Source organism: Actinomadura rayongensis (genome assembly GCF_009831215.1).
Classification (GTDB): Bacteria; Actinomycetota; Actinomycetes; order Streptosporangiales; family Streptosporangiaceae; genus Spirillospora; species Spirillospora rayongensis.
This window is the reverse complement of the sequence record NZ_WUTW01000003.1, coordinates 178,668-234,780: the sequence shown is the minus strand read 5'-3', so window position 1 is coordinate 234,780 and position 56,113 is coordinate 178,668. Positions and strand designations below refer to the sequence as shown.

Sequence of the window (56,113 nt, the reverse complement as noted above, 5' to 3'; positions counted from 1 at the left end):
GAAGCGGCGACGCTGCGGCGGGTCGCGCTGCGCCCGGTCGCCGAGACCGACGCCCCCGAACTCGCCGCGCTGTACCGGGCGAACCGGGAGCATCTTCGCCCGTGGGAGCCGGAGAAGGGCGACCGGTACTTCACCGAGCAGGGCCAGCTCGACAACATCCGGGACCTGCTGGACGCCCTGGCGTTCGGCGAGATGTGGCCCGGCGTCATCCTCGTCGACGGCACGATCGCCGGCCGCATCACGCTCAACAACATCCTGCGCGGCGCGCTCCAGAGCTGCTTCACCGGCTACTGGGTCGACCGGAACCACACCGGACGCGGCGTCGCGACCGAGGCCCTGCGCCAGGCGCTGGCCGTGGCGTTCGGGGAGCTGCGGCTGCACCGCGTCGAGGCGTTCACCCGGGTCGACAACATCGCGTCGCAGCGCGTCCTGCTGCGCAACGGGTTCACCCCGGTCGGCGTCGCGCGGCGCCACATCCATGTGGCCGGCCGCTGGCACGACGAGCGCCTGTTCGAGTGCCTCGCCCCCTGGGACGACGGACGCACGCTCGCCCCGCCGATCACGGATGGATAACGGGAGGAACAGGGCCGGTCGAGACCACCACGGGCCGCTTAGGGTCTGCGTCGACATTCCACGCGGGAAGGGGAAGGATGCGGCGCTTCTCACGCGGGGCGATGGCCCTGTTCCTGGCGGCCGGGCTGACCTGCGGCACCGTCACGGCGGTCCGCGCGGCGCCACCGGACGTCGCCGACCGGCTGCGCGCCATACCGGGCATGACGGTCGAGGAGCGGACGTCCACGCTCCCCGGCTACCGGTGGTTCTGGCTCACCTACAAGCAGCCCGTCGACCACCGGAACCCGCACGGACGGTGGTTCGAGCAGCGGATCCTGCTGGAGCACAAGAGCACGGACCGTCCGATGGTGCTCTACACCAGCGGCTACAACACGCCCGAGGTCATGTTCACCAGCGAGCCGACCGCGCTGGTGGACGGCAACCAGATCTCCGTCGAGTACCGGTACTTCACGCCGTCGCGCCCGGAGCCGGCGACCTGGCGCAACGACACGATCTGGCAGGCCGCGACGGACGAGCACCGCATCATCGGCGCCCTCAAGACCATCTACGGCGCCAAGTGGATCTCGACGGGCGCGAGCAAGGGCGGCATGACGGCCGTCTACCACCGGCGCTTCTATCCCCGTGATGTGGACGGCAGCGTCGTCTACGTCGCCCCCAACGACGTCGTCAACAACGAGGACAGTCGTTACGACCGCTTCTTCCTGACGGTCGGCGACGACCCGAAGTGCCGCGTCCAGCTCAAGAGCCTCGCCCGCGAGTTCCTGAAGCGCCGCAAACCGCTCGTAGCGCACCTGGAAGCCGACGCGGCCAAGAACGGCTGGACGTTCCGCATCCTGCGCACCGCCGACCGCGCCTTCGAGAACTCGGTGCTGGACTACGAGTGGGCGTTCTGGCAGTACAGCCTGCAGTCCGACTGCGCGAGCCTGCCCGCCGTGACCGCCCCCGACGACGAGCTGTACGCGAGCCTGAACGCCATCTCCGACCTGTCGTCCTACACCGACCAGAGCCTGGATCGGTACGTCCCGTACTACTACCAGGCGGGGACGCAGCTCGGCTGGCCGTACCCCGCGTTCCCGAACCTGCGCGGCGAACTGCGGTACCCCGACGACTACCTGCCCCGCACCTACGTACCCCGCGACATACCGATGCGGTTCGACGGCGGCGCGGCCATGCGCGACATCGACGCGTGGGTGCGCGGCCACAGTGACCGCATGCTGTTCCTGTACGGCCAGAACGACCCGTGGGGCGCGGAGCCGTTCGAGCTGGGCGCGGGCTCAAGAGACTCGGCGGTGTACGTCGCCCCCGGCATGAACCACAGCGGACGCCTCATCGCCAAGCTGCCCGCGGACCAGCGCGCCGCCGCGACCGAGGACGTCCGCCGCTGGGCGGGACTCGGCCCGGCGCCGTCGATGCTGGCCCGGACGGTCCCGGCCGAGGACCCGGTGCTCCTCGAACGTCCGCGTCTGTGACCGGTGCGGCGGCCCGCCGGCGGGCGGGCCGCCGCAACGCACGTCAGCGGTCCAGGAGCCAGACGGCGGTGCCGCCGGGCAGCAGGTCCCCGACGGGCTCGCTCGTCAGGACGCGGTGCCCGGACGGCACCTTCACCGGCTCGGACCCGAAGTTCACCACGCAGGTCAGGGGCCCGCGCCGGAACGCCAGCGACTCGCCCGGCGAGTCCACCCATTCGATCGAGTCGGGCAGGTCGGACGGCAGCGCCCGCCGCTTGCGCAGCGCCCGCCGGTAGAAGGCGAGCATGGAGTCCGGCTCGGCGGACTGGGCCTCGGCGGTGAGGTCGCGCCACGCGTCCGGGACGGGCAGCCACGGCCGCGACCCGTCCGGACCGAACCCGAACGGCGCCGCCTTGCCCGACCACGGCAGCGGGACGCGGCACCCGTCCCGGCCGAGGACGGTCCCGCCGCTGCGGATCCAGATCGGGTCGCGCCGGGCGTCGGCGGGCATGTCCAGGACCTCCGGCAGCCCCAGCTCCTCGCCCTGGTACAGATAGGTCGAACCGGGCAGCGCGAGGACGAACAGCAGCGCCGCCCGCGCCCGCGCGAGCCCGATCCCCGGCGGCCCGGCGGGCTGCTCGTACCGGGTCGTGTGCCGGATGACGTCGTGGCTGGACAGCACCCAGGTCGGCGCGGCCCCCGTCGGCGCGACCGCGTCGATCGCGCCGGTCACCACCTGCCGGAAGTCCTTCGCCGACCACGGCGCGAGCTGCAGGTGGAACTGGAAGACCTGGTGCAGCTCGTCGGCGCGCAGATACCGGACGAGCGTGTCCGGATCGTCCGTCCAGACCTCGCCGATCGCCATCCGCTCGCCGTCGTAGGAGTCCAGGACGCGCCGCCAGTCGCGGTAGACCTGGTGCACCTCGGGACGGCCGTAGATCGGGCTGCCCGGCCCGTGCCGCCCCCTGTCGCCGAGGTCGGCGAACTCGGGGTCCTTGAACAGCCCGGCGGCGACGTCGATGCGGAACCCGTCCGCGCCCCGGTCCAGCCAGAACCGCAGGATGTCCTCGAACTCGGCGCGGACCTCCGGGTTGTGCCAGTTGAGGTCCGGCTGCTCGGACGCGTACAGGTGCAGGTACCACTCGCCGTCCGGCAGGCGCGTCCAGGCGGGGCCGCCGAACGCCGACGGCCAGTCCGTGGGCGGCGACCCGTCCGGCGGCCCGGTGCGGAAGACGTACCGGTCGCGGGCCGGCGAACCGGGCGGCGCCGCCAGCGCCTCCTGGAACCACGGATGCCGGTCGGACGTGTGGTTGGGCACGATGTCGATGATCACCCGCAGGCCGTGCGCGTGCGCGTCGGCGACGAGCGCGTCGAAGTCCTCCAGCGAGCCGAAGCGCGGGTCGACGGCGCGGTAGTCGGCGACGTCGTAGCCGCCGTCGGCGAGCGGCGACCGGTAGAACGGGGTGAGCCACAGCGCGTCGATGCCGAGGTCCCGCAGGTATCCGAGCCGGGACCGGACGCCGCGCAGGTCGCCGTCGCCGTCTCCGTCGGCGTCGGCGAAACTGCGGACGTACACCTCGTACACGACGGCGTTGCGCCACCAGGGGGTTCGGGTCATAAGCGGGACCTACCCTTTCAGGACGGCGCGTTCACCATGCTCTGCGCCGCCATGGTGAAGTAGTTCCAGAGCATCGCGTCGAGCTGTTCGGGCAGGTCGAGGTCGTTCAGGGCCTCCCGCATCCGCGCCAGCCACGCGTCCCGCTCCGCCGCGCCGATCACGAACGGGCCGTGCCGCATGCGCAGGCGGGGGTGCCCGCGCTCCTGGCTGTAGGTGTTCGGCCCGCCCCAGTACTGGACGAGGAACAGCCGCAGCCGCTCCTCGGCGGGGCCGAGGTCCTCCTCGGGGTAGAGCGGACGCAGGACGGGGTCGTCCGCGACGCCCTCGTAGAAGCGGTGGACCAGGCGCCGGAAGGTCTCCTCGCCGCCGACCGCCTCGTAGAACGTCACCTGTTCAGCCATAGCGGTCCCCACCCTATGCGAGTCGTGATCACACCGTCGGGCCGACGGAGACGCCCGCCCGGTCGAACGACACCTTGACGCGCTCGCGCAGCTCCCGTGCGATCTCGGCCTGCTTGCCGGGCGCGGTCTTGATCACGACGCGGATCGTCAGCGCGTCCCCGGCGAGGGACTGGACGCCCCACACCGACGGGCGCTCCAGGATCAGCGGTTGCCACGCCGGGTCCTCGCCGAGTTCGTCGGCGGTGGACTGGAGCAGCGCCTTGACCTTCTCGACGTCCTCGGTGACGCCGACCGGGATGTCCAGCACGGCGCGGCCCCAGTTCTGGGACTCGTTGCCGACGTGCTTGATCTCGCCGTTCGGGACGTACCAGACGACGCCGTTGACGTCCCGCATCCGGGTGACCCGCAGGCTGACGGCCTCGACGGTGCCCTTGGCGGTGCCGACGTCGATGACGTCCCCGACGCCGTACTGGTCCTCCAGCAGCATGAACAGCCCGGCGAGGAAGTCCTTGACGATGTTCTGCGCGCCGAACCCGACCGCGACGCCGATGACGCTGGCGCTGGCGAGGATCGGCGCGAGGTTGAGGCCGAGGCTGCCGAGGATGCTGAACGCGGCCGTCCCGAGGATCAGGATGGACGCGATGCTGCGCAGCACCGACCCGATCGTCTTGGCCCGCGACGCCCGCCGCTGGCTGAGCAGCGCCGGACTGCCCTCGAAGTGGGTCCGCGTCCGTTCCTTGACGCGTTCGGAGATCGTGCTCTCGGCCATCCGGAGCGTGACGCGGTCGATCATCCGGTGCGCGATCCGGCGCAGCACCAGCGCGACGGCGGCGGTGAGGACGATCACGACGAGCGTGTTGAGGGGCTTGTCGAGCCAGGTGCGGAAGAAGTCGGTGAAGCCCTCGTCGTGTGAGACGTTCCACACCAGGCGGCAGCCGACGCTGGGCTCCGCGGAGTGGCACATCGTCTCCGGCGTCCCCTTGTCACCCCAGGGGACCTGGAGGGACACGAGGTTCAACAACATGATCGAGCGAACCTTCCCGTGGGCGTACCCGCTCGATCGTAACGGCCCTGGGGAGGTGCCCTTCGCACAGTGGGTCGCGTCCCGCGCGACGGCGCTGCCGCGCCGAATCCGCCCGCCGGCGCGCGGGACGCGCCCGGTTCAGGGGTGTCCGGCCCGCCAGCGCCAGGCCGCGTCGGCGGCGCCCCGGGGGACGGGACCGACCGGCTCGCGGCACACCGGCTGCAGGACGTGCGCGAGCTTGGACGCGGCGGTGGCGGGGTCGTCGGCGGGGTGCAGCCGCTCGCCCCAGGACCACCAGAAGTAGACGTCGGGGGACTCGGGCGAGGGTGCGCAGGTGACGTCCTCCGCGAGGCTCGCCGCGTCGGGGTTGATCACCCGCAGGAAGGCGTGTCCCGTTCCGGTCGACACCACCCGGCCGACCAGGCCCCGCGTGTCGAGCGCCTGTTCCAGGTCCTCCAGGTAGGCGACGCGTCTGTCGCTGGCCACCCGCGCACCCCTTCCGTCGTCCGTGCTCCGGCAACGGACGCGAGAATTGCAACTCTCAGCAGAAGGGTCAAGGCACCCATCGGGCGGTCGGGGAGGGGAAAACACCTCCCCGGGAGAAGAGATGGCACCCCGCGGAGGAAAATCCTCTACCCGTGTGGCGGACGGCACAGGAAGCGCCCTGCCATTCTGCCATTCGGGTTGGCGCGCACCCGCCCGGGAGTTACGCTCTGTGCGCGAAAGATTATCTGTCGTGGCTATAACCAACCGGTCGCCGTGGCAGGAGACGTCGGCCGCCCCCGCGGCCGGAGCCCCCCGCCGAACGGTGAGGGAGGCCGGAGGCGATGTCGGATCCCCCCCGAAAAGAAACGGACATTGCGCGCAGAATACGCGCACACGGGTTGGCCAGGGGACATTCCCCCGTGGAGATCGCACGAGAAATCCACGACCAGTGCGGCCCGTTGTTCGGAACGAGCGCGGTGAAGGCGCACCGGCTCGCGCACGGTGTCGCGCTCTCGGACATCGTCGCGCAGGTCAGAGCGCTTTTCGAGCTGGACGGCAAGCCCGAGCCGAAACTCGGCGAGACGCTGCTGTCGGCCTACGAGAGCGGCTACAAGCGGCCCGGCCCGGAGTACCTGCACTATCTCTGCGCCGTGTACCGGGTCGAGCCCGTGCAGCTCGGCTTCGCGAACCTGTGCGTGTGCGGGCGCGCGCACGCGGCGCCGGTCGCCGCGTCCGGCGGAGGGGACGTCGCCGCGCCCGAGCCCGAACCCCTCGTCGGGAACGTCGTCGCCCGTCCGGAGCGGCGCCGCTGGCTGCCGGTCGGACGCGGGGAGTCCGGCCGCGACGGGAATCCCGCGTCGATCGACGTGGGGGAGGAGGACATCGTGCTGCGTAGAACACTGCTGCAGCTCCTGGCCGGCGCCGGCGTCGCCGTCGACGGCCAGTTCCTCGGGGCCGTGGACGGGCTCCGCCGCAAGATGGACGACACGCTCGTCAACGCGACCGTCTCGCCCACCATGCTCGACCAGTGGGAGGAGACCACCCTCGGGTACGGCCAGATCTACCAGGCGACGCCGTCGCTGCGGATGCTGTGCGACGTCCTGCTGGACTTCAGCGAGGTCCGCCGGATGTGCGACATGCGCCAGCCGGTCGAACTCCAGGAGCGGCTGTGCGGGATCGCCGCCCGGCTGTCCGCGCTGTCCGGCCTGATCATGATCAACCTGGGCGACCACCGGCTCGCCCGGTCGTTCTTCCGCACCGCCCGCACCGCCGCCGACGAGACCGGCGACCGCAAGCTCCGCGCCTGGGTCACGGTGCGGGAGGCGCTCGTCCCGATGTACTACGGCGACCCGCGCGAGGCGCTGCACCTGGCGCGCAAGGCGCAGGACCTGGCCGGACGCGACCCGTCCGTCGCCGCCGCGATGGGCCCGGCGGTGGAGGCGCGCGCGCTCGGGATGCTCGCGCTGCGCGGACGCGGCGACGCCGGTCCGGGCGCGCGGCGGGCGCTGGCGCGCGGCCGGTCGGTGTTCGAGCGGCTGAGCAACGAGGACACCAACGACCTGGTGTTCGGCTTCACCGACCGGCAGATGACGTTCTACGAGGGCGACACGTTCACCAACCTCGGCGACCACAAGCAGGGCGACGAGGTGCTCAGCCGCGCGCTGACCCTGTACGCCCCGAGCGACCGGGTGGACCTGACGCTCGTCCGGCTCGACCGGGCGCTGTGCCGACTGAACGCCGGGAACGCCGACGGGGCGCTCGTCACGGCGCAGGACGCGATCCTCGACCTGCCGCCCGAGCACCGGTCCGACATCCTCATGCACCGCGCCCGGCAGATCGGCGCCGAGGTCAAGGTCCGGTACGGGAAGATGCCCGCGCTGGACGACTTCTACGAGGCGATGTCCGGGCCGTGGGTCAAGAGCCCGGCCACCCCCGACCCGAGCACAGAGGTCTGAACCGCGAGATGACGACGTTCGAGGGCACGTCCCCGCAGGGCGCCGGTGCGGCGGGACGTCCGGTCCCGGTGCGGCTGGCGCAGGAGCCGCCGGTGTGGCGGCTCGGGGAGCTGCGGCTGCGCCGCTACCGGCCGGGCGACCACGCCAGCGTGCTGCGGCTGCACCGCGAGGGCCTGGCGCAGGTCGGGCTGCGGCCGGGCGACGGCGTGTACTACGACCACGACTTTTTCCGGATGGAGGAGATCTATCTGACCAACGACGGGGAGTTCCTCGTCGGGGAGGCCGGCGGCGCGATCGTCGCGATGGGCGGGCTGCGCCGGGCCGATCTCGTGCCGGGCGGCCGGGCGCGCGCGTTCGGCGCGGCCGTGCTCGGCGCGCCCGAGCTGGACGCGGTCGAGATGGTGCGGCTGCGCGTCCGTCCCGACCACCAGGGGCGCGGGTACGGGACCGCGCTGGTGCGGATGCTGGAGGAGCGGGCCGTCGAGCTGGGGTACCGGGTGCTGCGCGCGGACACGACGTCGCGGCAGACGACGGCGCTCGCGCTCTACCACCGGTTCGGCTGGCGCGAGACGCGCCGCGAGCGGATCGGCGGCCTGGTCAACGTCTACCTGGAGAAGCGTCTGCGCTGAACGCGGCGCCCCGGGTAGCGGTCGCACCGCACGTTAGACGCGGCGGCCCGCCACGTCTGCGCCAGCGGATCGCGGTGCCGCGACGTCAGACGCGGCGTCCCGCGACGATCTGGGTCGGCGGATCGCGGTCGTGCCGTCAGACGCGACGGCCGGTGACGATCTGGGCGAGCGGGTAGCGGTCGCGCCGGACGTCGGCGAAGCCGCGTCCGGCGAGGGCGCCGGTGACCTCGGCGTCGCCGAAGACGCGGATCCCGGCGGCGCGGCCGGCCGTGCTGACGGTCAGGCCCGTCACGGGGAGCCGGGGACGGCGGCTGGTGAGGATGACGAGCCGTCCGCCGGGCCGCAGGACGCGGGTCATGGCGTCCAGCGCGGCCCACGGGTCGGCGAACAGGTAGAGCGCGCCCGAGCAGCAGACGGCGTCGAAGGTCGCGTCCGCGAACGGCAGGTCGACGGCGTCGCCCCGGACGTAGCCGATCGCCGGGCCGTCCTGCGGGACGGGCTCGGCGGCGGCGCGGGCGAGCATGCGCGGCGCCGCGTCCAGGCCGACGACGAGTCCGCCGGGGCCGACGCCGCACGCCAGCGCCCGCGTGACGTTGCCGGGGCCGCAGGCGATGTCGAGGACGGTCGCGTCCGGACGGTCGCCGGTGCCCGCGTCCCGGCACGGCCGCCGCGCGCCGAGGCCGAGGCGGCGGCGCAGCAGCGCCTGCTCGGCGGCGGTGTCGGGTCCGGCGGGCCAGCCCTTGGCGAGGTTGAACCCGACCGGCCGCCACACCCGCTCGTAGATGCGCGGCAGGAACGACGACCGCATGACCGACTGCGCGAGCGTCGGCGCGGGCTCGTCGACGGGTCCGAGGAGGTCGAGGTAGCCCGCGCCGGTGTCGGGGTCGGCGGGCGGGTCGGCGAGGAGGGCGAGGATCCGGTCCAGCGCGGCGGGACGCGCGGCCACGGGAGTCATGCGGCTATTGGAGCACGCGTCGAATTTCCCTGTCGTCCGCTTCGTCCCGGTGTGAGCGATGCCACTCAGTCGAGGTCCAGTCCCGTCTGCGCGGCGAGGAACGACAGCGTGTCGGTCATCAGGTCCACCGACCGGCTCACCGACCGCGCCGCGTGTCCGACCTGCTCCTCGTTGCGCAGCAGCACCGGCGCGTCCGACGCGGTCGCGTACTGGAGCGCCGCGCACATCTTGCGGCCGTGGAGCGGGTCGACGCGCGTGTCCCCGTCGAAGACCGTGAACAGGACGGCCGGATAAGCGACGCCCTTCCGCACGTGGTGGTACGGCGAGTAGGACAGCAGCCACTCCAGCTCGTCCGGGTCGTCGGCGGTGCCGTACTCGTCGTTCCACGTCCGTCCGAGGCCGAACTGCTCGTACCGGACCATGTCGAGCAGCGGCGCCGAGCACACCACCGCCCGGTACAGCTCGGGACGCTGCGTCAGCACCGCGCCGACGAGCAGCCCGCCGTTGGAGCCGCCGGAGACCGCGAGCCGGTCCGGGGTCGTCCAGCCGCCCGCGACCAGGGCCTCGGCGGCGGCGTGGCAGTCGTCGAAGACGTTCTGCTTGTGCTCGCGCATCCCCGCGCGGTGCCACTCCTCGCCCTCCTCCGACCCGCCGCGCAGGTTGGCGATGGCGTAGACGCCGCCCGCCTCCACCCACGCGAGGACGCTCGCGGAGTAGCCCGGGGTGAGCGGCACGTTGAAGCCGCCGTAGCCGTACAGGACGGCCGGACGCGGCCCGTCCGCGTCCGGCCGCGCCATGACCAGCATCCGGACGGTCGTGCCGTCGCGCGAGGTGTAGGCGACCTGCTTCGTCTCGATGCGCGAGACGTCGACCGTGCCGGGCGGGGCCGCCCAGGTCGCGGTCTCGCCCGTCCGCGCGTCGTAGCGCAGCACCCGCGCGGGCGTCACGTTGTCGGTGTAGGAGAACCACGCCTCGTGGCCGCCCTCGGGCCGCTCGGAGAACCCGCCGACCGAACCGAGCCCCGGCGTCGGAACGGTCCCGAGCCGCTCGCCGGACGCCAGGTCGTGGACGGTGATCTCCCCGATCGCGTGCCGCGTCCAGGCCGCCAGCAGGACGGGGCGGTCCAGGTCGTCCAGGATCGCGAAGTCCGTCAGCACCGCCTCGGGGTCCTGGGGGATCAGGTCCCGCCACGTCTCCGGCGCCGGGTCGGACGGGTCGGTCACGCACAGCCGCGAGCGCGGCGCGTCCCGGTCGGTGAACACGTAGGCGCGGCCGTCGCGGCCGACGTACAGGCCCGTCCCGGCGTCCACGCCCTCCTGGACGGCGCGCAGCGCGGGCTTCTCCGGCGGCGACGCGGCCAGGTCGGCGATCCACAGGTCGTTGCGCGGCGCGGTGCCCTGCGACGCGGAGATCGTCAGCCAGCGGCCGTCGCGGCTCACGCTCGCGCCGTAGTAGTTCGTCTTGTCGCGCCCGGCGCCGAAGATCTCGACGTCGTCGGCGGGGTCGGCGCCGACGCGGTGCAGGTAGACGCGCCGGTGGTACTGGTCCTCGCCCTCGGGGACGTCCTCGGGCGGCAGCCGCCGGACGTAGTAGTACGCCTCGCCGCCCGGCAGCCACGCCACCGACGAGTAGCGCGCCCGGTCGATCGGTCCTTCGACCGGAGCGCCCGTCGCGGCGTCCAGGACGTACAGCAGCGACTCCTCGTCCCCGCCGCGCGAGATCTTGTAGGCGACGCGGCGGCCCTCCTTGTCGGGCTGCCAGCCGTCGAGCGTGGTGGTGCCGCTGTCGTCCAGGGCCATCGGGTCGACCAGGACGCGTTCGGTGCCGTCCGGATCGGTCGTCACGAGCACCGCATGTTCCTGGCCGGGGTCGCGGCGGGTCTGGAACAGCCGTCCGCCGCGCCAGACCGGCGTGCCGACGCTGCCCGCGCCCAGCAGTTCGGTGAGGCGCGCGCGCAGCCGGTCCCGTCCGGGCAGGCCGTCGACCGTCGCGTGGAAGAGGGCGTCCTGCGCCTCCAGCCAGGCGCGCGTCGCGGCGGAGTCGCGGTCCTCCAGCCACCGGTACGGGTCGGGCACCTCGCGGCCGTGGAGCACGTCCACGACGTCCTGGCGGTGCGCGGGCGGATATGTCGGTCGGCTCATGATCCGCACTGTATTCGCCGACGATCTTCGTGCGCACGGTGCGCCCCCGCCGTCGTGTCGGCGCGCGTGCGGGCGCGGTCTCCGCTAGAGATTGATCTTGCAGGCGAACGGACGGGAGAACCGGGTGAAGATCGCATTGACGCTGGTCGGAGCGGCACTGGCGGGCACGGGGTTCGCGCCGGCCGCGCCGGTGACGATCGAGTACTCGCCCGCCCGGCTCGCCCGCGACGGCCGGACGATCGCCTGGACGTGGACCGTCCGCAACACCGGCGCCTCCGTCGGCGACCTCACCGTCGTCCACCGGCTGCGGCCGAGGCTGGACGTCGTCGCGGTGACGCCCGGCTGCGCCGCCACGGCCGGCGGTGTCCGCTGCGGTTACGGCGCGCTGCCCGCGGGCGGACGCCGCACCGGGCGGCTCGTCGCCCGCGTCCCGGACGGTGCGAAGGGCACCGTCCGGATCGGCGGGACGGTCACCTGGCGCCGCGCCGCCCCGCGATAAGACGGGACGGCGACAACAGTGTGTCCTTCGTGATTCGCGGGTTCGGGCGGGCCACGGGGCGGGGAGATATGGGGTAGCGGACGACCTCCCTCTGAGGCCACACTGATTTCGGGTCCGTTCGCCCCTGGGGAGGTCCCTACATGGCGGGTGTACACATACCGGAAGCGATAGGCGGGCCTCGGCGGAGAACACCGCCCGCCGAGGCCATGCCGACGGCGTGCCGGCCGGAGGTCGTGTGATGCGACAGGTCCTCCTGCTCAACGCCACCTATGAACCCCTCACGACCTTGCCGCTGCGGCGCGCGGTCTGCCTCGTCCTGCGGGAGAAGGCGGAGATCGTGCACCACGACTCCTCGGGCGCCGCCCTGCACTCGGCGACGATGCGGGTGGAGGTCCCGTCGGTGATCCGGCTGCGCCGCTACGTCCGGATCCCGTACCGCAGCCGCGTCCCGCTCACCCGCGCGGCGCTCATGCGGCGCGACGGCTTCCGCTGCGTCTACTGCGGGCGGCGCGCCGAGACCATCGACCACGTCCAGCCGCGCAGCCGGGGCGGCAAGCACGTGTGGGAGAACTGCGTCGCGTCCTGCATGACGTGCAACCACAACAAGGCCGACCGGCTGCTCGAAGAACTCGGCTGGACGCTCCCCACCGCTCCCTGTGTGCCGCGCGGCGCGCACTGGCGGCTGATCGGCGTCATCAACGACGGCGATCCGCAGTGGGCCGCCTACGTCAAAGAACCGGCCGCGTAGCCGGGCGTGCTGTCCCTGATCGTCCTCTACACGGCGCGGGCCGCGGAGTGCGTGGCGTTCTACGCGGCGCTCGGGCTGGACTTCGTTCCCGAGCGCCACGGCACCGGGCCGCCGCACCACGCGGCCGTGCTGCCGGACGGCCTCGTGTTCGAGATCTACCCGGCGTCCGACGGCCGTGGCACCGGGGCGCTGCGGCTCGGCTTCACCGCCCGGGCCGCGGGGCTCGCGCCCGGACGCCATCTGCTGCGCGACCCGGACGGCCGGACGGTCGACGTCCGGGTTCCCGATGTCGGTGAAGGCTGATAGGAAAAGGCTGTGCCACGTTACGACTTCCGCTGCCGCTCCTGCGGCGCCACGTTCGAGGTGTCGCGTCCGATGACGGAGGCGTCCGCGCCCGCGCGGTGCCCCGGCGGGCACGACGACACGGTCAAGCTGCTGTCCACCGTCGCCGTGACGGGCGGCGCCGCCCCGGCCCCCGCCCCGCGCGGCGGCGGCGGAGGCTGCTGCGGCGGGGGCTGCTGCTCCTAACCCGCCTGGGCTTCGCGCATCCGGCGGCCGAGCGCCGCCGAGTCGTGGTCCGGGCTTGCGCCTTGGGCGAGGATCGCAACGCCCGGGATGTTGTCGGTGCGCAGCGGCAGGATCTCCTGGTAGGCGTCCGACGCGTACCAGGCGCGGGCGCGCTCCAGGTCGGGGAACTCGATCACGACGACCGCGCCCTCGAACGGCCCCTCCAGCACCTCGGCGTCCGCGCCGTGGACGAGGAACCGGCCGCCGAACGGGTCCAGCGTGTCCTGGATGCGCTCCATGTAGGTGAACACGCCGTCGTGCAGCGGCGGGACGGGGCGCAGGTGGGCCATCGCGTAGGCGGTCATCGCGAACCTCCGGAAAGACGTGGGGGTCGTCGCCGGTTGCGGCGACGACCCCAGTCTTTTCCCTGCGGGGGAAGCGTGGCGATGACCTCCGGGGTAACCGTCAGCCCCGGTCGAGGAGCGTCACGTCGCGGGACGCGCCGGTCGACGCGGACGTCGCGAGCGCCGCGTACGCCTGGAGCGCCGCGCTGACCGTGCGCTGGCGGTCGCGCGGACGGTAGCGGCCCAGCTCGTCCAGCAGCCTGGCGCGGCGCGCCTCCAGCTCGGCGGCCGGGACGTCGAGGTCCAGCCGCCGCTCGGGGATGTCGATGACGATGCGGTCGCCGTTCTCGACCAGCGCGATGACGCCGCCGCCCGCCGCCTCGGGGGACGCGTGCCCGATCGACAGGCCGCTCGTCCCGCCGGAGAACCGGCCGTCGGTGATCAGCGCGCACGCCTTGCCGAGGCCGCGCCCCTTGAGGAAGCTCGTCGGGTACAGCATCTCCTGCATCCCCGGGCCGCCCTTGGGTCCCTCGTAGCGGATGACGACGACGTCGCCCTCCTTCACCGCGCCGCCGAGGATGCCCTGCACGGCGTCGTCCTGGCTCTCGAAGACCACCGCCGGGCCCTCGAAGCGCCACAGTTCTTCTTCGACGCCGGCCGTCTTGACGATCGCGCCGTCCTCGGCGAGGTTGCCGCGCAGCACGGCCAGGCCGCCGTCGCGGGTGTAGGCGTGCTCGACGTCGCGGATGCAGCCGTTCTCGCGGTCGAGGTCCAGTTCCTCCCACCGGGCGCTCTGGCTGAACGCCGACGTCGTGCGGACGCCGCCGGGCGCCGCGTGGAACAGCTCGACGGCCTCGGGCAGGACGTCGGGCGACCGCACGTCCCACTTGGCGAGGAACTCGGTCAGCGAGGACGAGTGGACGGACGCCGTCGTGCGGTGCAGCAGGCCCGCCCGGTCCAGCTCGCCGAGCAGCGCGGGGATGCCGCCCGCGCGGTGGCAGTCCTCGACGTGGTACTTGCCGGTCGCGGGGGCGAGCTTGCAGACGCACGGGACGCGCCGGGACAGCTCGTCGATCTCCTTGAGGCCGAAGTCGACCCGTCCCTCGAAGGCCGCCGCGAGCAGGTGCAGGATCGTGTTCGTGGAGCCGCCCATCGCGATGTCGAGCACCATGGCGTTCTCGAACGCCTCCTTGGTGGCGATGTTCAGCGGCAGGACGGACGCGTCGTCGTCCTCGTAGTACCGCCGCGCGATCTCCACGACGGTGCGTCCCGCGTCCTCGTACAGGCGGCGGCGCGCGGTGTGGGTGGCGAGCGTGGTGCCGTTGCCGGGCAGCGCCAGCCCGATCGCCTCGGTGAGGCAGTTCATGGAGTTGGCGGTGAACATGCCCGAGCAGGAGCCGCAGGTCGGGCAGGCGGCCTCTTCCATCTCGGCGAGCTTGGCGTCGCTGATGGACTCGTTCGCCGCCGCGATCATCGGGTCGATGAGGTCCAGCTTGTTGCCGTTCGCGACGCCCTCGACGGGCTTGCCCGCCTCCATCGGCCCGCCGGACACGAACACCGTCGGGATGTTGAGCCGCAGCGCCGCCAGCAGCATCCCCGGCGTGATCTTGTCGCAGTTGGAGACGCAGACGAGCGCGTCCGCCTGGTGCGCGTTGACCATGTACTCGACGGCGTCGGCGATCAGCTCGCGGGACGGCAGCGAGTACAGCATCCCGTCGTGGCCCATCGCGATGCCGTCGTCCACGGCGATCGTGTTGAACTCGCGCGGCACGCCGCCCGCCGCGCTGACCGACTTGGCGACGACGTCGGCGACCTCGCGCAGATGGACGTGGCCCGGCACGAACTGCGTGAAGCTGTTGGCGACGGCCACGATGGGCTTGCCGAAGTCCTCCCGGGCGACGCCGCTGGCCCGCATGAGCGCGCGGGCGCCCACCATGTTCCTGCCGTGCGTGACCGTACGTGACCTGAGCGGGGGCATGGACCTCTCCAACCTCTGATGTTCCGTGCTCGGATGCCGCCGGAGCGCGTCGCGGGCGGCGGCGGGCCGTCCCGCACGGGCCGACGGGGTGGCGGTCGCAGCGGCGGATCGCGGCGCTGCCCGTCGGCGACGCAGAGGTCATGTGGGGCCGACCGACCGTCCCAGCAGTCTACTCGCCGCACCGGACCTCGCCGGAGGCCACCGGACGCGAGCGGAGACGGGAGGCCCGTCGGCGACCTCAGGGTGTTGTGAGCGGGCAGGCGCCCAAAACCTTCCGTTACCGAAAGTGTCTGCTCCTTTACGATGAGTGAGTGGAAACTCGTCATCGGGACCGAAAGGAACACCTCATGATCGGCACGAACCGCCCCGCCGGGACACGGGCGACGGCTTCGGTGGCCGCCGCGATGCTCGTCCTCGCGTCCGCCGCCGCGCCCGCTGCAGGAGCGGAGACCGTGCGCGCCGCGCGGCAGCAGACCCTGACCCTCGTCGACGACCGGGGCCAGTCCACGGTCCTGGAACTCCGGCCCGGGTGCATGCCGCTCAACCGGCAGTTACGCGTCGTCACCGCCGTCAACAACTCGACCCTCGTGGCCGAGCTGTTCCCCACCCTGGACTGCTCCGGAGGGTTCAGCAGGATCGACCCCGGGCAGCGGGCCCGGTTCTCCCCGCCCTTCCCCATCGCGTCCGTGGGAGCGCTCCGCCGGTGATCGAACGGTGAGGCGGGGCCACTCGGGACAGGGCGAGGCCGGTGTGCGGGCGCTGGTCCGCACACCGGCCGCTCGCGTCAGTTCACGTTCACGGCGGACCAGGCGGCGGCGACCGCGGCGTACTGGGCGCTGCCCGCGCCGTAGAGGTCGCGCGCCGCGTTCAGGGTCGCGGTGCGGGCGCCGGCGTAGTTGGTGTTCGACGTCATGTAGGCCGTCAGCGCCTTGTACCAGATGCGGGTGGCCGCGTCGATGCCGATGCCCTGCACGGTCGAGCCGTTGGACGTGGGGCTGTCGTACTCCACGCCGTTGACCGTCTTCTTACCGCTGCCCTCGGACAGCAGGTAGAAGAAGTGGTTCGCCACGCCCGACGAGTAGTGCACGTCGAGGCTCGCGAGCTTCGACGACCAGGCGTCCAGGGACTTGCCGTCCCGGCTGGGCCGGTCCATGTAGCGCAGCGCGGTCCGGCCCGAGCCCGGCAGGACGATCTTCTCGCCCACCAGGTAGTCCGGGACGTCCTTGCCGTTCTTGGCGAAGAACTCGACCGCCGCCGCGAAGATGTCGGACGTCGCCTCGTTCAGGCCGCCGGACTCGCCGGTGTAGGCGAGCTTGGCCGTGCTGGACGTCACGCCGTGGCTCATCTCGTGCGCCGTCACGTCCAGGCTGGTCAGCGGCCCGAAGTTCGTGCCGTCGCCGTCGCCGTAGGTCATGCAGAAGCAGGAGTCGTCCCAGAACGCGTTGGCGTACTTGTCGCCGTAGTGCACCCGGTTGTAGGAGCCCTTGCCGTTGCCGGCGATGCCGTTGCGGCCGAAGAGGGTCTTGTAGAAGTCCCACGTCACGCTCGTGCCGTACTGGGCGTCCACCGCCACGGTCGCGCGGTCGCCGGGCGTGCCGTCGCCCCACACGTTGTCGGTGTCGGTGAGGGCCGTCGACGGCGCCCGCCAGAAGCAGAAGATCAGGAAGCAGAGGTCCGACTGGTTCTTGGCGTCGCCGGTGTAGGTGCCGCCCCGGGACGGATCGGTGAGCGTGTATCCGTACCCGCCGCCCTGCACGGTCGTCTCCAGCGGCACCGTCCCGCTGTACAGGCTCTTGCCCTGCCCGGTCGCGGACTCGATGGTCTCCTCGCGCGTCAGCACCCTTCCGGTCCGGGCGTCCACCGACACGTACACCCGGCTCGGGGTCCCGTCGGCCTGCCAGCCCTCGACGGCGAACCGCCACGCCAGCCGGGGCACCCGGTCGGCGGTCCGGGCCTCGTAGACGAGCTGCGCTCCGCCGGTCACCTCGTGCCCCTTGCCGGCCGCCTTCTTCTCGGCGTCGCTCGCGGCGACCTTCGGCGCGGCGGCGGCCGGGGCCTGGGCGAGGCCGAGGGACGCGCCCTTCCACCCGCCCGCGCGCGTCTGGTGCACCACCAGGTCGCCGCCCAGCACCGGCAGCTTGCGGTACGTGCGCGTCATCCGGGTGTGGGTGGAGCCGTCCCGGTCGACGATGACGCCGGTCACCTTGAGCGACGTGTCCGGGCCGGCCTTGAGTTCGGCGCCGCGCGCCGCGGCGGCGCTCAGCGCGCGGGCGGCCATCGCGGAGGCGCTGACCCCGGGCGACGGGACGGGCCGGGGATCGGCAAGGGCCGCCGGGGCGGTGGCGACGACCGAGACCACCGCCGTGGCCGCCGCAAGACCTGCTCGCTTCATGAACGCCTCCCTCGATGGAGCGCCACGGCGGCGGGGGGTAGGCCGTGGCGTTGGCGTTCTTTGTCTCATATATCCGTGATGGTGCCTGTACAGGTTGCAATGGAATCGGGCGTCCGAGTTAGCGGGAGCTGCTAAACGACGTCCGGGCGCACGAAAAAGAGGGAAGGCCAGGGCGGCCTTCCCTCCGGGGAGCGGGTGGGTCAGGAGTCCTCGGGGTACTTCGGCGGCAGGGAGTTCTCGGCCGCCGCGTAGATGCGCTGGACGTCGGCCTCGGTGAGGATCGTCGGGCGGCGGCGCAGGTAGCGGCGCGCGTGCGTGCCCGAGTAGACGTCCACGTCGCGGACGCGCATCACCTTCCACGGGATGGACGGCCCGTAGATCGCCACCGACGGCTGCACCGGCACGTCGAAGCCGACCTGGCCGCTGAGGGTCTTGCTGGCCTGCTCGGCCTCCCAGCGGGCCTCGTCCAGCCGGTCCTTCTTGTCGAAGGGGCCGTGGTAGAGCTTGAGGTGCGAGCCCGTTCGGATGGGGAGGCGGGAGTCCCACTTCTCGGAGTCGATCGCGTAGACGCCGCTCGGCCCGATGACGAGGTGGTCGATCCGGCCGTCGCTGACGCCCTCGTCGTCCAGCGGGACGGCGCGGGCGTGCAGCACCCGGTAGCCGTTGCGCTCCAGCGACTTGAGCTGCTTCTCGGTCTTGCGCTCCACGGCGGACGACTTCTGCCACGCCGCGACGCTGCTGGTCGGCCGCCGGCCGCGCCGGAAGGCGTCCCACAGCACGTAGAGCACGCCGACCGTGATGCCGATCCGCGCGTTGATGATCGCCGAGACGATGACGGCGATGACGACGCCGATCGCGGCCCGGCGGATCCACGTGATCGTCCGGCGGTCCGCGAGCACGTCACGGAACGTCTTGGGAGGGCGGCCCTTCGCCGGGGCCTCCTCCTCGGGGGTCGCGTCGGCGGGCTGCTGCGCTTCGTCGTGCTCGCTGATCGCCATGAATGACGCTCCGTGTTCCTTCCGCGCGCCGGGAACATGATTCTCCGAGCGCAGAGTAATCAGGTGCGGGGTGCGGCGACTAGCCGTGCCGGGTGAAGATTTTTGTCCCCGTTGTTGTGCGATTCGCACGCGCGCCGCCGGGGTAAGGCTACCGGCCCGGCGGCGGACGGCCGGAACCGGCGGGTCCGCCTGGAGGCGGCCCGGGGCGGGCGTCTACCGTCGGTCGGGTGACGCAACTGCATGATCTGACGGCGCTGGACCTCGCCGCCGCGATCCGGGCCCGCGAGGTGTCCCCGACCGAGGTCGCCGACCACTACCTGGACCGCATCGACCGGCTGAACCCGCAGGTCGGCGCGTACGTGACGGTCACCCACGAGGTGGCGCGCGGGCAGGCGGCGCGGGCGGAGAAGGCGGTGCTGGACGCCGCAGAACCGGGGGAGCTGCCGCCGCTGCTGGGCGTCCCGGTGCCCGTCAAGGACCTCACGATGGTCGAAGGTGTCCGTTTGACCCTTGGATCGAAGGTTTATTCGGACCTGACCGGATTCGCTGATGATCATATGGTGGTCGCGCTGAGGGAAGCCGGTTCTGTCCTTCTGGGTAAGACCAACACGCCCGAATTCGGCCTGCCGTGTTACACGGAAAACGGTGTGTCCGCTCCGGCGCGGACGCCCTGGGACCTCTCCCGCTCGGCCGGCGGCTCCAGCGGCGGCGCCGCCGCGGCCGTCGCGGCGGGCCTCGCCCCGGCCGCGCAGGGCAGCGACGGCGGCGGCTCGATCCGCATCCCGGGCAGCGCGTGCGGCCTGTTCGGCATCAAGCCGACGCGCGGCCGGATCTCGCAGGGACCGATCGTCCCGGACCTGTTCGGCCTGTCCACCGGCGGTCCGCTCGCCCGGACGGTCCGCGACGCCGCCCTCCTGCTGGACGTCATGACCGGCTCGCGCCCCGGCGACCTCTACGCCGCGCCGCCCCTGGCCCCCGGCGAGACGTTCCTCGGCCACGCCGAACGCCCGCCGGGACGGCTCAGGATCGCCCGCAGCGCCGTCCCGCCCGTCCCCGGAGCCGAGGTCCACCCGGACTGCCTCGCCGCCTACGAGTCCGCGAGCGCGCTGCTGGCCGACCTCGGCCACGAGGTCGTCGATCTCCCCGAGCTGGTCGGCACGGACCTGCTGCCCCAGTTCGAGACGATCTGGGCCGCGATGGCCACCCGCACGCCCGTCGACCCCGCGCAGGAGCACCGCCTCCAGCCGCTGACCCGCTGGCTGCGTGAGCGCGGCGCCGCGACCACCGCGCCCGAGCTGATGGACGCCCTGACGGCCTTCCAGACGGCGATGCGCTCCGTCCTGCCGCTCACGAACCAGTACGACGCGATCCTCCAGCCGACCCTGGCCCAGCCACCGGCCCCGATCGGTCACTTCCACGACTGCACGCCGGAGGAGAACTTCCGCCGCCAGACGCTGTTCACGCCGTTCACGTCCGTCTACAACGTGTCGGGCCAGCCCGCGGTGACCGTCCCCCTGCACTGGACGGACGAAGGACTCCCCATCGGCGTCATGCTCGCGGGCCGCATCGGCGGCGAAGGCGACCTCATCGCCCTCTCCGCCCAGCTCGAAGAGGCGGCCCCCTGGATCCACCGCAAACCGCCCCTCTGGACGGCCTGACTCAGAGAACGCGGAGCAGACGCCTCGCCACGTCGTGCAACAGCGTGTCCGGACGGATCGGCGTGCCCGCCACGGCCGAGAACAGCGCGGCCAGGCCCGGCAGCGGATAGTCCTCGTCGTCGGTGCCCGCCAGCGCGGCGGCGGCCAGCGGCTGGTGGCGCAGGGACGCGCGGGCGCGGGACCAGGCCGTCTCGACCTCCTCCGGCGACGGCACGCCGAACCCGTGCCCGACCGGCGCCGCGTGCCGCAACCGGACCACGGCCGTGTCGGCGAAGTCGGCCGCCAGCTTGGCCCGCGCCGACAGGTCCGTCCGGACGGGCTCGTCCAGCCGCGTCAGCACCGCGCACGGCGTCCGGCACCCCGACGCGCACTTGCCGAGCGCCGACGCGACCTGGCTGTGCTGCCGGTCCAGGTACGCGCGCCAGCCCGACGGCGGCTCGGCGGCCACCCGCAGCGTCCGGTCACAGGCGGAACGTTCCGGACGCGTGTGGTCGCACTCCCGCCGCGAGCCGGGCTCGACCGGCACCCCGAACCGGCTGCCGGGCCCGGTCACCGACGCCCCGAGCAGCGCCGGGTCGCCCGCGTGCCCGAGCACCGGCTCCCACGCCAGCAGCGGCAGGTACTCGCTCGCGATGTGCACGGCGGCCACCAGCGCGGCCATCTCCCGCCGCCGCCACCGGATCTCCACGACCTCCAGCAGCAGCGCGTAGGCGGGCCGCAGGCTGGCGAGCGCGCCGCGCGGACGCTCCCGGGGCGCCTGCGGCATCCGCGACGCGCGCGCCCGGTCCAAAAGGTCGCGCGGGACGTCGCCGACCGCCTCGGGCATCCCGAAGTCCTCGGCGTCCAGGTCCAGCACGCGCTGCCCGAACGCGCACAGCGCGGCGGCGGCCGGGTCGCCGCCGACCAGCGCCTCCAGGTCCCCGAACGCGTGCCGCCGGGCGAGCGCCCGGAGCACGTCGCGTGCCGTCTCCACATGGACCTCCCCGCCGTGCGCCGGCCCCCATCGTCCCAGGAGCGGGGGACATGGCGACCGGCGCACACGGGGTCACGGCCGGATCAGGACGCGGCGGCGTCCCGGGCGCGGGCGCGCAGCGCGCGGGCGACGCCGTCGCGGCCCTCCGACAGCAGCCGGCGCAGCGCGGGCGGCGGGTTCTCGGCCGCGACGTAGGCGTCCGTGCGGTCCAGCGTGGACTGGTCGACGACGAGGAACGGGTAGGCGACCTCGGCGAACGTCTGGGACATGTCGCTCGTCCAGGACGTCCAGATCCGGCCGACCTCGGCGAAGTACCGCTCGACGTACGGCTCCAGCAGCGCGGCGCCCTCGGCGTCCACGAACCCGCCGATCGTCGCGCGGAACACCGCGTTCGGCAGCTCGCCGCCGATGATCGCGGCCCACGCGGCGGCCTTGGCCTCGGCGGTCGGGATCTGCGCGCGGGCGCCCGCGGCCTGCCGCTCGCCGGCGGCGGTCGCGTCCCGGGCGGCCTCGGCGTCGATCTCGGCCTCCCCGGCGCGGCCGGTCGCGACGAGACGGCGCAGCAGCGCCCAGCGCAGGTCGGTGTCCACGGTGAGGCCGTCGAGGACGGCCGACCCGTCCAGCAGCGCCGCGATCCACGTCAGGTGCTCGTCCGACGTTGCGGCCCCGGCGAACGCCTGGAGGTAGGCGAGCTGGAAGTCCGAGCCGGGGGCGGCCTCGCGGGCGAGGTCGTAGAGGGCGTCGGCGAGGAGCCGCAGGCCCTCGGGACGCCACTCGGGCGCCGCGTACTGCTGGACGGCCGTCCGCGCCTGCCGCAGCAGCGTCTGCAGGACGGTCATGTCCGTGACGCCGCGGATGCCGCTGATGACCAGCTTGATGTAGTCGCGGGTGGCCATCTCGGCGTCCCGCGTCATGTCCCACGCCGCCGACCAGCACAGGGCGCGCGGCAGGCCGTCCCGGATGTCGCCGATGCCGGAGACGAGCGTCTGGAGCGAGTGGTCGTCCAGCCGGATCTTGGCGTAGGTGAGGTCGTCGTCGTTGACGAGCACCAGGTCGGGCCGCGCCTTGCCGATCAGCTCGGGCACGTCCGTGCGGGCGCCGACGACGTCCAGCTCGACCCGGTCGCGCCGGACGAGCCCGTCGGCCGTGCGGTCGTAGAGCCCGATCGCGACGCGGTGCGAGCGCAGCGTCGGGTAGTCCGCCTTGGCCTCCTGGAGCACGGCGAACGACGTGAAGTTGCCGGCGCCGTCGACCTCGTAGGACGGACGCAGCGTGTTCGCCCCCGCCGTCTCCAGCCACTCCTTCGACCAGGACGCCAGGTCGCGCCCGGACGTCTCCTCCAGCGCGTCCAGCAGGTCGGCGAGGACGGTGTTGCCCCACGCGTGCCGCTGGAAGTACCGCCGCACGCCCTCCAGGAAGTTGTCCCGCCCGACGTAGGCGACGAGCTGCTTCAGCACGCTCGCGCCCTTGGCGTAGGTGATGCCGTCGAAGTTCACCTCGACCGCGCGGATGTCCGGGATGTCCGCCGAGATCGGGTGCGTGGACGGCAGCTGGTCCTGCCGGTACGCCCACGCCTTCTCGACGTTGGCGAACGTGGTCCACGAGCCCGTCCACTTGGTGGCCTCGGCCTGGCACAGGACGCTCATGTACGTGGCGAACGACTCGTTGAGCCACAGGTCGTCCCACCAGCGCATGGTGACGAGGTCGCCGAACCACATGTGCGCCATCTCGTGCAGGATCGTCTCGGCGCGGCGCTCGTAGGCGGCGTCGGTCACCCGCGACCGGAAGACGTAGTCCTCCAGGAAGGTGACGCACCCGGCGTTCTCCATCGCGCCCGCGTTGAACTCGGGGACGAACAGCTGGTCGTACTTGGCGAACGGGTACGGCCGGTCGAAGACCTTCTCGAAGAACGCGAAGCCCTGCTTGGTGACGTCGATGATGGCGTCGGCGTCCAGGTGCTCGGCGAGCGACGCGCGGCAGTAGACGCCGAGGGGGATGATGCTGCCGTCGGGGCGGACGTACTCGTCGGTGACGAGGTGGTACGGCCCGGCGACGAGCGCGGTGATGTAGGTGGAGACCTTCGGCGTCGGCGGGAAGTGCCAGACCCCGTCGTCGGCCGAGTCGGCGGCCTCGTTGGTGACGACCCGCCAGTTCTCGGGGGCGCGGACGGTCAGCTCGAACGTGGCCTTCAGGTCGGGCTGGTCGAAGCAGGTGTACATGCGGTGCGCGTCGGCGGTCTCGAACTGCGTGTAGAGGTACACGCTGCCGTCGACCGGGTCCACGAAGCGGTGCAGGCCCTCGCCGGACCGCGAGTACAGGATGTCGGCGGACACGCGCAGCTCGTTGGACGCCGCGAGCCCGTCGAGGGGGAGCCGTCCCTTGGCCGCGTCGTAGCGCGCCGGGTCGATCGGACGGCCGTTCAGCGTCGCCTCGCGCACGACCGCGTCGTGCAGGTCGACGAAGCTGTCGGCGCCCTCGTCCGCGCAGGCGAACCGGATCACCGTCGTGGACCCGAACCGCTCCCCGCCCGTCGTGAGGTCCAGCTCCACCGCGTAGGAATCGACGGTGAGCGACCGGGCGCGTTCCCGCGCCTCGTCGCGCGTGAGGTTGCCTGCCACATGGACTCCTTGAGTCGTCTGTTTCCTGGTCCCCTCATATCTACCAACCGGGCGGCTCCGACGGCCGCCGCGCGGCGCGGGAATGGGGCGCGGCGGCGCGGGGTTGCCGCTGGTGTTGGTGTGGAACGGCCCATTGGAGGGGTTTCTCTTGGCGCAGGACGACCGCACGGCGGTGGACTTCTGGTTCGACCCGCTGTGCCCCTGGGCGTGGATGACGTCGCGGTGGATTCTGGAGGTCGAGAAGCAGCGTCCGATCGACGTCCGCTGGCATGTGATGAGCCTGTCGGTGCTCAACGAGGACAAGGACGTCCCCGAGAAGTACAAGGCGCTGATCGAGGCCGGGTGGGGTCCGGTGCGCATTTGCATCGCCGCCGAGCAGAAGTACGGCCCCGAGGTGCTGGAGAAGCTCTACACCGAACTCGGCACGCGGCACCACCACGAGAAGGCGCCGTACGAGCGCGCGACCTTCCTCGCGGCGCTGGAGGCGGCCGGGCTGCCCGCCGAGCTGGCGGACGCGGCCGACTCGACCGAGTACGACGCGGCGGTCCGCGCCTCGCACGCCGACGGCATCGACCGGGTCGGCCAGGAGGTCGGCACCCCGGTGATCGCGGTGGGCGAGAACGCGTTCTTCGGCCCGGTCGTGTCGCCTGCGCCGCGCGGGGAGGCGGCGGCGAAACTCTGGGACGGCGTGCTGGCGGTGTCGGAGACCGACGGCTTCTTCGAGCTGAAGCGCTCCCGGACCCGCGACCCGATCTTCGAGTGACGGCTTACTGCCCGTAGGGGGCAGTTGCGACTGTCTTGCATGTACACATTCATGCCGTCAAACTGGTGGAGACGGGAACGATCTGCCAGGACGGTGATGGGTGTGCACGTACCGGATGGGTTCATCGACGCGCCGGTGTCGGCCGGAGCGGGCGTCGTGGCCGTCGCGGGCGTCGCGCTCGCGCTGCGCGGCGCCCGCCGCGAGCTGGACGACCGCACGGCGCCCCTCGCAGGCCTGACGGCGGCGTTCGTCTTCGCGGCGCAGATGCTCAACTTCCCGGTCGCCGCCGGGACGAGCGGGCACCTGCTCGGCGGCACGCTCGCCGCGATCCTCGTCGGGCCGTGGACGGGCGTGCTGTGCGTGTCGGTGGTCCTGCTCGTCCAGGGCCTGCTGTTCGCCGACGGCGGCCTGACGGCGCTCGGCGTCAACATCATCAACATGGCGTTCGTGACCGTCCTGGTCGGCTACGGCCTGTTCCGCCTGCTGCTGCGCGTGTTGCCGCGCACGCGGGCGGCGGCGGCCGGGGCCGCGTTCGCCGGCGCGGTCGTGTCGGTGCCCGCCGCCGCCGTCGTGTTCACCGGGATCTACGCGCTCGGCGGGACCACGGACGTGTCGATCGGCAAGGTCGCCGCCGCGATGATCGGCGTCCACGTCCTCATCGGGATCGGCGAGGCGCTGATCACGGCGCTGACGGTGTCGAGCGTGCTGGCCGTCCGTCCCGACCTGGTCTACGGCGCGCGGGGGCTGGCGAAGCCGCTCGAACTGCGCCCCGAGCCCGCGACCGTCTGAGAGGGACTGTGAAGAACAAGCGCTTCCTGGTCGTCTTCCTGCTGGTGTCGCTCGCGCTGGCCGGGGTCGTCAGCTACTACGCCAGCTCCAGCCCGGACGGCCTGGAGAAGGTCGCCGCCGACAAGGGCATCTCCGCCAAGGAGAAGGACCACTCGCTCAAGGACTCGCCGTTCGCCGACTACGGCGTCAAGGGCGTCGGGAACGGGCGGCTGTCGGGCGGCCTCGCCGGGATCGCGGGCGTCGGCGTCGTGCTGCTCGTCGGCGGCGGGGCGTTCTGGCTCCTGCGCCGCCGCGCGCCCGCGCGGGACGCCTAGGTGGGCGCCGGGCACGCGCACCGGCTGTACGTGCCGGGGGCGTCGCCCGTCCACCGGCTGCCGCCGCAGTGCAAGATCGTCGCCGTCCTGGCGTTCGTGCTGGCCGTCGTCGCGACGCCGCGCGAGCGCGTGTGGGCGTTCGCGGCGTACGCGGTGCTGCTCGGCGCGGTCGCGGTGGTCGCGCGGGTGCCGGTGCGGCTCGTGCTGCGCCGCGTCGTCATCGAGGCGCCGTTCGTGGCGTTCGCGTTCCTGCTGCCGTTCGTGGCGGACGGCCCGCGCGTCGCCGTCCTCGGGCTTCACCTCAGCGAGAACGGCCTGTGGGGCGCCTGGAACATCCTCGCCAAGGGCACGCTCGGCGTCGTCGCGTCCCTGCTGCTCGCCGCGACGACCGAACCGCGCGTGCTGCTGCTCGGCGTCGAGCGGCTGCGGATGCCGCGCCTCATCACCCAGATCGCCGCGTTCATGCTCCGCTACGTCGACGTCGTGACCGCCGAACTCCAGCGGATGCGCGTCGCGCGGGCGGCGCGCGGGTTCCGGGCCCGTGACGCTCGGGCCACCCGCGTCCTCGCCCGCTCGCTCGGCGCGCTGTTCCTGCGGTCGTACGAGCGGGGCGAGCGCGTCCACCTCGCGATGCTCAGCCGGGGCTACTCGGGCCAGATGCCCGTCCTTGCGGACGTGGGCGCGACGCGGGCGCAGTGGACGGCCGCCGCCGCGCTGCCCCTGGCCGCCGCCCTGGTCGCGGCGGCTGCTTGGATCGTGGCATGACCCCGTCCCTGAAGGTGAGCGGCCTCGCCTACGCCTATCCCGACGGCACGCAGGCGCTCTACGGCGTGGACGTCACGATCGGGCGGGGGGAGCGGGTCGCGCTGCTCGGGCCGAACGGGGCGGGGAAGACGACGCTCGTCCTGCACCTCAACGGGATCCTGCACGGCGGGCTCGGCACGGTCGAGGTCGGCGGGCTGCGCGTCGACCCGAAGGACAAGAAGGCGCTGCGCGAGATCCGCCGCCGCGTCGGGATCGTCTTCCAGGACCCCGACGACCAGCTGTTCATGCCGACCGTCCGGGAGGACGTCGCGTTCGGCCCCGCCAACCTCGGCGTCCGGGGCGACGCGCTGGACCGGTGCGTCACGGTGGCGCTGGAGCGCGTCGGGATGGCGCACGTCGCCGACCGTCCGCCGCAGCACCTCAGCTTCGGGCAGCGCCGCCGCGTCGCGGTCGCGACCGTGCTGGCGATGGAGCCGGAGATCCTCGTGCTGGACGAGCCGTCGTCCAACCTGGACCCGGCGGGCCGCCGCGAGCTGGCCGAGATCCTGTTGAGCCTCGATGTGACCGTTCTCATGGTCACCCACGACCTGCCGTACGCCGCCGAGCTGTGCCCGCGCTCGCTGGTGCTGTCCGGCGGGGTGATCGCGGCGGACGCCCCGACGCCCGACCTGCTCGCCGACGACGCCCTGCTGCGCGCGCACCGGCTGGAGCTGCCGTTCGGGTTCGATCCTTCGGCGGTCCGGGCGCGCTAGCGGGTTCCGCTTGCCCCGGCACGCGGCGTTCGCAAGACTGACCCCTGGTAACCGGTAACGGTTTTCATTCCACCAAGGGGCACACCATGAAGATCGCGTTCGTCGGCAAGGGCGGCAGCGGCAAGACCACGCTGTCCTCGCTGTTCATCCGGCGGCTCGCCGCGCTCGGCCGGCCCGTCGTCGCCGTGGACGCCGACATCAACCAGCACCTCGGCGTCGCGCTCGGCCTCGACGACGACCGCGCCGCCAAGATCCCCGCGCTCGGCGACCACCTGCCCGAGATCAAGGACTGGCTGCGCGGCGCCAACCCGCGCATCGCGTCCGCCGCCGCGATGGTCAAGACCACGCCGCCCGGCACCGGCTCCCGCCTGCTGCGGCTGCGCGGCGACGACCCCGTCCACGCGCTCGGCCAGGACGTCGAGGGCGTCACGCTCCTCGCCACCGGCCCGTTCAACGACGACGACCTCGGCGTCGCGTGCTACCACTCCAAGACCGGCGCGGTCGAGCTGTACCTGAACCACCTCGTGGACGGCGCCGGGGAGTACGTCGTCGTGGACATGACGGCGGGCGCCGACACGTTCGCGTCCGGCCTGTTCACGCGCTTCGACCTGATGTTCCTGGTCGCCGAGCCCACCCGCAAGGGCGTCGGCGTCTACCGGCAGTACGTCGAGTACGCGCGGGACTACGACGTCGCGATCGCGGTCGTCGGCAACAAGGTCCAGAACGACGAGGACGTCGCGTACCTGCGCGCCAACACCGGCGACGACCTGCTGACGTGGGTCGGGCAGTCCGCCGCCGTCCGCGCGTTCGAGCAGGGCCGCTCCGGCGTCGCGCTGGAGGACGCCAACACCGCCGCGCTCGACGCGATGCTCGCCGCCGTCGACGCGCGCGGCAAGGACTGGGACGGCTACCTGCGCCAGGCCGTCCAGTTCCACCTGAAGAACGCCGAAAGCTGGGCGAACCGGGCGGTCGGCGCGGACCTGGCCGAGCAGGTCGACCCGGAGTTCCGGTACCCGGTCTGAACCGTGATCCGGGCACCCCTGTCGGCGGGGCGGACGCGGGATTACGCTTCCCGGGCATGACGTTCCGCCCCCCGGCCTCCCCGCCCGGCCCGCCCGCGCCGCGCGCCTTCCTCATCGGCCTCGCGACGGTGCTGCCGCTCGTCGTGCTGGCGGTCCTGTTCGGCAACCCGTGGTTCCGCGACTGGTGGTTCCGCCAGCACGAGTTCCGCAACGACTACCTTCAGCCGATCCAGTCGGTGTCGTTCCTCGACTGGGGATTCACGCGGTACGGCCAGCCGCCCATGGGCTACGTCGTCATCGACCTCTTCGGGACGCTCCTGGCGCTCGGCCTGACCGTCCTGCTGGCCGCGCTCGCCGGGCGGACGGTGGACCCGCGCCGGGGCGCGTTCGGCGCGCTCGTGTCGGGCTGGTGGGCCGCGCTCGTCGCGTGCGGCCTCGGCGGGTTCGTCAAGGGGCTCGCGACGTTCCAGTACGACGACCTGCCGGCGCCGGCGCGGCTCCTGTGGAGCGCCACCGAGTCGGGGCTGGCGTTCGGGTTCTTCTACGGCTGGCTCGGCGGCCTCGCCGCGCTGCTGGCCTTCCTGGTCGGCCGGGGCCGGACGCCGCGCGCCGCGGGTTACCCGGCCGGCGCCCCGTACGCCCCGCCTCCCGCGCCGCCCGCCGCCCCGTACGGGCCGCCGGGAGCACCGCCCGCGGCGCCGCCCGGGTGGGGCGGCCCGGGGACGCCGCCGCCGTACCCGCAGCCGGGCTGGGGCGGCCCGCAGCCGCCGCCCGCGCCGCGCGGCGACGGCCCGCCGCCGCCCGCCTGACCCGGGGACGGCCCGCGCCGGACCGCCTGCGACAATCTCCGGCATGCGCGTGTATCTGGGATGCGACCATGCCGGCTTCGAGCTGAAGGAGCACCTGCTCGCCTGGCTCAAGGCCAACGGGCACGAGGCCGTGGACTGCGGCGCCCTCGCCTACGACGCGGTGGACGACTACCCGCCGTTCGTGCTGCGCGCCGCCGAGCGGGTCGCCGCCGAGCCGGGCTCGCTCGGGATCGTCATCGGCGGTTCGGGCAACGGCGAGGCGATCGCGGCGAACAAGGTCAAGGGGATCCGGGCCGCGCTGGTGTGGAGCGACGCGACCGCGACCCTCGCGCGCGAGCACAACGACGCCAACGTCATCAGCCTCGGCGCGCGGCAGCACGACCTCGGCACGGCCACCCGGTTCGTGGAGCTGTTCCTCGGTACGGCCTACTCCGACGAGCCGCGTCACACGCGCCGGATCACGATGCTCGCCGAGTACGAGGAGACGGGCGAGCTGCCGCCGCTGCCCGGTGACTGACCGTCACGCGGCGTGACCGGGCCGGGCGCCGTCCGGGGTGATCCTGATCATGAGCGGGCCCGTCCCGCCGGGCGATCCGGCAGGTCAACGGGTCCGTGACGGGTGTGCGCACGCGATGACCGTTCCGTCACGGACGGTCATCGGTGCCGTGGAACCCCACCGTACGGGCCGGATGCTCGGTATCGTCTGCACGTCATGCTGCAACGACTGGTGCGCCACCTGCCGCTCCGGATCCGCACGCTCCTGCGCCGGATCCCGCTGCTGGTGCGCCTGTACCGGTGGACGCGCCAGGGCAAGCTGACGCGCGAACGGTACGTGTTCGTGGCGCTCGCGTTCCTGGTGCTCGCGATCGGGCTCGGCGGCGACTCACAGCAGCGGGCGACGTCCGGCGCGCTCGTGCTGATCGTCCTCGGCGGCGGGCTGCTGCTGAAGATCCGGACGGTCGTCGCGCTGCTCGGCGTCGTCGCGGCGGTGCTCGCCTACAACGCCTACGAGGCGTGGGACGACGGGCGCGGCCTCGGTCTCGGCGTCATCGCGACGCTCTCGATCACCGCCCTGCTCGCGCTGACGCTGGCGCGCACCCGCCAGCAGCTCGGCGTGCAGGGCCTGCGCGGCGACTCGATGCTGCTGGAGCTGCGCGACCGGCTGCGGCGGCAGGGCGAGATGCCGCGCCTCCCGGCGGACTGGGACGCCCAGGTCGTGCTGCTCCAGGCGGGCGGCTCGTCGTTCGGCGGGGACTTCGTGGTGTCGGCGCGCGACGGCGACAAGCTGGAGGTCGCGCTCGTGGACGTGTCCGGCAAGGGCACCGACGCCGGGACCCGGGCGCTCATGCTGTCGGGCGCGTTCGGCGGTCTTCTTGGATCGGTCCAGCCGGAGGGCTTCCTTCCCGCCTGCAACCGCTACCTGCACCGACAGGGCTGGGACGAGGGCTTCGTCACGGCCGTCCACGTGGAGATCGACCTGTCCACCGGCGCGTACACCGTCGAGTCCGCCGGGCACCCGCCGGCGGTGCAGTTCGACGCGAGCAGCGGCGAGTGGCAGGTCAGCCCGGCCAAGGGCGTCGTGCTCGGCGTGGTGCCGGAGATGGACTGCGTCCCCGACCACGGCACGCTGATGCCCGGCGACGCCCTGCTCCTCTACACCGACGGGCTCGTCGAGTCGCCCGGCAGCGACCTGGACGCGGGCATCGAGAACCTGCTCGGGCAGGCCGAGCGCCTGGTGCCCGAAGGCTTCGCGACGGGCGCGCGGGAACTCGTCCAGACGATGGCTGCGGCGCGCGACGACGACTGCGCGCTCGTCGTGATCTGGCGGACGTGGCCGCCGTCGCCCGCCGCCGGGAAACACGAGCATCTGGAAACGTGAACGTCATCTCGATGTTTCCGTCTGTGAACAACGGTCCGGCAGAGTAGTCATCAGTTCGGCAACCGCCCCGGACTCGTCGGATCCTCCTCGGCGCGCGAGTCCCCGGGCGGTTGGCGGCACCGAAGGAGATGCCCGCGCGAACGGCACCCCAGGGGTGGGAGGCGCCGTCCGCGCGGGCATCGGCCGTCCCATATTCCGATATAGCCGATTGACTTGGTAGGGATATTGCCCTCTAATGGGGGACGTGAGCTTCCTGGTCATCATCGGCAACCCCCGCCCGCACTCGCGCACCGCCACGGCCGCCGTCGCCGCGGCGCGCGCGGTCGCGGACGCGGCGGGCCTGTCCTCCGCCCCCGAGACCATCGACCTGTCGGACCTGGCCCCGCGGCTGCTGGCCGCCGACCCCGGTCCGGACGTCGCCGCCGCGCTGGAGCGCGTCGCCGCGGCGGACGTCCTGCTCATTGCCAGCCCCACCTACAAGGGCACCTACACCGGACTGCTCAAGTCCTTCCTGGACCGGCTGCCCGGCGGCGCGCTGACCGGCAAGGTCGCCCTGCCGCTGCTGGTCCTCGGCGCCCCGCAGCACGCCCTGGCCGTGGAAGTCCATCTGCGGCCCCTGCTCGTCGAGCTGGGCGCGACCGTCCCGACCCCGGGGCTCGCGCTGCTCGAATCCGACCTCGACCGGCTCGACTCCGTCACGGCGGAGTGGGCCGGACGGGTGGCCTCCGCCGCGCGGGGCGCTCTGCGCGCGGAGGCGTCCCGGTGACCGGGACGGCGACGGCACGGCCCGTCCCGGTCACCGGGGACTCTTTCCGCGACGCGCTCGCGCGGCACGCCGCCGGCGTGGTGGTGGTCACCGCCCGCCCCGACGGGGCCACGCCCGAAGGGCTCACCGCGACGTCCTTCACGTCCGTGAGCCTCGACCCGCCGCTCGTGTCGTTCTACGTCGCGGGGTCGTCCACGACGTTCCCGCGTCTGCGCCGGGCGGCGACGTTCGCCGTCAACGTGCTCCGGCACGACCAGGCCGACCTCGCGGCGCGGTTCGCCAGCCGCGACGTGGACCGGTTCGCCGCGCCGACGCGGTGGCGGCCCGGGCCGCAGGGCGAACCGCTGCTGGAGGACGTCGCGGTGCGGCTGCGCTGCGCCTGGCACAGCGTCCGGGAGATCGGCGACCACCTGCTCGTCGTCGGGCACGTCACCGGCGTCGAACTCGGCGCCGACGACGACCTTCCGCTGCTCTACCACCGGGGCCGGTTCGGGCGGTTCACCGCGCACCGGCGGCACCACTAGAGGTTTCCCCCCGGCGGCGACCGGAAAGATCTTGAAGACCGGTCGCAGGCCCCCCGGCGACGGTCGCGCGGACGAGCGCCCGCGCGGGTCCGAGCGGGGAGGCGGCGAGGATGCCCGAGCGCGGGCGGTGGCGGCGGCCGTCGCGGTGGTCGCTGGGGCCCCGCGTGACCGCCGTCGCGACCGGCCTGTTCCTGCTGTTCGGGGTCATCGGCGCGCTCCTGTTCTTCTTCGTGCTCAAGCAGGTCGTGTTCTCCAGCCTGCGCCGCCAGGGCGAGCACGCCGTCCGGGACGTGATCGCCGAGGCGCGGGCGCCGGGGACGCCCGTCCTCGGGTCCCGCCAGCTCGGCTTCTCGCTGCTGCAGATCGTGGACGAGCGCGGACGCGTCGTCGCGGCGAGCGCCCCGGCCGCCGGGCGTCCGGCGCTGACGACGGCCCGGCCGGACACGCCGGGCGGGCGCGTCCACAAGCTCGTGCGGATCCCCGGCTACGACCACCGCGTGTACGTCGTCGGCGCGTGGACGCGGGACGCCGCCGGACGGCCGCAGCTCGTCTACGCCGGGCTGCCCGTCCCGGTGCTCGACCTGGTCGGCGAGGTCATCGCGATCGAGATCCCGCTCTCGGTGCCGGTGATGGCCGTGTTCAACGGCTGGATGGTCTGGTACGCGGTGCATCGCGCGGTGCGTCCGGTGGGCCGGATGCAGCGGGAGCTGGCCGAGATCACCGGCGGACGGGAGGAGCGGCTGGTGACCGTCCCCGACACCGAGGACGAGGTCGCCGAACTCGCCACGTCCATCAACGTCACGCTGCACCGCCTGCACCGGGTGCTGGAGCGCCAGCGCGGCTTCGTCGCCGACATCTCGCACGAGCTGCGCAACCCGCTCACCGGATTGCAGGCCCAGCTCGAACTGGCGCTGGAGAGCCCCGAGGACGAGGACTGGCCCGGCGTCGCGCGGGCCGCGCTCGCCGACGCCGACCGGCTCCAGCAGCTCGTCTCGGACCTGCTGATCATGGCGAAGCTGGACGCGGGCGTCCCGCTGGACCGCGAGGACCTGGAACTCGGCGCGTTCGCGCGGGAGGAGGCCGAGCGGCGCAGGCGGCGGGTGCCGGTCGAGGTGGACGCCCGGGACGACGTCCACGTCCACGGGTCGCGGCACGCGCTCGCGCGCATCCTCAACAACCTGCTGGACAACGCGGCGCGGCACGCGGCGGAGCGGATCCAGGTCCGGGTGCGGGCCGAGGGCGGGGACGCGGTGCTGACCGTCCGCGACGACGGCGCGGGCATCGCCCCCGAGGACCGCGAGCGCGTGTTCCAGCGGTTCCAGCGGCTCGCCGAGAGCCGGCGGCGCGACAAGACCGGCAGCGGGCTCGGGCTGCCGATCTCCCGCGAGATCGCGGCGGCGCACGGCGGGACGCTCGTCGTCACCGGCGACGGGCTGCCGTCGGCGTCCGGGGAGGGGCGCGGCGCGTCGCTGGAGCTGCGGATCCCGCTGGCCGACACCCGCCGGGCGGACTGAACGCGCGGTCCCTTTATGCTCGGCGGACTGTCCGTGCGCCGGAGGGAGCCCGCGGTGAGCGAACGGGTCGGAGCCCGCGCGTTGCTGGACCGTGTCGTCACCGGATGGACGTCCTGGGACGAACCGCCGCGGGAGACCGCCCCGCCCGGCTCCCGGTACGCGGCGGACCTGGCGGCGGCGCGCGAGCGCAGCGGCTGCGACGAGGCCGTCCTGACCGGTGAGGGCCTGCTGCGCGAGCACCGGGTCGCGTGCGTGGTGTCGGAGTTCCGCTTCCTCGCCGGGTCCATCGGGATCGCGACGGCGGACCGGATCGTCGCGGCCGTCGAACGCGCGACCGCCCAGGGGCTGCCGCTGCTGGCCGCGCCGTCGTCGGGCGGGACGCGGATGCAGGAGGGCACGGCCGCGTTCGCGCAGATGGCCCGGATCACGGCGGCCGTCACGGCGCACCGCGCGGCGGGCCTGCCGTACCTGGTCTACCTGCGGCATCCGACGACGGGCGGGGTGTTCGCGTCGTGGGGGTCGCTCGGGCACGTCACGGCCGCCGAGCCGGGCGCGCTCATCGGGTTCCTCGGGCCGCGCGTCTACGAGGGCCTGTACGGCAAGCCGTTCCCCGAGGACGTCCAGACCGCCGAGAACCTGGCCGCGAAGGGCGTCGTGGACGCGGTCGTCCCGATCGACGACCTCGCCGACGTCGCGGCGTGCGCGCTGGACGTGCTCGCGGCCCGGCCGTCCGTCGCGGTGCCCCCGGCGCCCGACCCGACGCCGGTGCCCGCCGCGCCGGCGTGGGAGGCCATCGAACGGTCCCGGCGCCCGGACCGTCCCGGCGCGCGGGACCTGCTGCGGCACGGCGCGACGGCCGTCACGCCGCTGTCGGGCACCGGCCAGGGCGAGGCCGACCCCGGGCTGCTGCTCGCGCTCGCCCGGTTCGGGTCCGCGCCGTGCGTCGTCGTCGCGCAGGACCGCCGCAGCCAGCGCACCGGGCACCCGCTCGGCCCGGCCGGGCTGCGCGTCGCGCGGCGCGGCATGAACCTCGCCGCCGACCTCGGGCTGCCGCTCGTCACCGTCGTGGACACGCCCGGCGCGGTGCTGTCGGCCGAGGCCGAGGAGGGCGGGCTCGCGGGCGAGATCGCGCGCTGCCTCGCCGACCTGCTCACGCTGCCCGCGCCGACCCTGGCGCTGCTGCTCGGCGAGGGGACGGGCGGCGCCGCGCTCGCCCTGCTGCCCGCCGACCGGGTGCTCGCGGCGCGGCACGCCTGGCTCGCGCCGCTGCCGCCGGAGGGCGCGTCGGTGATCGTCCACCGGACGCCGGACCGTGCTGCCGAGCTGGCCGAGGCGCAGGGCGTCGGGGCCGCCGACCTGCTGCGCGACGGCATCGTGGACGCCCTGGTCGACGAGCGTCCCGACGCCGCCGACGAGCCCGTCGCGTTCTGCCTGCGCGCGGCGGCGGCCGTGGAGCGCGCGCTGACCGGGCTGGCGGCGGCGCCGCGCCTGCGCGCCGCCCGGTACGACCGCGCGGGGCGCCACGGACGCAGCCACTGACGGAGGCGGACGCGTCTGTCGGTGGCCCGGAGCCCCACGACGTCCGCGTTCGACGCGTGAGGCGCGGCTGACTGAAGCGGGCACGTCTGTCGGTGGCCGCTGCCATAATCCGCGACATGTCCGTCCCCCTGCCGCACGATCCGGGTGCGTCCACGCTCTACCTCGACTGGGCGAAGGCGCACGGCCACGACCACGCCGCCGCCGAGCGCCTGGTCGAGACGCTGCGCACCGGCCGCGTCCACCACAAGCCCCGCCGGTTCGTCGACGAGCTGGCTCGCGAGACGCGCGGCATGCCGCCCGACCACGTCCCGTGGTACTGGGACACGGTCGGGCACCGGCTGCTGGCCGCCGCGCCGCGCGCCGCCGGGGAGGCGTACGTCGCCGCGCGCCGGGCCGAGCGGGACGGCGCGCTGCCCGTCGACCCGGACTTCCGGCTCGCCAACGCGGCGCTGTTCGCCCGGTTCGGCGGGCTGCCCGCCGGCGAGGTCCGCGCCCTGCGGGACTGGCTGGCCGACGCGTACCCGGCCGACCGCGCGCACGAGCTGTTCGCCGGCCTGCTGCTGGCGTGGCGCGGGGCTCCGCCGCCCGCCGAGCTGCCCCGGCTCGTGCGCGCGTCCGCGCGGGCGGCCGGGCACGGCCCGGCCGAGGAGTCGCGGATTCTCGCGCACGTCCTCGCGGCCTGCGCGGGCACCGAGCTGTCGGACGGCCTGCTCGACCGGGCCGCCGCCGCGTTCGCCGCCGCCCCGCCCGAGGATCCGGTCGCGCTCGCGGGGCTGTTCCCGACGGGCGCCACCGACGGCGCGGCGTTCCTGCGGCTGCTGGACGCGGCGGGCACGCTCACCGCCCTCGCCGACGGCGCCGAACCCGAGGGCGGGCTCGCGGCGTGGCTCGGCGGGTTCCCGTTCCACTACTCGTTCGTCCGCGTCGCTTACGGCGGCATCACGCGGCAGCCGATGCCCGCCGAGCTGTTCGCGGCCGTCGAACGCCTCGCGCCCCGGCTCGCCTCGGGTGTGCCCGTCGTGCTGCACCGGTCCCGGTTCAACGGCGCGTCCAGCCTGGACGCGGACCTGCTCGACGCCTGCCTGGCGGCCGGGGTGCCGGTGATCGTCCCCGAGGGCCACCGGCTGACGGAGTGGGGCGCGGACTCGGTCCGGGACCTCAAGGCCGTCGCCGCGCACCCGGAGTTCGGGCCGCTGCTCGAACACACGCTGCGGTCCGGCCCCGGCACGGCCGTCACGCGGCTGCGGCCCGGCTCGGGCATCGAGGCGAGCGTCCACGCGCGGATCGAGGACCTGCTCGCCGCCGTCACGTCCGGCGGCGCCCGCGCGGCCGAGCAGGCGCTCGCCGAGCTGGACGGCGTCCTGGACACCCCGACGCTCGCCGCGCTGGACGGCACCGCCGCCGCCCTGTCCGCGCTGGACCTCACCGCCCCGCTGCTGCGCACGCTGCGCGCCGGGATCCCCGCCGAGCTGGCCTGGCCCGCCTTCGAGACGGCGGTCGCCGAGCTGGACGAGATCGCCGGGACGACCGCGACGTGGCCCGTCCTCACGCTGTTCGGCGGCGGGCGCGCGATCGCCGTGGGGCCGTCCGGACGGGTCGGCTCCTGCGCCTACACGCTGCCGGACGACGCCGCGATCCACACCGTCCACCACGCCGACGGCGACTTCCTCGTCGCCTGGACGTCCGACCGGTACGCGCCGCGCCGCGCGTTCTGGGCGAGCGACCCCGGCACGGTCGCCACGCTCGCGTCCGCCGACGCGCGCGGCGTCGCCGAGAGCGCCCACTCCGAGTACGGCGACGAGTTCGCCGTGCCCGGCGGCCGGTTCGACGGCAAGCACGTGCTGCGCCCCGGCGAGTTCCCCGGCATCGGCTATCCGGGGCGGCAGCTCGGCGACGGCGCCCGCGTGTGGGCCACGCACAGCAGCCCCCGCGCGCTGGACGACTACACGGCCTCGGACGGCGCGCCGCTCCCGTCCTTCTTCACCGCGCCGCGCGCCGGGTACGAGACCGAACCGCGCCTGGTGTTCCTCGCTCCGGCTGCGGACTCCCCGCTCGGCTCCGCGGACGGCCTCAGCGGGTCCCGCGTGCTCGTCCCCGAGGGCCGCGACCCCGACCACTACATCGTGGAGACGCTGGACGGGCGGTCGGCCCGGATCCCGTCCAGGCACATCGCGCCGTACCCGTTCGGGATCGCGTGGATGCCCGCCGACACCGTGCTCCAGCGCGGGCGCAAGACCGTGCGCGGCGTGGACCCCGCCGACGGCACGGTCCTGTGGGAGGTCCCGACGCCGCTGTACCCGCCGCCGCTGTTCTGGCACCTGCTCACGCCGCGCGACCCCGCGTCGTCGCGGGCGCTGCGGGCCGCCGACGCGTCCGCCGCCCGCGCCCTGCTCGACGGCGGCACCGTCCCCGGCGTCGACGATCCGGTGGTCGCGGCGATGGCCGCCGATCTCGCGGCCCGGCTGGCGTCCGCGCGCGACCGGCTGGTGCGGCGCGCGGAGGTCGTCGCGTCGGGCGTGCTCGTCCGGCCGCCCGCCGAGGCCGCCGACACCGCGCTGGTGCCCGCGCTGCGCGGCCTGGTCGTCGTGCGCGGCCCCGGCGCGCCGGACGGGCCGCCGTCGCCGCTGCCCGCCACGCTCACCGCGCTCGCCGCCGACGGGCGCTTCCTGGACGGCGCGGTCACCGACGAGGTCCGGCGGCTGAGCCGTCCCGCCGCGCCCTACGACTGGCCGGTGCTGCTCGGCGCGATCGGCGCGGTCGCGCTGCGCGCCGTGACGGCCGCGACGTCCGGCGACGACCGGGCCGCGCTCGTCGCGCTGCTGCGCACCTGGGCGGACACGCCGTTCGCGCGGCCCGGCGAGTGGCGGTACGGGTACGCGCGCTCGGCCGCGTCCGGGGACGGGACGGTCACGGTGGCGCCGCCGCGCTTCGTCCAGCGGGCGTCCGCGCCGCTCCCGGCGGACGCGACCAAGGTCGAGACGGCCGCCACCGGCGACGACGCCGTCTCGATCGCCCGCGTGCTGGACCTGCTCGCCGAGCGCGGCCCGGTGACGTTCGGGGACGCGGCGGCCGGGGAGTTCGCGCGCCGCACCGGCGTCCGCTCCGGCCTCGCCCGCTACGTCCTGGACGGCCTGCCGCGCCGCGCCGAGTTCGGCGGCGACCGGACGACGAGCGTCGAGGAGCACGAGAAGGCGCTGCGCTCCTACACCGGCTCCAAGACGGCGGCGCAGGAGGCCGAGACGCTGCTGCGGCGGCTCGGGCACGCCGGGCACCGCCGCGTCCTCGCCGCCGCGCTGCCGGACGACCCCGCCGAGCTGTGGACGCCGGACGGCGCCGTCGCCGCCGCCGGGCGCATGGCCGACGCGTGGACGGCCCTGCTCGGCGCCCGCCGCCCGGTGGACGAGAACCTCGCCGCCGAGCTGGACCGCGACCTCGGGCTGGACTCGTCCTGGGCCGCCGCGCTGGGCGACCCGTCGCCGCGCGCGGTGGAGGTCCCGGCGATGGTCCCGTCCGCGCGGCGCGGCGACCTCTGGTTGCGGGCCCTCACGCCGGACGGCACGCCCGGCCGTTACTACTACGGCCACCCGTACTTCGTGCTCGCGTCGGTGCTCGCGTGGGCGTGCTCGGAGCGGCCCGCCGGAGACACGGCCCTCGCCGGGCTCGCGGCCCTGCTCGACCAGCTGCACGCCACCGTCGCCGCGCCGGACCGGTTCGTCACGCTCGGCTCGCAGCGGATCGCGGGCGGGCGCGCGGTGCGGGCGGCGCTGTTCGGGCCCGACACGCTGACCGTCCCGGCGCACGAGTCCGACGCCGGGGACCCGGTCGAGGCGTTCGACGACGGCGTCCTGATCGTCGGCGCCGAGGAGAACTGGGTGCGCCCGCTGCTGCGCACGACCGCGCTGAACGACCCGGCCGCGCTCGCCGAGGAACTCCAGGTCTGCGCCGAGTACAAGCTGGACTCGCTGGCCTCCGACCTGCGCCGGGAGACGGCCCGGCTGAACGTCGCGGCACTGGTGGAACGGGCGCTGAACAGCCCGGTCCCGGCCGGACGGTACGAGAACGACCCGTCGGCGAGCGTCCCCGGCCTGGTCGCCGAGGTCGCGGCCGACCTCGGCGCGAGCCCGGACGCCGCCGCGCTCTACCTCCAGCTCCTCACGCTCGCGCATCCGACGGACAAGAACGTCCGCCGCTGGAACGGCTGGAAACCGGCCCGCCACACGGCCGCGCAGGAGGAGCTGGCGGCGCTCGGCGCGATCGTCGTGGAGAAGCGGCCACGGGCGCGGCGGACGGCGTTCGTCCCCGGCCCGTGGGCGGATCTCAAGTCCCCGGCGCTCCCGATGGAGGAACGGAAGCTGGAGCCGTACCTGCTGAAGGTGAACTACAAGAAGGAGGCCACCGGGCCGTTCATGCGGGTCCTGCCGCCGGTGCCCGTCCACGAGCTGTTCCACCGGGCGTGGGCGGATCGCTGAGCGCCGCGAAGAAGTCCAGCAGGTGCCCCGCCACCGCGTCCGGGGCCTCGGTGGCGGGGAAGTGGCCGACGCCTTCGAGGACCTTGACGCGCAGGTCGGCGGCGCGCGGCCCGAAGCCGGACATGCCCCGGACGGGCAGCAGCGGGTCCCGGTCGCCCGCGAGGACCAGCGTCGGGACGGTCAGCGGCGTCCGCCGGTACCGCCCGGCGAGGATCGCCGGGATCTCCCGCGCGGCCAGCCCCCGGTAGTAGCGGACGGTCGCGCGCACGCGTTCGGGGTCGTCGAACTGCCGCAGGTAGACGGCCCGGTCTTCGGGCGGCAGGGTGCCCGCCCGGTGGACCCAGTGCCGCAGCGCCCAGCGGGGGATCACCTCACCGGCGAACCGCGGGCCGGTCGCGTTGGCGAGGACGTGCCAGAGGCGCGCCCCGTCCAGCAGCGTGCCCGGCGTCGGCCGGGTGAACGGGTTCGCGGTGTTGATCGCGACGAGCCCCCGCACGCGGCCGGGGTGCCGCAGCGCGACGAGGTAGGCGGCGAGCCCGCCCCAGTCGTGCCCGACCAGCGCGAACCGCCGCACGCCGAGCCGGTCGAGGAGGCCGAGCACGTCGCGGGCCATCACGGCGGGCCGGTAGCCGCAGCTCGGCGCGTCCGTCCAGCCGAGGCCGCGCAGGTCCGGGCAGACGACCCGGTGGTGTTCCGCGAGGCGGGGGAGGACGTGCCGCCATTGCCACCAGTGCTGCGGCCAGCCGTGCAGCAGGACGAGCGGGTCGCCCGCGCCCGCGAGCGCCACGTGCGTGCGCAGGCCGCCGACGTCCACGAACGTGTGCTCGACGCCCGGGACGTCCGGGAGCGGCGCGGTCACCGGACCTCCGCCGCCGTCCGGTCGAGGAATCCGGTGATCGCGGCGGCCAGCGGCCCCGGCCGGTCGACGGGGGAGAACGTGCGCGCGCCGGCGATCCAGGTGAGCCGCGCGTCGGGGAAGTCCCCGGCCAGGCGCTCGGCGTCGCGGGCCGGGAAGAACCGGTCTTTTTCGGACCAGGCGATGAGCACCGGCCGGTCGAAGTCCTTGAAGCGGGCCGCCGCCGCGCGGGTGTGGCGCGGGTGCAGGCCGCGCAGCACGCGGCGCAGGTCGGCGCGGACGGCCGGATCGACGCGCGCGGGCGTCACGAACGAGTCGCCGACCTCGGGGCTGAGCGGCACGCTCGTCAGCCAGCCGTAGGCGAGCGGCATCCGCCGCAGCGCGCGCACCCGCAGCGTCCCGGCCAGCGCGGCGAGCGCGCCGGGCACCGCGGCGGCGGCCCTGAGGAACGCGAACGCCTTCGGCGGGAACCGGTCGTGGGAGTCGCACGAGGTAAGGACGAGCCGCGCGACGAGGTCGGGCCGCGTCACGGCGGCGATCTGGCACACCGCGCCGCCGCTGTCGTTGCCGACGAGCGTGACCGGCCCGAGCCCGAGGTCCTCGATCACGCCGATGAGCAGCGCGGCGAGGCCGGGCGGGGTGAGGTCGGCGTCCGGCGCGGCGACGGTGTGCGACCCGAACGGCAGGTCGACGGTGACGCACCGGTGCCCGGGCGCGACGAGCGGCACGACGCCGGCCCAGAGGTTGGCGTTGACGAGCAGGCCGTGGACGAACACGACCGGCGCGCCGTCCCCGGTCTCGAACACGGGCAGCCGCGCGGCCGGCAGGTCGATCTCGCGGCGGGTCCCGAGGGCGGGGTCGCGCCAGGTCCCGTACGTGGTGGACGTCATCCGGACCAGCTCCCTGGTTGAAAGAATGGGCGTGCCAGGAGACTAACAAACAGGCTGTCTGTTTTTAAGAGGGGGACGATGAGCCGGCAGGCGGAGCGGTCGGAGGCGACCCGGACGGTCCTGATCGCCGCGGCGCGCGCCCTGTTCGCCGAACGCGGCTACGCCGGGGTCGGCACCGTGGAGATCGTGGAGCGCGCCGGAAGCTCCCGGGGCGCCATGTACCACCACTTCAAGGACAAGAAGGAGCTGTTCCGGGCCGTCTACGAGCAGGTCCAGGAGGAGATCGTCGCGCGGATCGGGGCGGCGATGGGCGACGCCGGCGACGACCCGATCGCCGCGCTGCGGACCGGCCTGCGCGTCTTCCTCGACACCTGCCTCGAACGCGACAAGGCCCGCATCGGCCTGGTGGACGCGCCCGCCGTCCTCGGCTGGGAGACCTGGCGCGAGATCGACGAACGCTACGCGCTCGGCCTGGTCACCGCCGGCCTGGAGCAGGGCCGCGCGGCGGGCGTCCTGCGCACGGACGTCCCACTGCGCCCCCTAGCCCACATGGTCCTGGCGTCCCTAGCCGAGGCGGGCCTGCTCATCGCCGGCTCCGACGACCCCGAAACAGCCCGCCGCGAAGCCCTCCCCGCCGTCCTGGCCTTCCTGGACGGCCTCCGCGCCTAACCCCACCCGTCCCCGCGACCCCCCGACGCCCCGCCGCGCCTAACCCGCGCGCCGGGACCGCCGCGCCCGACTCTCGCCCGCGCGGTGCGCCGCTGACGGGCGGGCGCGGCTGACCCGCTCGCGGTGGGACCGTCGGCGGGCCGCTGCGCGGGACTTTCGGCCGTGCGGTGGGCAGCTGACGGGCGGGCGCAGCTGACCTTCGCGTGCGGTGGGCCGCTGGCGGGCCGCCGCGCCTGACTCGCGCGTGCGGTGGATCGCTGGCGAGCGGCTGCGGCTGACTCTGGCGCGCGGTGGGATTGTTGGCGGGCGGTTGCGCCTAGCTTTCGGTTGCGCGGTGGAGGGCGGCGAGGCGGGACAGGGCGGGGAGCGCGGCGGCGAGGGCGGCGCGCTCGGCCGGGGCGAGGCGGCCGGTGAGATCGGCGAGGTGGGCGATGCGCTCGGCGTGGCGGCCGTCCACGATCGCGGCGCCCGCGCCGGTCACGTGGACGAGCACCGCGCGTCCGTCGGACGGGTCGGACCGCCGCTCCACCAGGCCGTCGCGCTCCAGGCGGGTGACGATCTGCGTGACCGCGGACTGCGTGACGTGCTCGTCGGCGGCCAGCGCGATGAGCCGTCGCGGGCCGCGCCGCGCCAGCGTGTGCAGGACGGAGAGCGTCGTGAAGCTGAGGCGTTCGGACGTGGGGAGCCGCACGGACATCCGCGCGACGTCCTCCAGCACGGTGGCCAGATCGGCGATGTCGAGGTCGGTGGCGGAGGACACGCGCCCGAACGATAGCGAAGTCCGCCCGCCCCGCCGACTCATTTTTCCGGCGGCGGGACAGTGCGGACGCGCAGGTCGCACGGCCTCCCGCCTCGTGCGGGACGGCGGATCCGGCGGCGTGGCGGGCGGGCGCGGGACCCGGCAGACAGGAAGTGTTTACGAGGATTTAGCGGGATACAGAATGGTCTCGTCGGGTCGCGGGCGGTGACGATGGCGGCGTTCACCCCCTCGCTCTGGGAGGCCCCGTGTCCAAGCAACGCTCCCGCTCGTCCTGGGCCAGGCGCGCCGCCGTCACGCTCGCCGCCGCGGTGTCGGTGACGGGCGCCATCTCGACCGTCCCCGCGAACGCGACCGTCTACGGCTCCTGCACGATCTCGCGCTGCTCCGACGGCAGCTACGCCGCGTCGGTGTGGTCGGGCAAGGGCTGGCCGTCGACCTCCGGCTGGTACACCTGGCCGGACGGCAAGTGGAACTACACTGGCGGCGTCTACCACAACTACGACGGGCAGCTCCCGTCCGGCGCGACCTACCACGAGTACGACGTCTACTCGCGGGCGAAGGGCGCGGCGCGGGACGCGTACCGGATCGTCCACAGCAGCACCGGCGCGGTGTACTTCTCGCCGGACCACTACGCGAACTTCTACCGGCTCTCCTAGAACGAGGTCCCGCCGATGACGCCGCCGCCCTGGTTGACGGTCACCGCCGACCCGGTCCCGGCCGACCTCGACGGACGGGACTGCCGGACCCGCGCCGCCCTCTTCACCGAGGCGGCGCGGGCCCTGGCCTTTCCCGACTACTTCGGCCGCAACTGGGACGCCTTCGCCGACTGCCTGCGCGACCTGGACCGCCCGTCCCTGACCGTCGCGCACGCCGACGAACTCCTGGCCGAAGAGGACACAAGCCAGCTGGCAATCCTCTTGGACGTCCTGGCCGAAGCATCCGCCGACGGCCTCAAGATCACCTTCACGGTCCACCCCGACCGCGAACCCGACCTGGAAGACCGCATCACCGCCGCCCTGACCTGACGGACACAACGCCCGACTGTTCCTCCCTCGCCACCGTCGGCCCCTGGACGATCGCCGTAGTCTGCGACGGCGTCTCGCTCACCCCTCCCGCCACGCCCCCGGCCGCAACCCCGGCCGCGCCCGCGTGCGCCACGCCCCCGTCGGGTCCGCTCACGCCGCGCCCCCGGTCGCCGCCCCGGCGGTGACCGTCCGCGCCACGCCCCGGCCACTGTCCCGGACGAGCCCGGTCGCGACACAGTGTTCGCTGGGCCGGGCGAGGCGGTTCGCGGGACGGGTCCGGCGCCGGCCTGTACGTTCGCCGCCGCGACCGTCGGGCCGTCCGGGCTGTGGGCGGGCTGGATCGGCGACAGCCGTGCCTACTGGCTGCCGGACGACGGCACCGCGCTGCGCCTGACCGAGGACGACCACGGCGCGCACGAGGCGCTCGCCGCCTGGCTCGGCGCGGACGCGGACGAGCCGCGCGTGCGGATCCGGTTCCTGCGGCCGTTCGGGCCGGGACGGGTGCTGCTGTGCACGGACGGTCTTTGGCGCTACCTGCCGGGCGCCGCCGAGCTGCGGGCGAAGCTCGGCGGCGGGGACCTGCGCGCGGACGCGCGGGCGCTCGTCGGGCACGCGCTCGCGGCGGGCGGGCACGACAACGTCACGGCCGTGCTGCTCAGAGTTGAAGGCCCGTGAGGACCATCACCTTCTCCTCGGTGTAGTCGTTCATCGCCGAGTGCAGCCCTTCGCGGCCGACGCCCGAGTCCTTGACGCCGCCGTAGGGCATCTGGTCGGCCCGGTAGGACGGGACGTCGCCGATGATCACGCCGCCCACGTCCAGCTCGCGGTGGGCGCGGAACGCGACGTCCAGACTCCGGGTGAACACGCCCGCCTGGAGACCGAAGGTGGAGTCGTTGACGTGCGCGAACGCGTCGTCCACGCCGTCCACCGGCTGGACGAGCAGGACCGGCCCGAACACCTCCTCGCGCGCGACCTTGGCGTCGGCCGGCACGTCGGACAGGATCGTCGGCGCGTAGACCGCGCCGTCGCGCTCCCCGCCCGCAAGGATCTTGGCGCCCGCGTCGACGGCCTCGTTCACCCAGTTCTCGACCCGCACGGCCGCGTCGGTGCTGACCAGCGGGCCGACCTGCGTGCGCTCGTCCCACGGGTCCCCAGTGACCAGGCCGTTGACGGCGTCGATGAGCTTCGGCAGGAAGTCCTCGTAGACCGAACGGTCGACGTACACGCGCTGGACGGCGATGCAGCTCTGCCCGCCCTGGTAGTTGGCGAACAGCCCGATCCGGGACGCGGCCCAGTCCAGGTCGGCGTCCGGCAGCACGACTGCCGCGCCGTTCCCGCCGAGTTCCAGCGTGACGTGCTTGCGCGGGACCTGGTCGTTGATCGACCACCCGACCGGTACCGAGCCGGTGAACGACACGATCGGCAGGCGCGGGTCGTCCACGAGCCCGCCCGCCCGGTCGTTGGGCACCGGCAGCACCGAGAACATCCCGACCGGCAGGTCGGTCTCGGCCAGCAGCTCGCCCAGCAGCAGCGCCGACAGCGGCGTCGCGGGCGCGGGCTTGACGATGATCGGCGCCCCGACCGCGATCGCCGGGGCGATCTTGTGCGCGGTCAGGTTGAGCGGGAAGTTGAACGGCGAGATCCCGAGCACCGGCCCGCGCGGCACGCGCGTGATGTAGGCGACGCGTCCGGCGGCGGCGGGCTCGGTGTCCAGCCGCTGCACGTTTCCGCTCCAGCGGCGCGTCTCCTCCGCGGCGAACCGGAACGTCGCGACCGCGCGCGCCACCTCGCCCCGCGCCCACAGCAGCGGCTTGCCGTTCTCGGCGGTGATCAGCCGGGCGACCTCGTCGGCGCGCTCGGCCAGCCGCCGCGACACGTGCAGCAGCGCCTCGGCCCGCACGTGCAGCGGCAGCGCGGCGGCCTGGCGGCGCACCGCGTCGGCGGCGGCCACCGCCTCCTCCACCTGCGCGGGCGTCGGGACGGACGCCGCCCCGACCACGTGCCCGTCATAGGGGTTGGTGACCTCGATGGACTCGTCCCCGGTCGCCGGACGCCCGGCCAGCCAGAAAGGTGTCACGTTCATCCGTCTGCACTCCTTCTCGCGTCGATCCACGCTATCCCGGCGTCCACGTCCGTCAGCGGGCGAGGTCGTAGAGATCGGCGAGCAGTTCGTAGGACCGCACCCGGTCCTCGTGGTGGTACACCGACGTCACGACCATGACCTCGTCCACGCCGGTGCGCTCCAACAGCGCGTCCAGCTCGGCCCGGACGGTCGCGGGACTCCCGATGACCTGGTCGGCGAGCCGCTCCTTGACCATCTGCGCCTCGACCGGCGAGAACACCTGCGCCGCGGCCTCCTCCGGCGTCGGCAGCGGCCCCGGCAGCCCCTGCCGCAGCCGCAGGAACTGGAGCGCCTGCGGACGGGCCATGTCCCGCGCCTTCTCGTCCGTCTCGGCGGCCATGACGGACACGCCGATCATCGAATACGGCTCGCTCAGCACCGACGACGCACGGAACGACTCCCGGTACAAAGCGAGCGCGGGCAGCGTGTTCCGCGCCATGAAGTGGTGCGCGAACGCGAACGGCAGCCCCAGCAGCCCCGCGAGCCGCGCGCTGTACCCACTGGACCCGAGCAGCCACACCGGAGGGCCGTTCCCCGCCGCCGGGGTGATCACGCTCTTCTCGTCGAAGTAGCCGTTCAGCTCGGCGACCTGCTCGGGGAAGTCGTCCGCCGACAGGGCCTCGGGGGAGCGGCGCAGCGCCCGCGCGGTGGCCTGGTCGGTGCCGGGCGCGCGGCCGAGGCCGAGGTCGATGCGGCCCGGGTAGAGCGCTTCCAGCGTCCCGAACTGCTCCGCGACGACCATCGGCGCGTGGTTGGGCAGCATGATCCCGCCGGACCCGACCCGCATCCGCTCCGTCGCCGCCGCGACCTGGCCGATGAGGACGGCCGTCGCGGAGCTGGCGATGCCCGGCATCGCGTGGTGCTCGGCGAGCCAGTACCGGTGATAGCCGAGGGCCTCGGTGCGCCGGGCGAGGTCCAGCGTGTTGCGGAGCGCCTGCCCGGACGTGGAGCCGGACGCCACCGGGGCGAGGTCGAGAACGGAGAAGGGAACGGTCATGTTCTCTGCAACCCGTGCGTCCGCGCGGGTCTTCCCGCCGTCCGGGGTACGGTCCCGATCATGGAGGACGGGTTCGTCCGGGTCCGGGACGCGCGGGAGCACAACCTGCGGAACGTGGACGTCGCCGTGCCCCGCGACGCGCTCGTGGCGTTCACGGGCGTGTCCGGCTCGGGCAAGTCGTCGCTGGCCTTCGGGACGATCTACGCCGAGGCGCAGCGCCGTTACCTGGAGTCGGTCGCGCCGTACGCGCGGCGGCTGCTGGACCAGGCCGGGACGCCCGCCGTCGGCGACGTCACCGGCCTGCCTCCGGCGGTCGCGCTCGGCCAGCGGCGGTCGGTGCCGTCGTCGCGGTCGTCGGTCGGGACGGTCACCGCGCTGTCCAACTCGCTGCGGATGCTGATGTCGCGCGCGGGCGACTACCCGCCCGGCGCCGAGATGCTGTACTCCGACGCGTTCTCGCCGAACACGATCGTGGGGGCGTGCCCGCGCTGCGACGGGCTCGGCGAGGTGCACGAGGTGACCGAGGAGTCGCTCGTCCCGGACCCGTCGCTGAGCATCCGGGACGGCGCGATCGCCTCCTGGCCCGGCGCGTGGCAGGGCAAGAACCTGCGGGACGTCCTCGCCGCGCTCGGGTACGACATCGACCGTCCGTGGCGCGATCTGCCGCAGGACGAGCGGGACTGGATCCTGTTCACCGAGGACCAGCCCGTCGTGACCGTCCATCCCGAGCGGGAGGCGCACCGGATCCAGCGGCCGTACCAGGGGACGTACTCATCGGCGCAGCGGCTCGTGCTGCGGGCGTACTCCGAGTCGCGCAGCGAGGCGCGGCGGGCGAAGGCGGCGACGTTCCTGGCCGCGCGGGTGTGCCCGCTGTGCGGCGGACGGCGGCTGCGGCTGGACGCGCTCGCCGTCACGTTCGCGGGCCGGTCGATCGCCGAGCTGGCCGCGCTGCCGCTGACCGAACTGGCGGACCTGCTGCGTCCGCACACCGGCGGCGACGAGCCGGCCGGGGTGCTGACGCGCGACCTCGTGGCCCGGATCGAGGTGCTGACCGAACTCGGCCTCGGCTACCTCAGCGTGGACCGGACGAGCCCGACGCTGTCGGCGGGGGAGCTGCAGCGGCTCCGGCTGGCGACGCAGCTGCGGTCGGGCCTGTTCGGCGTGGTGTACGTGCTGGACGAGCCGTCCGCCGGGCTGCACCCCGCCGACACCGAGGCGCTGACCGAAGTGCTCGGACGGCTGCGCGCGGCCGGGAACAGCGTGTTCTTCGTGGAGCACGACCTGGACGTCGTGCGCCGCGCCGACTGGATCGTGGACGTCGGGCCGGGCGCGGGCGCCGCTGGCGGGCTCGTCCTGTACAGCGGGCCGGTGGACGGCCTGGCGAAGGTGGCCGAGTCCGTCACCCGGCGCTATCTGTTCGGCGAGGTAGAACGACCGGTCCGGACACCGCGCGCGCCGTCCGGGTGGCTGCGGCTGCGCGACGTCACGCGCCACAACCTGCGCGGACTCGACGTGGACGTTCCGCTCGGCGTGTTCACGGCGATCACCGGCGTGTCCGGGTCGGGCAAATCCACGCTGCTGGACGTCCTCGCCGAGACGCCTAATTTCGAGCGGATCGTCCGCGTCGACCAGAAGCCCATCGGCCGCACGCCACGCTCCAACCTCGCGACCTACACCGGCCTGTTCGACGCCGTGCGCCGCGTGTTCGCCGCGACCGACGAGGCGAAGGCGCGCGGCTACGACGCCGGACGGTTCTCCTTCAACGTGGAAGGCGGGCGCTGCCCCCACTGCCAGGGCGAGGGATACGTATCGGTGGAGCTGCTTTTCTTGCCGTCCACCTACGCCCCGTGCCCGGTGTGCCACGGCGCCCGCTACAACCCCGAAACCCTGGACGTCCGCTGGAACGGCCTGGACATAGCGCAAGTCCTCGGCCTCACTGTGGACGACGCGTCGACCGTCCTCGCCGACATCCCCGCCGCCGCCCGCGCTCTGCAGACGCTGCGCGGCGTCGGCCTCGGCTACCTGCGCCTCGGCCAGCCCGCGACCGAACTGTCCGGCGGCGAGGCACAACGGATCAAGCTGGCCGCCGAACTGCGCCGCGCCCGCCGCCGCGACACCCTCTACCTACTGGACGAGCCGACGACCGGCCTGCACCCCGCCGACGCCGACCTGCTCATGGCACGACTGCACGCCCTGGTGGACGGCGGCGCGACGGTCGTGGCGGCCGAACACGCGATGGACGCGGTGGCCGCCGCCGACTTCGTCCTGGACCTCGGCCCGGGCGGCGGCGACGACGGCGGCCGAATCGTCGCGGCGGGCACCCCGCCCCAGGTAGCCGCGTCCCCGACCAGCCGCACCGCCCCCTACCTGCGCTCCCACCTCGGCGCCTAGGCGCGACGGCGGCGTATCCGTCGGCGTCAGTGCGAGCCGGTTAGAGGGGGCCGGTTAGGTAGCGCTGGAAGGTTGGGGCGAGCCAGGCCACGGCCTCGTCTCGGGTGAGCGCGACGACCGGGGGCAGGCGCAGGACGTGGCGGCAGAGGGCGAAGCCGAGTGCTTGGGACGCGGTCATTCCCGCGCGCGGTGCGGCCGTCGCGGGGTCGGGGGTGACCGCCGCCACGGCCGGGACGAGTTGGGCCGCGAGGACGCCTCGGACGCGCTCGGCGACGCCCTCGTCCGTCATGGCCGTGCGCAGCAGGATGCGCAGGTCCTCGTCGTCGTCCCACAGGTCCAGGAGGTGGGCGGCGAGGACGCGGCCGGCCTCGGCGCGCGGCGCGGCGGCGAGGTCGGGGAGCCGCAGGTCCAGGTCGGCGGCGGCGGCGAAGAGGCCCTGCTTGCTGCCGAAGTAGCGCATGACCATCGACGGGTCGATGCGCGCGTCGGCGGCGATGGCGCGGATCGTCGCGCGGTCGTAGCCGTCGCTGGCGAAGCGGCTGCGGGCGGCGGCGAGGATCACGCCCCGGGTCTCCTCGGATGTCCTTCTCATGCGCCGCATCGTAGGCCAACAAACGTTGGCCAACAAGTGTTGACATCGCGGGCCGCCCCGGCTCATGCTGTTGGCCAACGGCCGTTGGCCAACAAACGTTGACATGGAGGACGCCATGACCGAGCAGACCGGGATCCTCATCGTCGGAGCCGGCCCCACCGGCCTCACCGCCGCCGTCGCGCTCACCCGCGCCGGACACGACGTGACCGTCGTGGACGCCGCCGCCGAGGGCGCAAACACCTCCCGCGCCGCCGTCGTCCACGCCCGCAGCCTGGAGGTCCTCCGGCCGCTCGGCGTCACCGAGGAGCTCGTCGCGCGCGGCATCAAGGCGGGCCGGTTCACCGTCCGCGACCGGGACCGGATCCTCGTGGCCGTCCCGTTCGGCGGCCTGCCCACCGCCTTCCCCTACACGCTGATGCTGTCGCAGGCCGAGACCGAGGCCGTCCTGCTGCGCCGCTTCACCGACCTCGGCGGACGCGTGCTGCGGCCCGTCCGGCTCACCGCGCTCACCGAGGACGCCGCCGGGATCACCGCCGAGTTCGCCGGGTACGACCCGATCCGCGCGCAGTACGTCGTCGGCGCCGACGGGATGCACAGCACCGTCCGCGACCGGGCCGGGATCGGGTTCGGGGGCGGCGACTACGCCGAGTCGTTCGTGCTCGCCGACGTCCGGCTGCGCGGCGGCGCGCTGCCCGCCGACGAGGTCGTCCTCTACTTCGCCACCGCCGGGATGGTCGTCGTCGCGCCCCTGCCCGGCGGCACCCACCGCATCGTCGCGACGGTGGACGCCGCGCCCGAGCGCCCCGACGCCGCGTTCGTCCAGGCCCTGCTGGACGAGCGGGGCCCGCGCCGCACCCGCGCCGTCGTCGAGGACGTCGTGTGGAGTTCGCGGTTCCGCGTCCACCACCGCGTCGCCGACCGGTACCGCAACGGGCGGATCCTGCTCGCGGGCGACGCCGCGCACGTCCACAGCCCGGCGGGCGGGCAGGGCATGAACACCGGCATCCAGGACGCCGTGGCCCTCGCGGACGCGCTGCACACCGCGCTCACCACCGGCGACGACGCGCCGCTGGACGCCTACGCCGCCACGCGCCGTCCCGTCGCCGAGCAGGTCGTCCGGCTGGCGGACCGGCTGACGCGGCTCGCGACCGTCGGGCCGCGCGTCCGGCCCGTCCGCAACCTGCTGCTGCGGGCCGCCGGACACGTGCCCGCCGCCCGCCGCGACCTGGCGCTGCGCCTGTCCGGGCTGGTGTTCCGGTGACGGACGCGCGGCCCGCCGCAGCGCGCCCTGCCGTTGCGCCTACCGGGGCGACCGGCGCTCAGCCCGCCCCGCCGCGACCTGGCGTCGCCCCTGTCGGGGTTGCTGTCCCGGTGATCAGCGCTCAGCGCGCGGCACCCTGGCGCTGCGCCTACCGAAGTGACCGGCGCTCAGCCCGCCGCGACCCGGTCTCGCGCTGCGCCTGCCGGGGTAATCGGCGCTCGGCGCGCCGTGTCGCACCTGGCGGTGCGCTTGTCGGGGTGATCGGGGCTCAGCGCGCCGCGACCCGGTCTGGCGCTGCGCCTGTCGGGGTGACCGGCGCTCAGCGCGCCGCGCCGCGACCTGGGGCTGCGCCTACCGGGGTGATCGGCGCTCAGCCCGCCCCGACGCGACTTGGCGCTGCGCCTGTCGGGGCTGGTGTCCGGTGACGGGCTCAGGCCGCCGTGGTCGGGCGCTGCGTCTGTCGGAGCCGGTGACCGGTGCTCAGTGCGCCGCGACGCGGTCGGCCTCGCCGGTCGCGTCGGCGTGGTGGCGGGTGCCGGGGAACACCGCGCGCCACGCGCCGTCCGCCGTCCCGGGCACGCGCACTGAGAAGCGCCCGTTTCGCGTGGTGACAGTCGTGTCGCGGACGGTCCAGGGTTTCGTCCCGCTCGGGCGCGACTCCACCTGAACGCGCGCCCCGCCGTACGGGACGTACCGGTTCGCCCACGGGTCCAGCCGCGTCAGCCGTCCGGCGACCTCGGCCGCCGGGCCGCGCGTCCGGACGCCGAACCCCGTGATCCGGGCGTCCCGCTTGACCTCGAAGGAAGCCGCCGCCTCCCGCCGCACCGGCGTCGACGTGCCGCAGGCGCTGCCGCTGACCGCGACCGTCCACCGGCCGCGCGTCTCGATGCCGTCGAAGGCGAAGGACGCGGTCGCGCGGCCATTGATCCGTTCCCCGGACGACACGTAGTCATAGCCGTGGCCCTCGGCGGCTTCGACCTCGATGAGGGTTTCGTCCATGCACGTCCCGAAGTCGACAGCGACCGTCACCGGGGCGCTCGTGCCGGGCACCAGCCGCACCACGGGCGGACCCACCGTGACCACCGGATCCTTCGGGTCGGCGCCCGCCGTCGCCGTGACCGCCAGCGCGGCCCCCGCCGCCAGCACCGTCCGCACCGCTTCCTCCCCGAGCCGCGGAAACCGTCGGGGACCACGATCGGGGGCTCACGGGCCCGGGCCTCGCGCGGCACGCCGCCCGTGACCGGGGCTTTTCCTGGTCGGGCTGGGGAGATTTGAACTCCCGGCCTCCGCGACCCAAACGCGGCGCGCTGCCAAGCTGCGCTACAGCCCGTCGACCTCGGGCGCCGCGGCGCCCGGAACGCTGCCGAGCCTACCAGGGAAGGCGTCCGGCGACCCCGGCCTAAGCCGCGCTTTGGGCGCGCGCGGCACGGTGGCGTCCGACGGACCCCGTGGCGAGAGGAGCGCGCCGGTGGACGAGCCGCGCGGCGGCGGACGGGCGGTGCTCGTCCTGCTGATGGTGTTCATGGCCGTCAACTTCGCCGACAAGGCGGTCCTCGGGCTCGTCGCCGACCCGATCCGCGACGACCTGCACCTGTCGGGGACGCGGTTCGGGGCGATGGCGGGCGCCTTCTACCTGCTGTTCAGCCTCTCCTCGCTCGGCGTCGGGTTCCTCGGCGACCGGCTGCGCGCGCGTCCGCTGCTGGCCGCGCTGGTCGTCGTGTGGTCGGCCGCGCAGCTCGCCGTCCTTGCGCCCGCCGCCGGGTTCGGGCTGCTGGTGGCGACCCGCGTCGTGCTCGGCGCGGGGGAGGGCCCGGCCTTCCCGCTGGCCAACCACACCGTCTTCACCTGGTATCCGGTCGAGCGCCGGTCGCTGCCGTCCGCGCTGATCTCGGTGGGCGGCGCGGCGGGCGCGATCCTCGGCGGGCCGCTGATCCTCGCCGTCACCGGGACGCTCGGCTGGCGCGCCGCGTTCGGCGTGCTCGGCCTCGCGGGCGTGCTGTGGCTGCCGCTCTGGCTGCGGCGCGGCGCCGAGGGGCCGTACAGCGCGCGCGAGAAGCCGGAGGAGTCGCCGCGCGTCCCGTACCGGCGCGTCCTGCTGACCGGGACGTGGCTCGGCGGGACGTTCGCGTCCTTCGCCGTCATGTGGTCGCTGGCGCTCGGGCTCACCTGGATCCCCACGTACCTCAAGGACGACGCCGGGTTCAGCGACGCGGCCGTCAGCGGGGTGATCGGGCTGCCGAGCGTGGTCGGGATCGTGTTCGTCCTCGTCACCGGGACGCTCGCGCAGCGGCTCATCCGGCGCGGCGTCTCGCACCGCGCGGCGCAGGGGCTGCTCGGCGCGGCGGTCGCGGCCGTCGCCGGGGTGTGCATGCTCGGCATGACGCGGGTCGGGCCGGTCGCGCTGATGCTGCCGCTGCTGGCCGTCGCGTTCTCGGCGGGCGGCGCGCAGGCGCCGCTGACGAACGCCGCGCTGGCCCGGGTGTGCCCGCCGGGGCAGCGGGGCGCGGCGCTCGGCGCGTCCTACGCGGTGGCGGCGACGGCGAGCGTCCTCGCGCCCGTCGTGACGGGGGTCCTCGTGGACAATTCGGGCTTCTCGGCGGCGTTCGACCTCGCGGCCGGGCTGCTGCTGGCGGGCGGGGCGGTGGCGGCGCTGACCGTCCGGCCCGAGCGGGACGCGGTCGCGCCGGTCGTTCCCGTGGCGCCCGAACCCGCAGCGGCATGACTATCCGCCCAGGTCATCGGGTATCGCGAGGCCCATGGACCAACGCACGGTGGCGGACGAGTTCGGCAAGGCCGTCAATATGACGCCCAAAGAACTGGAACGGTGGCTTGACACGGGTGAGTCCCGGGCCGTCGGGCAGAAGGACGGCGGCGGCGAGTCGGTCGGGCACGCGTCCGGCCGCCGCATCATCGACCTGCTGCGCAAGCGGAAGGCCGAGCGCACCGACGACGACTACGCGCACATGAACAAGGTCGTCGGGTACGTGCACCGGCATCTCGCGCAGCGGCCGTCCGGGGACGTCCGGGACACCCGCTGGCGCTACTCGCTGATGAACTGGGGCCATGACCCGCTGAAGTGAGGGTTCACGGCGTCGCGAAGACGTCGTGCTCGGCGAGCAGCTTGTCCAGCCGCGCCTGGTCGACGCGGTTGCTGAGCGCCAGGCCCTCCTGCTTGTCGCGGACGCACTTGGCGAGCGTGAACGTCGAGGTGATCACGTAGAGCAGGCCGATCGCCAGGAACGCCCGCACCCAGCCGTTGACGGGCAGGTAGACGATCCCGGCGGCGACGGACACGGCGGACACGATGAACGAGATCGCCGCCTGGACGAGGAACGCGGTGGTGTTGGCCGGCTTGACCGGCGTTGAGGTCGCCATGTCCGCCAGTGTTGCGCTTTGACGTTCTCTGGTCGTGAGTACGCGTGCTCAACTCTCCTACTCAAAATCCGGTTGCCGTCGTCGGGCGGGGTTCGGCAGGGTCGGCCGGGTGCTGCTGACGAACCCGGGCTTCCGGCTGCTGTGGTGCGCCCGGACGTGCTCGTTCCTCGGCGACGCGCTGAGCCTCGTGGCGCTGCTGCTGTTCGTCGCGTCCGGCACCGGGCGGGCGCTCGCCGTCGCGTCGCTGCTGCTCGCGGCCGAGCTGGCGCCCGCGCTGCTCGGACCGCTGGCCGGGGTCGTCAGCGACCGGTTCGACCTGCGGAAGGTCATGGTCGGGTGCGAGCTGACGCAGGGCGCCGTGATGCTCGTGATCGCCGTGTGGCTGCCGCCGCTGCCGGTGCTGCTGGCGCTCGTCGCGGTGCGGGCGGTCGCGGGGCAGGTGTTCCAGCCCGCGTCCCGGGCCGTCGTGCCCGCTCTGGTGGACGACCGGGACCTCGAACGCGCCAACGCCCTCGTGGGTCTCGGCACCAACGCGGGCGAGACGCTCGGTCCGCTCGTCGCCGCCGGGTTGCTGCCGTTGCTCGGCGTCCGGGGCGTGCTGCTGCTCGACGTCGGGACGTTCCTGGTTTCGGCCTTGCTGCTGGCTTTCCTGCCTGCGGCTCCCCGGCGGCGGCTGTCGGACGCCGGGCCGTTCCGCGCGGCGCGTGCGGGGCTCGGGCACGTCCGTGCGAGCCCGCTGCTGCGCGCGGTCGTGCTGGGGTTCGTGCTGGTCGTGCTGTTCAACGGGATCGATGACGTCGCGCTCGTCTTCCTGGTCCAGGACTCCCTGCACGGCGGTGACGCGGTGGTGGCGATCGTGCTGGCCGCCGTCGGGATCGGGCTGTTCGTCGGCTACGCGGTGGTCGCGCGCGTCCCGGCGGGGGCCGCGCTGCTCGCCGTCGGGTTCGCGGTGAGCAGCCTCGGCAACCTGCTGACGGGCTTCGCGTGGGCGGCGGGGGCGGTGTTCGCCGCGCAGGCCGCCCGGGGCGCGGGGCTCGCGGGGATGGACGTCGCGGCGAACACGCTGATCCAGCGGACCGTCCCCGCCGACCGTCTCGGCCGCGTCTTCGGCACGTTCCACGGCGGGATCGGCGCCGCCGCCGCGCTCTCCTACATCGGCGGCGGGCTGCTGCTGGACGCGACGTCCCCGCGCACCGCGTTCATCGTCGCGGGCACGGGCGGCCTGGCCGTCACGGCGGCGACCTGGGCCGCGCTCCGGCGAGCCGGGCGTGGCGACGGTGCGCGTCCCGGTCGTCCGGGCGACGCCGAGCACGAATGACGTCGCG

Annotated in this window: 53 protein-coding genes and 1 tRNA gene (1 of these 54 running past the window's edge); 33 read left to right on the top strand and 21 right to left on the bottom strand. The window is 74.1% G+C overall.

What is annotated here, in order from left to right; all coding sequences use genetic code 11:
• Positions 1 to 573, top strand: partial view of a GNAT family N-acetyltransferase gene (locus GQ466_RS17960; protein ID WP_337193525.1) — the 3' portion only. Its footprint begins 12 nt before the window's first position; 573 of the gene's 585 nt are visible here — the last part of the coding sequence; its start codon lies beyond the left edge, outside the window; its stop codon occupies positions 571 to 573.
• A 77-nt stretch (positions 574 to 650) separates the two neighbouring features.
• Positions 651 to 2,042, top strand: coding sequence for a S28 family serine protease (locus GQ466_RS17955; RefSeq protein WP_237418110.1), 1,392 nt, complete (start codon positions 651 to 653; stop codon positions 2,040 to 2,042).
• 43 nt (positions 2,043 to 2,085) lie between these two features.
• On the opposite strand, the gene GQ466_RS17950 is transcribed toward GQ466_RS17955, so the two are convergent.
• The 4 genes from GQ466_RS17950 to GQ466_RS17935 all read right to left on the bottom strand — a co-directional run bounded on the left by GQ466_RS17950 (position 2,086) and on the right by GQ466_RS17935 (position 5,550).
• A complete protein-coding gene (locus tag GQ466_RS17950) occupies positions 2,086 to 3,639 on the bottom strand; it encodes a glycoside hydrolase family 13 protein (RefSeq protein WP_161104118.1) in 1,554 nt (517 codons plus the stop codon).
• A 17-nt stretch (positions 3,640 to 3,656) separates the two neighbouring features.
• Positions 3,657 to 4,040, bottom strand: coding sequence for a globin (locus tag GQ466_RS17945; protein ID WP_161104117.1), 384 nt, complete (start codon positions 4,038 to 4,040; stop codon positions 3,657 to 3,659).
• Between the two features lie 28 nt (positions 4,041 to 4,068).
• Positions 4,069 to 5,064 (bottom strand): mechanosensitive ion channel family protein, encoded by a 996-nt coding sequence (locus tag GQ466_RS17940; RefSeq protein ID WP_161104116.1) that lies wholly within the window; start codon positions 5,062 to 5,064, stop codon positions 4,069 to 4,071.
• A gap of 138 nt (positions 5,065 to 5,202) precedes the next feature.
• On the bottom strand, positions 5,203 to 5,550 hold the full coding sequence (locus GQ466_RS17935; protein ID WP_337193524.1) for a hypothetical protein: 348 nt from the start codon (positions 5,548 to 5,550) through the stop codon (positions 5,203 to 5,205).
• Positions 5,551 to 5,969: 419 nt separating this feature from the next.
• Between GQ466_RS17935 and GQ466_RS17930 the strand changes: the two genes are divergently transcribed.
• Positions 5,970 to 7,505: an NsdA family TPR-like regulatory protein gene (locus GQ466_RS17930; protein WP_161104115.1), complete on the top strand. Its 1,536-nt coding sequence runs from the start codon at positions 5,970 to 5,972 to the stop codon at positions 7,503 to 7,505.
• An 8-nt stretch (positions 7,506 to 7,513) separates the two neighbouring features.
• Positions 7,514 to 8,134 (top strand): GNAT family N-acetyltransferase, encoded by a 621-nt coding sequence (locus tag GQ466_RS17925; RefSeq protein WP_161104114.1) that lies wholly within the window; start codon positions 7,514 to 7,516, stop codon positions 8,132 to 8,134.
• Between the two features lie 136 nt (positions 8,135 to 8,270).
• Here GQ466_RS17925 and GQ466_RS17920 read toward each other — a convergent pair whose 3' ends face one another.
• Both GQ466_RS17920 and GQ466_RS17915 read right to left on the bottom strand, forming a co-directional pair.
• Positions 8,271 to 9,089, bottom strand: coding sequence for a class I SAM-dependent methyltransferase (locus GQ466_RS17920; protein ID WP_161104113.1), 819 nt, complete (start codon positions 9,087 to 9,089; stop codon positions 8,271 to 8,273).
• A gap of 65 nt (positions 9,090 to 9,154) precedes the next feature.
• On the bottom strand, positions 9,155 to 11,230 hold the full coding sequence (locus GQ466_RS17915) for a prolyl oligopeptidase family serine peptidase (RefSeq protein ID WP_161104112.1): 2,076 nt from the start codon (positions 11,228 to 11,230) through the stop codon (positions 9,155 to 9,157).
• 124 nt (positions 11,231 to 11,354) lie between these two features.
• Between GQ466_RS17915 and GQ466_RS17910 the strand changes: the two genes are divergently transcribed.
• The 4 genes from GQ466_RS17910 to GQ466_RS17895 all read left to right on the top strand — a co-directional run bounded on the left by GQ466_RS17910 (position 11,355) and on the right by GQ466_RS17895 (position 13,005).
• Positions 11,355 to 11,729, top strand: a complete 375-nt coding sequence (locus GQ466_RS17910) for a hypothetical protein (RefSeq protein WP_161104111.1) — start codon at positions 11,355 to 11,357, stop codon at positions 11,727 to 11,729.
• 238 nt (positions 11,730 to 11,967) lie between these two features.
• Complete coding sequence (locus tag GQ466_RS17905; RefSeq protein WP_161104110.1) at positions 11,968 to 12,477, top strand: HNH endonuclease; 510 nt, start codon at positions 11,968 to 11,970, stop codon at positions 12,475 to 12,477.
• A 6-nt stretch (positions 12,478 to 12,483) separates the two neighbouring features.
• On the top strand, positions 12,484 to 12,780 hold the full coding sequence (locus GQ466_RS17900) for a VOC family protein (protein WP_161104109.1): 297 nt from the start codon (positions 12,484 to 12,486) through the stop codon (positions 12,778 to 12,780).
• Positions 12,781 to 12,792: 12 nt separating this feature from the next.
• Entirely contained in the window at positions 12,793 to 13,005 is a 213-nt protein-coding gene (locus GQ466_RS17895) for an FmdB family zinc ribbon protein (protein WP_161104108.1), read from the top strand.
• Here GQ466_RS17895 and GQ466_RS17890 read toward each other — a convergent pair.
• Positions 13,002 to 13,349: a DUF1330 domain-containing protein gene (locus GQ466_RS17890; protein ID WP_161104107.1), complete on the bottom strand. Its 348-nt coding sequence runs from the start codon at positions 13,347 to 13,349 to the stop codon at positions 13,002 to 13,004. The genes GQ466_RS17895 and GQ466_RS17890 overlap by 4 nt on opposite strands.
• 100 nt (positions 13,350 to 13,449) lie before the next feature.
• Positions 13,450 to 15,306, bottom strand: a complete 1,857-nt coding sequence (gene ilvD, locus GQ466_RS17885; RefSeq protein WP_161104106.1) for a dihydroxy-acid dehydratase — start codon at positions 15,304 to 15,306, stop codon at positions 13,450 to 13,452.
• 347 nt (positions 15,307 to 15,653) lie between these two features.
• Between ilvD and GQ466_RS17880 the strand changes: the two genes are divergently transcribed.
• Positions 15,654 to 16,013 (top strand): hypothetical protein, encoded by a 360-nt coding sequence (locus tag GQ466_RS17880; protein WP_161104105.1) that lies wholly within the window; start codon positions 15,654 to 15,656, stop codon positions 16,011 to 16,013.
• A gap of 77 nt (positions 16,014 to 16,090) precedes the next feature.
• Here GQ466_RS17880 and GQ466_RS17875 read toward each other — a convergent pair whose 3' ends face one another.
• Both GQ466_RS17875 and GQ466_RS17870 read right to left on the bottom strand, forming a co-directional pair.
• A complete protein-coding gene (locus GQ466_RS17875; RefSeq protein ID WP_161104104.1) occupies positions 16,091 to 17,698 on the bottom strand; it encodes a M4 family metallopeptidase in 1,608 nt (535 codons plus the stop codon).
• A 200-nt stretch (positions 17,699 to 17,898) separates the two neighbouring features.
• Positions 17,899 to 18,696 carry a nuclease-related domain-containing protein gene (locus GQ466_RS17870; protein ID WP_161104103.1) on the bottom strand — a complete coding sequence of 266 codons (798 nt, stop codon included), beginning with the start codon at positions 18,694 to 18,696 and terminating at the stop codon, positions 17,899 to 17,901.
• Between the two features lie 227 nt (positions 18,697 to 18,923).
• On the opposite strand from GQ466_RS17870, the gene GQ466_RS17865 reads away from it, so the two are divergent.
• Positions 18,924 to 20,354, top strand: coding sequence for an amidase (locus GQ466_RS17865; protein WP_337193523.1), 1,431 nt, complete (start codon positions 18,924 to 18,926; stop codon positions 20,352 to 20,354).
• A gap of 1 nt (position 20,355) precedes the next feature.
• On the opposite strand, the gene GQ466_RS17860 is transcribed toward GQ466_RS17865, so the two are convergent.
• Both GQ466_RS17860 and pepN read right to left on the bottom strand, forming a co-directional pair.
• Positions 20,356 to 21,327: a hypothetical protein gene (locus GQ466_RS17860; RefSeq protein WP_161104102.1), complete on the bottom strand. Its 972-nt coding sequence runs from the start codon at positions 21,325 to 21,327 to the stop codon at positions 20,356 to 20,358.
• A gap of 83 nt (positions 21,328 to 21,410) precedes the next feature.
• Positions 21,411 to 23,945 carry an aminopeptidase N gene (gene pepN, locus GQ466_RS17855; protein WP_161104101.1) on the bottom strand — a complete coding sequence of 845 codons (2,535 nt, stop codon included), beginning with the start codon at positions 23,943 to 23,945 and terminating at the stop codon, positions 21,411 to 21,413.
• 148 nt (positions 23,946 to 24,093) lie between these two features.
• Between pepN and GQ466_RS17850 the strand changes: the two genes are divergently transcribed.
• The 14 genes from GQ466_RS17850 (at position 24,094) to GQ466_RS17790 (ending at position 39,850) form a co-directional block, all read left to right on the top strand.
• Complete coding sequence (locus GQ466_RS17850; RefSeq protein WP_161104100.1) at positions 24,094 to 24,708, top strand: mycothiol-dependent nitroreductase Rv2466c family protein; 615 nt, start codon at positions 24,094 to 24,096, stop codon at positions 24,706 to 24,708.
• 102 nt (positions 24,709 to 24,810) lie between these two features.
• Complete coding sequence (locus GQ466_RS17845; RefSeq protein WP_337193522.1) at positions 24,811 to 25,497, top strand: energy-coupling factor ABC transporter permease; 687 nt, start codon at positions 24,811 to 24,813, stop codon at positions 25,495 to 25,497.
• 8 nt (positions 25,498 to 25,505) lie between these two features.
• A complete protein-coding gene (locus GQ466_RS30875; RefSeq protein WP_337193521.1) occupies positions 25,506 to 25,811 on the top strand; it encodes a PDGLE domain-containing protein in 306 nt (101 codons plus the stop codon).
• A complete protein-coding gene (gene cbiQ, locus GQ466_RS17840) occupies positions 25,812 to 26,576 on the top strand; it encodes a cobalt ECF transporter T component CbiQ (protein ID WP_161104099.1) in 765 nt (254 codons plus the stop codon).
• Positions 26,573 to 27,328, top strand: coding sequence for an energy-coupling factor ABC transporter ATP-binding protein (locus GQ466_RS17835; protein WP_161104098.1), 756 nt, complete (start codon positions 26,573 to 26,575; stop codon positions 27,326 to 27,328). The genes cbiQ and GQ466_RS17835 overlap by 4 nt, the downstream gene beginning before the upstream one ends.
• 86 nt (positions 27,329 to 27,414) lie before the next feature.
• Positions 27,415 to 28,350: an ATP-binding protein gene (locus GQ466_RS17830; protein ID WP_161104097.1), complete on the top strand. Its 936-nt coding sequence runs from the start codon at positions 27,415 to 27,417 to the stop codon at positions 28,348 to 28,350.
• A gap of 56 nt (positions 28,351 to 28,406) precedes the next feature.
• Positions 28,407 to 29,159, top strand: coding sequence for a hypothetical protein (locus tag GQ466_RS17825; RefSeq protein ID WP_161104096.1), 753 nt, complete (start codon positions 28,407 to 28,409; stop codon positions 29,157 to 29,159).
• Between the two features lie 43 nt (positions 29,160 to 29,202).
• A complete protein-coding gene (locus GQ466_RS17820) occupies positions 29,203 to 29,676 on the top strand; it encodes a ribose-5-phosphate isomerase (RefSeq protein ID WP_161104095.1) in 474 nt (157 codons plus the stop codon).
• A 195-nt stretch (positions 29,677 to 29,871) separates the two neighbouring features.
• Entirely contained in the window at positions 29,872 to 31,038 is a 1,167-nt protein-coding gene (locus tag GQ466_RS17815) for a PP2C family protein-serine/threonine phosphatase (protein WP_161104094.1), read from the top strand.
• Between the two features lie 235 nt (positions 31,039 to 31,273).
• Positions 31,274 to 31,804, top strand: a complete 531-nt coding sequence (locus GQ466_RS17810; RefSeq protein WP_202420714.1) for an NADPH-dependent FMN reductase — start codon at positions 31,274 to 31,276, stop codon at positions 31,802 to 31,804.
• Complete coding sequence (locus GQ466_RS17805; RefSeq protein WP_161104093.1) at positions 31,801 to 32,328, top strand: flavin reductase; 528 nt, start codon at positions 31,801 to 31,803, stop codon at positions 32,326 to 32,328. Before GQ466_RS17810 ends, GQ466_RS17805 begins: the two co-directional genes overlap by 4 nt.
• Positions 32,329 to 32,438: 110 nt before the next feature.
• Complete coding sequence (locus tag GQ466_RS17800) at positions 32,439 to 33,842, top strand: sensor histidine kinase (RefSeq protein ID WP_161104092.1); 1,404 nt, start codon at positions 32,439 to 32,441, stop codon at positions 33,840 to 33,842.
• A gap of 15 nt (positions 33,843 to 33,857) precedes the next feature.
• Positions 33,858 to 35,381 (top strand): carboxyl transferase domain-containing protein, encoded by a 1,524-nt coding sequence (locus GQ466_RS17795; protein WP_161104091.1) that lies wholly within the window; start codon positions 33,858 to 33,860, stop codon positions 35,379 to 35,381.
• Between the two features lie 116 nt (positions 35,382 to 35,497).
• Positions 35,498 to 39,850: a hypothetical protein gene (locus GQ466_RS17790; RefSeq protein ID WP_161104090.1), complete on the top strand. Its 4,353-nt coding sequence runs from the start codon at positions 35,498 to 35,500 to the stop codon at positions 39,848 to 39,850.
• Here GQ466_RS17790 and GQ466_RS17785 read toward each other — a convergent pair.
• Both GQ466_RS17785 and GQ466_RS17780 read right to left on the bottom strand, forming a co-directional pair.
• Positions 39,786 to 40,709: an alpha/beta fold hydrolase gene (locus GQ466_RS17785; protein WP_161104089.1), complete on the bottom strand. Its 924-nt coding sequence runs from the start codon at positions 40,707 to 40,709 to the stop codon at positions 39,786 to 39,788. The genes GQ466_RS17790 and GQ466_RS17785 overlap by 65 nt on opposite strands.
• Positions 40,706 to 41,596 carry an alpha/beta fold hydrolase gene (locus tag GQ466_RS17780; protein ID WP_161104088.1) on the bottom strand — a complete coding sequence of 297 codons (891 nt, stop codon included), beginning with the start codon at positions 41,594 to 41,596 and terminating at the stop codon, positions 40,706 to 40,708. Before GQ466_RS17780 ends, GQ466_RS17785 begins: the two co-directional genes overlap by 4 nt.
• Before the next feature lie 78 nt (positions 41,597 to 41,674).
• Here GQ466_RS17780 and GQ466_RS17775 point away from each other — a divergent pair, with 78 nt between their 5' ends.
• On the top strand, positions 41,675 to 42,265 hold the full coding sequence (locus GQ466_RS17775; protein WP_161104087.1) for a TetR/AcrR family transcriptional regulator: 591 nt from the start codon (positions 41,675 to 41,677) through the stop codon (positions 42,263 to 42,265).
• Positions 42,266 to 42,581: 316 nt separating this feature from the next.
• Here GQ466_RS17775 and GQ466_RS17770 read toward each other — a convergent pair whose 3' ends face one another.
• Positions 42,582 to 43,025, bottom strand: a complete 444-nt coding sequence (locus GQ466_RS17770) for a MarR family winged helix-turn-helix transcriptional regulator (protein WP_337193520.1) — start codon at positions 43,023 to 43,025, stop codon at positions 42,582 to 42,584.
• Between the two features lie 245 nt (positions 43,026 to 43,270).
• On the opposite strand from GQ466_RS17770, the gene GQ466_RS17765 reads away from it, so the two are divergent.
• From GQ466_RS17765 to GQ466_RS17755, 3 genes are all read left to right on the top strand, one after another.
• The gene (locus tag GQ466_RS17765; RefSeq protein WP_202420713.1) at positions 43,271 to 43,681 is read left to right on the top strand and encodes a ribonuclease domain-containing protein; all 411 of its coding nucleotides are present in this window, start codon (positions 43,271 to 43,273) and stop codon (positions 43,679 to 43,681) included.
• Positions 43,682 to 43,696: 15 nt separating this feature from the next.
• Complete coding sequence (locus GQ466_RS17760) at positions 43,697 to 44,050, top strand: barstar family protein (protein WP_161104085.1); 354 nt, start codon at positions 43,697 to 43,699, stop codon at positions 44,048 to 44,050.
• 237 nt (positions 44,051 to 44,287) lie between these two features.
• Positions 44,288 to 44,725 (top strand): protein phosphatase 2C domain-containing protein, encoded by a 438-nt coding sequence (locus GQ466_RS17755; protein WP_161104084.1) that lies wholly within the window; start codon positions 44,288 to 44,290, stop codon positions 44,723 to 44,725.
• Here GQ466_RS17755 and GQ466_RS17750 read toward each other — a convergent pair.
• Together GQ466_RS17750 and GQ466_RS17745 are read right to left on the bottom strand one after the other, a co-directional pair.
• Positions 44,706 to 46,133, bottom strand: a complete 1,428-nt coding sequence (locus tag GQ466_RS17750; RefSeq protein WP_161104083.1) for an aldehyde dehydrogenase family protein — start codon at positions 46,131 to 46,133, stop codon at positions 44,706 to 44,708. The genes GQ466_RS17755 and GQ466_RS17750 overlap by 20 nt on opposite strands.
• A 52-nt stretch (positions 46,134 to 46,185) precedes the next feature.
• The gene (locus GQ466_RS17745) at positions 46,186 to 47,169 is read right to left on the bottom strand and encodes an LLM class flavin-dependent oxidoreductase (RefSeq protein ID WP_161104082.1); all 984 of its coding nucleotides are present in this window, start codon (positions 47,167 to 47,169) and stop codon (positions 46,186 to 46,188) included.
• Positions 47,170 to 47,229: 60 nt separating this feature from the next.
• On the opposite strand from GQ466_RS17745, the gene GQ466_RS17740 reads away from it, so the two are divergent.
• A complete protein-coding gene (locus tag GQ466_RS17740; protein ID WP_161104081.1) occupies positions 47,230 to 49,560 on the top strand; it encodes an ATP-binding cassette domain-containing protein in 2,331 nt (776 codons plus the stop codon).
• Between the two features lie 40 nt (positions 49,561 to 49,600).
• Here GQ466_RS17740 and GQ466_RS17735 read toward each other — a convergent pair whose 3' ends face one another.
• Entirely contained in the window at positions 49,601 to 50,152 is a 552-nt protein-coding gene (locus tag GQ466_RS17735) for a TetR/AcrR family transcriptional regulator (protein WP_161104080.1), read from the bottom strand.
• A 115-nt stretch (positions 50,153 to 50,267) separates the two neighbouring features.
• On the opposite strand from GQ466_RS17735, the gene GQ466_RS17730 reads away from it, so the two are divergent.
• Positions 50,268 to 51,413, top strand: a complete 1,146-nt coding sequence (locus tag GQ466_RS17730) for an FAD-dependent oxidoreductase (RefSeq protein ID WP_161104079.1) — start codon at positions 50,268 to 50,270, stop codon at positions 51,411 to 51,413.
• Between the two features lie 480 nt (positions 51,414 to 51,893).
• Here GQ466_RS17730 and GQ466_RS17725 read toward each other — a convergent pair whose 3' ends face one another.
• Positions 51,894 to 52,568, bottom strand: a complete 675-nt coding sequence (locus GQ466_RS17725; protein ID WP_161104078.1) for a hypothetical protein — start codon at positions 52,566 to 52,568, stop codon at positions 51,894 to 51,896.
• A gap of 98 nt (positions 52,569 to 52,666) precedes the next feature.
• Positions 52,667 to 52,743, bottom strand: a tRNA-Pro gene (locus GQ466_RS17720).
• 138 nt (positions 52,744 to 52,881) lie between these two features.
• Here GQ466_RS17720 and GQ466_RS17715 point away from each other — a divergent pair.
• Positions 52,882 to 54,135: an MFS transporter gene (locus tag GQ466_RS17715; RefSeq protein ID WP_337193519.1), complete on the top strand. Its 1,254-nt coding sequence runs from the start codon at positions 52,882 to 52,884 to the stop codon at positions 54,133 to 54,135.
• 34 nt (positions 54,136 to 54,169) lie between these two features.
• Positions 54,170 to 54,493: a DUF3140 domain-containing protein gene (locus GQ466_RS17710; RefSeq protein WP_161104077.1), complete on the top strand. Its 324-nt coding sequence runs from the start codon at positions 54,170 to 54,172 to the stop codon at positions 54,491 to 54,493.
• Between the two features lie 4 nt (positions 54,494 to 54,497).
• Here GQ466_RS17710 and GQ466_RS17705 read toward each other — a convergent pair whose 3' ends face one another.
• Positions 54,498 to 54,788: a YiaA/YiaB family inner membrane protein gene (locus GQ466_RS17705; protein WP_161104076.1), complete on the bottom strand. Its 291-nt coding sequence runs from the start codon at positions 54,786 to 54,788 to the stop codon at positions 54,498 to 54,500.
• 109 nt (positions 54,789 to 54,897) lie between these two features.
• On the opposite strand from GQ466_RS17705, the gene GQ466_RS17700 reads away from it, so the two are divergent.
• Complete coding sequence (locus GQ466_RS17700; RefSeq protein ID WP_202420712.1) at positions 54,898 to 56,106, top strand: MFS transporter; 1,209 nt, start codon at positions 54,898 to 54,900, stop codon at positions 56,104 to 56,106.
• Positions 56,107 to 56,113: the final 7 nt, after the last annotated feature.

Excerpts from the sequence above, each read along its gene's own strand:
- GQ466_RS17955 (WP_237418110.1), top strand. The coding sequence starts at position 651 with ATGCGGCGCTTCTCACGCGGGGCGATGGCCCTGTTCCTGGCGGCCGGG.
- GQ466_RS17950 (WP_161104118.1), bottom strand. The coding sequence starts at position 3,639 with ATGACCCGAACCCCCTGGTGGCGCAACGCCGTCGTGTACGAGGTGTAC.
- GQ466_RS17945 (WP_161104117.1), bottom strand. The coding sequence starts at position 4,040 with ATGGCTGAACAGGTGACGTTCTACGAGGCGGTCGGCGGCGAGGAGACC.
- GQ466_RS17940 (WP_161104116.1), bottom strand. The coding sequence starts at position 5,064 with ATGTTGTTGAACCTCGTGTCCCTCCAGGTCCCCTGGGGTGACAAGGGG.
- GQ466_RS17925 (WP_161104114.1), top strand. The coding sequence starts at position 7,514 with ATGACGACGTTCGAGGGCACGTCCCCGCAGGGCGCCGGTGCGGCGGGA.
- GQ466_RS17920 (WP_161104113.1), bottom strand. The coding sequence starts at position 9,089 with ATGACTCCCGTGGCCGCGCGTCCCGCCGCGCTGGACCGGATCCTCGCC.
- GQ466_RS17915 (WP_161104112.1), bottom strand. The coding sequence starts at position 11,230 with ATGAGCCGACCGACATATCCGCCCGCGCACCGCCAGGACGTCGTGGAC.
- GQ466_RS17905 (WP_161104110.1), top strand. The coding sequence starts at position 11,968 with ATGCGACAGGTCCTCCTGCTCAACGCCACCTATGAACCCCTCACGACC.
- GQ466_RS17890 (WP_161104107.1), bottom strand. The coding sequence starts at position 13,349 with ATGACCGCCTACGCGATGGCCCACCTGCGCCCCGTCCCGCCGCTGCAC.
- ilvD (WP_161104106.1), bottom strand. The coding sequence starts at position 15,306 with ATGCCCCCGCTCAGGTCACGTACGGTCACGCACGGCAGGAACATGGTG.
- GQ466_RS17880 (WP_161104105.1), top strand. The coding sequence starts at position 15,654 with ATGATCGGCACGAACCGCCCCGCCGGGACACGGGCGACGGCTTCGGTG.
- GQ466_RS17875 (WP_161104104.1), bottom strand. The coding sequence starts at position 17,698 with ATGAAGCGAGCAGGTCTTGCGGCGGCCACGGCGGTGGTCTCGGTCGTC.
- GQ466_RS17870 (WP_161104103.1), bottom strand. The coding sequence starts at position 18,696 with ATGGCGATCAGCGAGCACGACGAAGCGCAGCAGCCCGCCGACGCGACC.
- GQ466_RS17835 (WP_161104098.1), top strand. The coding sequence starts at position 26,573 with ATGACCCCGTCCCTGAAGGTGAGCGGCCTCGCCTACGCCTATCCCGAC.
- GQ466_RS17830 (WP_161104097.1), top strand. The coding sequence starts at position 27,415 with ATGAAGATCGCGTTCGTCGGCAAGGGCGGCAGCGGCAAGACCACGCTG.
- GQ466_RS17825 (WP_161104096.1), top strand. The coding sequence starts at position 28,407 with ATGACGTTCCGCCCCCCGGCCTCCCCGCCCGGCCCGCCCGCGCCGCGC.
- GQ466_RS17820 (WP_161104095.1), top strand. The coding sequence starts at position 29,203 with ATGCGCGTGTATCTGGGATGCGACCATGCCGGCTTCGAGCTGAAGGAG.
- GQ466_RS17815 (WP_161104094.1), top strand. The coding sequence starts at position 29,872 with ATGCTGCAACGACTGGTGCGCCACCTGCCGCTCCGGATCCGCACGCTC.
- GQ466_RS17810 (WP_202420714.1), top strand. The coding sequence starts at position 31,274 with ATGGGGGACGTGAGCTTCCTGGTCATCATCGGCAACCCCCGCCCGCAC.
- GQ466_RS17800 (WP_161104092.1), top strand. The coding sequence starts at position 32,439 with ATGCCCGAGCGCGGGCGGTGGCGGCGGCCGTCGCGGTGGTCGCTGGGG.
- GQ466_RS17795 (WP_161104091.1), top strand. The coding sequence starts at position 33,858 with ATGCTCGGCGGACTGTCCGTGCGCCGGAGGGAGCCCGCGGTGAGCGAA.
- GQ466_RS17790 (WP_161104090.1), top strand. The coding sequence starts at position 35,498 with ATGTCCGTCCCCCTGCCGCACGATCCGGGTGCGTCCACGCTCTACCTC.
- GQ466_RS17780 (WP_161104088.1), bottom strand. The coding sequence starts at position 41,596 with ATGACGTCCACCACGTACGGGACCTGGCGCGACCCCGCCCTCGGGACC.
- GQ466_RS17775 (WP_161104087.1), top strand. The coding sequence starts at position 41,675 with ATGAGCCGGCAGGCGGAGCGGTCGGAGGCGACCCGGACGGTCCTGATC.
- GQ466_RS17760 (WP_161104085.1), top strand. The coding sequence starts at position 43,697 with ATGACGCCGCCGCCCTGGTTGACGGTCACCGCCGACCCGGTCCCGGCC.
- GQ466_RS17750 (WP_161104083.1), bottom strand. The coding sequence starts at position 46,133 with ATGAACGTGACACCTTTCTGGCTGGCCGGGCGTCCGGCGACCGGGGAC.
- GQ466_RS17745 (WP_161104082.1), bottom strand. The coding sequence starts at position 47,169 with ATGACCGTTCCCTTCTCCGTTCTCGACCTCGCCCCGGTGGCGTCCGGC.
- GQ466_RS17740 (WP_161104081.1), top strand. The coding sequence starts at position 47,230 with ATGGAGGACGGGTTCGTCCGGGTCCGGGACGCGCGGGAGCACAACCTG.
- GQ466_RS17735 (WP_161104080.1), bottom strand. The coding sequence starts at position 50,152 with ATGAGAAGGACATCCGAGGAGACCCGGGGCGTGATCCTCGCCGCCGCC.
- GQ466_RS17730 (WP_161104079.1), top strand. The coding sequence starts at position 50,268 with ATGACCGAGCAGACCGGGATCCTCATCGTCGGAGCCGGCCCCACCGGC.
- GQ466_RS17710 (WP_161104077.1), top strand. The coding sequence starts at position 54,170 with ATGGACCAACGCACGGTGGCGGACGAGTTCGGCAAGGCCGTCAATATG.
- GQ466_RS17705 (WP_161104076.1), bottom strand. The coding sequence starts at position 54,788 with ATGGCGACCTCAACGCCGGTCAAGCCGGCCAACACCACCGCGTTCCTC.